This window comes from Carnobacterium sp. FSL E2-0243, assembly GCF_038003605.1.
GTDB classification, from domain to species: domain Bacteria; phylum Bacillota; class Bacilli; order Lactobacillales; family Carnobacteriaceae; genus Carnobacterium; species Carnobacterium maltaromaticum.
In genome coordinates this window covers 1-57671 of the sequence record NZ_JBBOPM010000001.1, presented here as the reverse complement: position 1 = coordinate 57671, position 57671 = coordinate 1, and the positions used below count along the sequence as shown (strand labels likewise).

General features: G+C 33.8%; 46 protein-coding genes and 1 tRNA gene (1 of these 47 running past the window's edge). 13 read left to right on the top strand and 34 right to left on the bottom strand.

The genetic code is table 11. From position 1 onward, the window contains the following. From glpO to MHI00_RS00210, 6 genes are all read right to left on the bottom strand, one after another. Positions 1 to 1302, bottom strand: the 5' portion of a protein-coding gene (glpO, locus tag MHI00_RS00235) for a type 1 glycerol-3-phosphate oxidase (RefSeq protein ID WP_341110000.1). Its footprint begins 528 nt before the window's first position; 1302 of the gene's 1830 nt are visible here — the first part of the coding sequence; it begins with the start codon at positions 1300 to 1302; its stop codon lies off the left edge, out of view. 32 nt (positions 1303 to 1334) lie between these two features. Then, entirely contained in the window at positions 1335 to 2843 is a 1509-nt protein-coding gene (glpK, locus tag MHI00_RS00230) for a glycerol kinase GlpK (RefSeq protein ID WP_010052430.1), read from the bottom strand. Between the two features lie 218 nt (positions 2844 to 3061). Then, positions 3062 to 4528 carry a helix-turn-helix domain-containing protein gene (locus tag MHI00_RS00225; RefSeq protein ID WP_341109998.1) on the bottom strand — a complete coding sequence of 489 codons (1467 nt, stop codon included), beginning with the start codon at positions 4526 to 4528 and terminating at the stop codon, positions 3062 to 3064. A 10-nt stretch (positions 4529 to 4538) separates the two neighbouring features. After that, the gene (locus MHI00_RS00220; protein ID WP_341109996.1) at positions 4539 to 5849 is read right to left on the bottom strand and encodes an FAD-dependent oxidoreductase; all 1311 of its coding nucleotides are present in this window, start codon (positions 5847 to 5849) and stop codon (positions 4539 to 4541) included. A 156-nt stretch (positions 5850 to 6005) separates the two neighbouring features. Then, positions 6006 to 6545, bottom strand: coding sequence for a hypoxanthine phosphoribosyltransferase (hpt, locus tag MHI00_RS00215; protein ID WP_010052427.1), 540 nt, complete (start codon positions 6543 to 6545; stop codon positions 6006 to 6008). 108 nt (positions 6546 to 6653) lie between these two features. Further along, positions 6654 to 7151 (bottom strand): GNAT family N-acetyltransferase, encoded by a 498-nt coding sequence (locus tag MHI00_RS00210; RefSeq protein WP_135053638.1) that lies wholly within the window; start codon positions 7149 to 7151, stop codon positions 6654 to 6656. Positions 7152 to 8090: 939 nt separating this feature from the next. On the opposite strand from MHI00_RS00210, the gene MHI00_RS00205 reads away from it, so the two are divergent. Beyond that, positions 8091 to 9149 carry an AEC family transporter gene (locus MHI00_RS00205; RefSeq protein ID WP_015075118.1) on the top strand — a complete coding sequence of 353 codons (1059 nt, stop codon included), beginning with the start codon at positions 8091 to 8093 and terminating at the stop codon, positions 9147 to 9149. A gap of 45 nt (positions 9150 to 9194) precedes the next feature. Beyond that, entirely contained in the window at positions 9195 to 10208 is a 1014-nt protein-coding gene (locus MHI00_RS00200) for a 2-hydroxyacid dehydrogenase (RefSeq protein ID WP_015075117.1), read from the top strand. Between the two features lie 61 nt (positions 10209 to 10269). Here MHI00_RS00200 and MHI00_RS00195 read toward each other — a convergent pair whose 3' ends face one another. Genes MHI00_RS00195 through MHI00_RS00185 form a run of 3 tightly spaced genes read right to left on the bottom strand, consistent with a single transcriptional unit; the run spans position 10270 to position 13056 of the window. Then, complete coding sequence (locus tag MHI00_RS00195; RefSeq protein ID WP_010052417.1) at positions 10270 to 10662, bottom strand: DUF1398 family protein; 393 nt, start codon at positions 10660 to 10662, stop codon at positions 10270 to 10272. 22 nt (positions 10663 to 10684) lie between these two features. Beyond that, a complete protein-coding gene (locus MHI00_RS00190) occupies positions 10685 to 11413 on the bottom strand; it encodes a response regulator (protein WP_010052415.1) in 729 nt (242 codons plus the stop codon). Then, positions 11410 to 13056, bottom strand: a complete 1647-nt coding sequence (locus tag MHI00_RS00185; RefSeq protein WP_035064903.1) for an ATP-binding protein — start codon at positions 13054 to 13056, stop codon at positions 11410 to 11412. The genes MHI00_RS00190 and MHI00_RS00185 overlap by 4 nt, the downstream gene beginning before the upstream one ends. A 153-nt stretch (positions 13057 to 13209) precedes the next feature. On the opposite strand from MHI00_RS00185, the gene MHI00_RS00180 reads away from it, so the two are divergent. Next, positions 13210 to 13491, top strand: coding sequence for a hypothetical protein (locus tag MHI00_RS00180; RefSeq protein ID WP_010052409.1), 282 nt, complete (start codon positions 13210 to 13212; stop codon positions 13489 to 13491). 145 nt (positions 13492 to 13636) lie between these two features. Next, entirely contained in the window at positions 13637 to 14584 is a 948-nt protein-coding gene (locus tag MHI00_RS00175; protein ID WP_229251517.1) for a DUF7916 family protein, read from the top strand. A gap of 300 nt (positions 14585 to 14884) precedes the next feature. Here MHI00_RS00175 and MHI00_RS00170 read toward each other — a convergent pair whose 3' ends face one another. The 3 genes from MHI00_RS00170 to MHI00_RS00160 form a co-directional block, all read right to left on the bottom strand. Continuing rightward, positions 14885 to 15757: an Rgg/GadR/MutR family transcriptional regulator gene (locus MHI00_RS00170; RefSeq protein ID WP_135027009.1), complete on the bottom strand. Its 873-nt coding sequence runs from the start codon at positions 15755 to 15757 to the stop codon at positions 14885 to 14887. A gap of 1184 nt (positions 15758 to 16941) precedes the next feature. Continuing rightward, complete coding sequence (locus MHI00_RS00165) at positions 16942 to 17118, bottom strand: hypothetical protein (protein WP_157454400.1); 177 nt, start codon at positions 17116 to 17118, stop codon at positions 16942 to 16944. 14 nt (positions 17119 to 17132) lie between these two features. Further along, positions 17133 to 17657 (bottom strand): hypothetical protein, encoded by a 525-nt coding sequence (locus MHI00_RS00160; RefSeq protein ID WP_341109978.1) that lies wholly within the window; start codon positions 17655 to 17657, stop codon positions 17133 to 17135. A 663-nt stretch (positions 17658 to 18320) separates the two neighbouring features. Here MHI00_RS00160 and MHI00_RS00155 point away from each other — a divergent pair. Further along, positions 18321 to 18602, top strand: a complete 282-nt coding sequence (locus tag MHI00_RS00155) for a hypothetical protein (RefSeq protein WP_332629780.1) — start codon at positions 18321 to 18323, stop codon at positions 18600 to 18602. Positions 18603 to 18697: 95 nt separating this feature from the next. On the opposite strand, the gene MHI00_RS00150 is transcribed toward MHI00_RS00155, so the two are convergent. The 3 genes from MHI00_RS00150 to MHI00_RS00140 all read right to left on the bottom strand — a co-directional run bounded on the left by MHI00_RS00150 (position 18698) and on the right by MHI00_RS00140 (position 21482). Beyond that, positions 18698 to 18770, bottom strand: a tRNA-Lys gene (locus MHI00_RS00150). A 168-nt stretch (positions 18771 to 18938) separates the two neighbouring features. Further along, positions 18939 to 20093, bottom strand: a complete 1155-nt coding sequence (locus MHI00_RS00145; RefSeq protein ID WP_035064908.1) for an NAD(P)-dependent malic enzyme — start codon at positions 20091 to 20093, stop codon at positions 18939 to 18941. Between the two features lie 51 nt (positions 20094 to 20144). Further along, positions 20145 to 21482 (bottom strand): 2-hydroxycarboxylate transporter family protein, encoded by a 1338-nt coding sequence (locus tag MHI00_RS00140; protein WP_201734355.1) that lies wholly within the window; start codon positions 21480 to 21482, stop codon positions 20145 to 20147. Positions 21483 to 21706: 224 nt separating this feature from the next. Between MHI00_RS00140 and MHI00_RS00135 the strand changes: the two genes are divergently transcribed. From MHI00_RS00135 to MHI00_RS00125, 3 genes are read left to right on the top strand one after another with little or no spacing between them, the layout of a single operon-like run. Continuing rightward, positions 21707 to 22357: a hypothetical protein gene (locus MHI00_RS00135; RefSeq protein WP_341109971.1), complete on the top strand. Its 651-nt coding sequence runs from the start codon at positions 21707 to 21709 to the stop codon at positions 22355 to 22357. A gap of 6 nt (positions 22358 to 22363) precedes the next feature. After that, entirely contained in the window at positions 22364 to 23242 is an 879-nt protein-coding gene (locus MHI00_RS00130; protein ID WP_341109970.1) for a sensor histidine kinase, read from the top strand. A gap of 2 nt (positions 23243 to 23244) precedes the next feature. Then, positions 23245 to 23943 carry a response regulator gene (locus MHI00_RS00125; protein WP_229251510.1) on the top strand — a complete coding sequence of 233 codons (699 nt, stop codon included), beginning with the start codon at positions 23245 to 23247 and terminating at the stop codon, positions 23941 to 23943. 45 nt (positions 23944 to 23988) lie between these two features. Here the strand turns inward: MHI00_RS00125 and MHI00_RS00120 are convergent, their stop codons facing one another. The 8 genes from MHI00_RS00120 to MHI00_RS00085 all read right to left on the bottom strand — a co-directional run bounded on the left by MHI00_RS00120 (position 23989) and on the right by MHI00_RS00085 (position 38182). Then, entirely contained in the window at positions 23989 to 25281 is a 1293-nt protein-coding gene (locus tag MHI00_RS00120; protein WP_010052381.1) for an adenylosuccinate synthase, read from the bottom strand. 238 nt (positions 25282 to 25519) lie between these two features. Further along, entirely contained in the window at positions 25520 to 26908 is a 1389-nt protein-coding gene (gene dnaB, locus MHI00_RS00115; protein ID WP_010052379.1) for a replicative DNA helicase, read from the bottom strand. A 204-nt stretch (positions 26909 to 27112) separates the two neighbouring features. Then, positions 27113 to 27355 carry a hypothetical protein gene (locus MHI00_RS00110; RefSeq protein ID WP_010052377.1) on the bottom strand — a complete coding sequence of 81 codons (243 nt, stop codon included), beginning with the start codon at positions 27353 to 27355 and terminating at the stop codon, positions 27113 to 27115. A gap of 183 nt (positions 27356 to 27538) precedes the next feature. Continuing rightward, positions 27539 to 31819 (bottom strand): MucBP domain-containing protein, encoded by a 4281-nt coding sequence (locus MHI00_RS00105; protein ID WP_341109961.1) that lies wholly within the window; start codon positions 31817 to 31819, stop codon positions 27539 to 27541. 81 nt (positions 31820 to 31900) lie between these two features. Beyond that, the gene (locus MHI00_RS00100; RefSeq protein ID WP_341109960.1) at positions 31901 to 33772 is read right to left on the bottom strand and encodes an immunoglobulin-like domain-containing protein; all 1872 of its coding nucleotides are present in this window, start codon (positions 33770 to 33772) and stop codon (positions 31901 to 31903) included. Between the two features lie 47 nt (positions 33773 to 33819). Then, positions 33820 to 35772 carry a DUF5011 domain-containing protein gene (locus MHI00_RS00095; protein ID WP_332629768.1) on the bottom strand — a complete coding sequence of 651 codons (1953 nt, stop codon included), beginning with the start codon at positions 35770 to 35772 and terminating at the stop codon, positions 33820 to 33822. 43 nt (positions 35773 to 35815) lie between these two features. Further along, a complete protein-coding gene (locus MHI00_RS00090) occupies positions 35816 to 36325 on the bottom strand; it encodes a DUF5067 domain-containing protein (RefSeq protein WP_015075106.1) in 510 nt (169 codons plus the stop codon). 363 nt (positions 36326 to 36688) lie between these two features. After that, positions 36689 to 38182: a M protein trans-acting positive regulator PRD domain-containing protein gene (locus tag MHI00_RS00085; protein ID WP_010052369.1), complete on the bottom strand. Its 1494-nt coding sequence runs from the start codon at positions 38180 to 38182 to the stop codon at positions 36689 to 36691. Positions 38183 to 38627: 445 nt separating this feature from the next. On the opposite strand from MHI00_RS00085, the gene MHI00_RS00080 reads away from it, so the two are divergent. From MHI00_RS00080 to MHI00_RS00060, 5 genes are all read left to right on the top strand, one after another. Continuing rightward, positions 38628 to 39347, top strand: a complete 720-nt coding sequence (locus MHI00_RS00080; protein WP_010052367.1) for a WecB/TagA/CpsF family glycosyltransferase — start codon at positions 38628 to 38630, stop codon at positions 39345 to 39347. 28 nt (positions 39348 to 39375) lie between these two features. Continuing rightward, on the top strand, positions 39376 to 40467 hold the full coding sequence (locus MHI00_RS00075) for a glycosyltransferase family 4 protein (protein ID WP_332629766.1): 1092 nt from the start codon (positions 39376 to 39378) through the stop codon (positions 40465 to 40467). A gap of 56 nt (positions 40468 to 40523) precedes the next feature. Further along, positions 40524 to 41471 carry a GDP-mannose 4,6-dehydratase gene (locus MHI00_RS00070; RefSeq protein ID WP_341109954.1) on the top strand — a complete coding sequence of 316 codons (948 nt, stop codon included), beginning with the start codon at positions 40524 to 40526 and terminating at the stop codon, positions 41469 to 41471. A gap of 61 nt (positions 41472 to 41532) precedes the next feature. Beyond that, positions 41533 to 42972, top strand: a complete 1440-nt coding sequence (locus MHI00_RS00065; RefSeq protein WP_341109952.1) for an oligosaccharide flippase family protein — start codon at positions 41533 to 41535, stop codon at positions 42970 to 42972. A gap of 42 nt (positions 42973 to 43014) precedes the next feature. Continuing rightward, positions 43015 to 44406 carry an O-antigen ligase family protein gene (locus MHI00_RS00060; RefSeq protein WP_332489480.1) on the top strand — a complete coding sequence of 464 codons (1392 nt, stop codon included), beginning with the start codon at positions 43015 to 43017 and terminating at the stop codon, positions 44404 to 44406. A 128-nt stretch (positions 44407 to 44534) separates the two neighbouring features. Here MHI00_RS00060 and rplI read toward each other — a convergent pair whose 3' ends face one another. From rplI to dnaA, 11 genes are all read right to left on the bottom strand, one after another. Beyond that, positions 44535 to 44990 (bottom strand): 50S ribosomal protein L9, encoded by a 456-nt coding sequence (gene rplI, locus MHI00_RS00055; protein WP_010052338.1) that lies wholly within the window; start codon positions 44988 to 44990, stop codon positions 44535 to 44537. Then, entirely contained in the window at positions 44991 to 46994 is a 2004-nt protein-coding gene (locus tag MHI00_RS00050; protein WP_015075096.1) for a DHH family phosphoesterase, read from the bottom strand. A gap of 231 nt (positions 46995 to 47225) precedes the next feature. After that, positions 47226 to 47462, bottom strand: coding sequence for a 30S ribosomal protein S18 (gene rpsR, locus MHI00_RS00045; RefSeq protein WP_010052333.1), 237 nt, complete (start codon positions 47460 to 47462; stop codon positions 47226 to 47228). Positions 47463 to 47492: 30 nt separating this feature from the next. After that, the gene (ssb, locus tag MHI00_RS00040) at positions 47493 to 48044 is read right to left on the bottom strand and encodes a single-stranded DNA-binding protein (protein ID WP_010052330.1); all 552 of its coding nucleotides are present in this window, start codon (positions 48042 to 48044) and stop codon (positions 47493 to 47495) included. Positions 48045 to 48094: 50 nt separating this feature from the next. After that, positions 48095 to 48394, bottom strand: a complete 300-nt coding sequence (rpsF, locus tag MHI00_RS00035; RefSeq protein ID WP_010052328.1) for a 30S ribosomal protein S6 — start codon at positions 48392 to 48394, stop codon at positions 48095 to 48097. A gap of 243 nt (positions 48395 to 48637) precedes the next feature. Beyond that, positions 48638 to 51187, bottom strand: a complete 2550-nt coding sequence (gene gyrA, locus MHI00_RS00030) for a DNA gyrase subunit A (protein WP_015075095.1) — start codon at positions 51185 to 51187, stop codon at positions 48638 to 48640. Positions 51188 to 51336: 149 nt separating this feature from the next. Further along, positions 51337 to 53253, bottom strand: a complete 1917-nt coding sequence (gene gyrB / locus MHI00_RS00025; RefSeq protein ID WP_413518371.1) for a DNA topoisomerase (ATP-hydrolyzing) subunit B — start codon at positions 53251 to 53253, stop codon at positions 51337 to 51339. Positions 53254 to 53276: 23 nt separating this feature from the next. Then, positions 53277 to 54398 carry a DNA replication/repair protein RecF gene (recF, locus tag MHI00_RS00020; RefSeq protein ID WP_010052325.1) on the bottom strand — a complete coding sequence of 374 codons (1122 nt, stop codon included), beginning with the start codon at positions 54396 to 54398 and terminating at the stop codon, positions 53277 to 53279. Further along, complete coding sequence (yaaA, locus tag MHI00_RS00015) at positions 54398 to 54640, bottom strand: S4 domain-containing protein YaaA (protein ID WP_010052323.1); 243 nt, start codon at positions 54638 to 54640, stop codon at positions 54398 to 54400. Before yaaA ends, recF begins: the two co-directional genes overlap by 1 nt. A 324-nt stretch (positions 54641 to 54964) precedes the next feature. Then, positions 54965 to 56107: a DNA polymerase III subunit beta gene (gene dnaN, locus MHI00_RS00010; protein WP_010052320.1), complete on the bottom strand. Its 1143-nt coding sequence runs from the start codon at positions 56105 to 56107 to the stop codon at positions 54965 to 54967. A 223-nt stretch (positions 56108 to 56330) separates the two neighbouring features. Next, entirely contained in the window at positions 56331 to 57671 is a 1341-nt protein-coding gene (dnaA, locus tag MHI00_RS00005) for a chromosomal replication initiator protein DnaA (RefSeq protein WP_010052318.1), read from the bottom strand.

The following is a 57671-nucleotide window of genomic DNA, read 5'->3' as shown; positions in this document are numbered from 1 at the left end:
TGTAATTTTCCCACCTGAAAGTGTAATCAAACCATCTTCTTCCCTTGTTAAATCACTACCACGAGAAACGGTTGAAGGCGTTGTAGCACTTTCTGCCAAGCTGCTTTCTAAGTTATTTAAAACATCTTCCACAGCAAAACGGTCAACTTCTTTATTTTGATATTTTGTGACTACATCAATCACTTGAGAAAAACTGTTATCTGAAAGCTTGCCATTGTCCCCACCATTATAATCCGATCCGCCATTTGTTGAAATTAACGGGCGCAAACCAACCCAGCTTGATTCAATATCAGCTAATGTTATTTTTGCAGATGGATAACGATAATTTATACATTCCAGTAAATAATCCACATCCGCTTGCTCAACAGTTGGTTGTGCATAATCTCCTTGGTAATCTGTATCTGTTGTTCCAAAATAAGTTTTATTTTCTCTTGGAACAACAAAGAACATCCGACCATCATTTTTTCCAGTATCTAGATAAGTTGGTTGAGGTACAGTTAATCTACTGCTATCAATAACTAAATGAACCCCTTTTGTTGGTCGAATTTGTGGAGTGATTTTTTTCGATTGATCTAATTCACGGACTTTATCCACCCAAGGACCACTGGTATTAATCACCAAGTTAGCATGTATATCAAAAATCTCATCCGTTAATAAATCTTGTGCTTTAACCCCATTAACATTACCTGATTCATTATAAAGAAATCCAATAGCTTTAACTCGACTAAGCATTGCACCGCCATCTGCAGCAGCTTGCTTAATATTTTCAATAACCAATCGAGCATCATTATTTTTAAAATCTAAATAGACACCACCACCGAGTAAACCTTCTTTTTTCAAATAAGGTTCTCTTTCCAAAACTTCATCTGCCGTTAGCGTATAGTTCGCATATTTACTACCCGTAACATTAGCTAGCTGATCATATAGATCCATGGCAATCTTGACTGAAAACATATTGAAGGTTGAGCTTGCTTCATTATAGATAGGCAATAACATCGGTGCTGGTTTAGGAATGTGTGGTGCAATGCCTTGGACAACTGCCCGCTCCGTCACCGTATCTGAAACAACTTCAACATCAAAGTTCTTCAAATAGCGAATGCCTCCATGCACCAACTTAGTTGATCTAGAAGAAGTTCCTTCCGCAAAATCTTGCATTTCAATTAAACCTGTCTGCATACTGGATGCACTGGCTTGGACTGCGACACCCGCGCCAGTGATTCCTCCTCCGATAATCAATACATCTAACTGTTTCGTTTTTAAATCTTTAACTATCTTTTGTCGTGTTTCATTAGAAAAAGCCATAATGATGAGTTCACCCTTTCATCAGCATACGTCTATTTTGAGGTATGCTTAAACATTTGAGTAGCTGCGACTGCTTGTTGCCAACCTTCATATAAATTTTCACGTTTTTCAGCTGGCATTGTTGGTTCAAAGATTTCGCCTTCTTCATAAAATTCTTTTAGTTCATCTAAATCTTTCCAAAAACCAACGGCTAAACCAGCTAAGAATGCTGCACCTAAAGCTGTTGTTTCTAGATTGCTTGCTCTTTGTACAGCTGTATCTAAAATATCTGCTTGGAATTGCATTAAATAATTATTATTCGCTGCACCCCCATCCACTTTTAATAGTGGAATATCAATGCCTGTATCATGTTGCATCGTAGAAATAACATCTCTAGCTTGATAGGCAATCGACTGTAATGTCGCTTTAACAAAATCTTCTCGAGTTGTACCACGAGTGATACCAAAGATTGCTCCACGAGCAGCAGAATCCCAATATGGAGCACCTAAACCAGTGAAAGCAGGTACCACGAAAATATCATCTGCACTTGTTGATTCCATTGCAATTTTCTCAGTATCAGCTGCACTTTGAATCATCTTCAATCCATCTCGCAACCATTGAATTGCCGAACCAGTTACAAATATACTTCCTTCAATTGCGTAATACACTTTTCCATTAATTCCATACCCAATTGTAGTTAATAAATTATTTTTAGAAAGGGTTGGTACTTCACCAGTATTCATAACAATAAATGAACCTGTGCCATACGTATTTTTAACCATTCCAGGTTCAAAAGCCATTTGACCAAATAATGCAGCTTGTTGATCTCCTGCCATACCTGAAATTGGAACTTCACTTCCATAAAAATGAAAGTTTTTCGTATACCCGTATATCTCAGAATTTGAACAAGCTTTTGGTAACATGACTTTTGGAATATTTAATAAGTCTAGTATCTCTTGATCCCACTCTAAATCATGAATGTTAAACATCATGGTTCTACTAGCATTCGAGTAATCTGTTACATGTGATCCTCCATCTGTTAGTTTCCAAACTAGCCATGTATCTATTGTTCCAAAAAGTAATTCGCCTTTTTCAGCACGTTCTTGTGCGCCTTCAACATGGTCCAAAATCCAGCGAATCTTCGTAGCTGAAAAATAAGCATCTATAATTAATCCTGTTTTTTTGTGGAAGAAATCTGCATATCCATCTGCTTTTAGCTGATCTGCAATCGGAGAAGATTGACGAGATTGCCAAACCACAGCGTTATGAATCGGTAGGCCGGTTTTTTTATCCCAAATGACAGTAGTTTCACGTTGATTTGTAATCCCGATACCTGCAATTTGTTCTGGTCGAATACCTGACTCGATAAATGCTCCAGCAATTACTGACTGTACAGAATTCCAGATTTCATTGGCATTGTGCTCTACCCAACCATCATTTGGAAAATATTGAGTAAATTCTTTTTGGGAATTTCCCACATTTTTACCGTGCTTATCAAATATAATCGCTCTCGAACTTGTAGTCCCTTGGTCAATCGACATAATGTACTTAGCTTCTGTCATTTTAAATTACCTCCCATTATTTGAAACCGTTTTCTTTACATGACTATCATAATCAATTTTTCCCCAACAAAACTCCCAATTTTTTTTAAAAGAGAATCATTTTTTGAAAGTTTTCGCTAGAAATCCTATTATACATACAACTGGGACTAAAAAAATACTATTAGAATCAAGAGTTAAATTCTTGATTTAACAGTATTTATTTAATCATTCTCACTTTTTCAGATTTTCAACTCATTAATTCGAGACTTGATTTGCTTCAAATCATAACTAGAAAAGAAGTCCGAGGTGACATAAATTTCTGTCCCTTTCGGATACTCCGAAAAAGCTAAATTATTTGTAATTACTAAATCATAATTACGTTGTTTTTTATATTCTTCTACCGTAATCCCCGTTACATTTTTTAAATTCAATTCTAGCATCTGTGTTAAAATCTCCGTGTGCATCTCCATTAAATTTAAATCAATGCCAATATGCAATTCTTTTGAGATCTTAAAATCCACAATTGATAGCACACTGGAGTATTCTAGTAACGTCAATCCCTGTAGTGTATTCAAACTGGTGGCTTTCTGATTGAAATTAGCCAAAGCTGTCGTTAATAACTCTTCAGACAGGTTTTTTAAATTTTTTCTCCAAACTTTACTTTCTTGCGCCAAAAAATCTTCTCGGTCATAAATTTCAAGTGCTCCCTCAAAAAAATACAAAGTACCATTAATTTGCGAGAGATAATAACTAATTTTTCTTTCCAATGCGAGACTAGGCTTAACGGGTAAATAGTAGTGGAGCACCGTTTCTCTCAAAAGTGTATCGACTAAAGCCGTCGGAGTTCGACGACTCCGAATTAAATCATAATTAATAAAATCCTTCTCAGATAAAATTGATTGGGTTGTTAAAAAGATAAAATGGAGCATGCTCTCTTCTTCTCCCACTTCAATAGAATAACGACTAAAGTAAAGTAAAATCAACTGTCTTACTTGCTTATAAAGCCGATCATTTTCATAAAGCTTTAATTTTTTCTGACTATTTTTATAGATTTTTTCAGATATATTCGCTCGTTTTTTACTAATTGCAAACCACAAATGAACTCTAATTCGGCTAAAATCACTAATTTTTATGTCTAATTCTTTTTCAAAGCCATTGATTAAATTATGGATTTGGGCAGGTAATACCGTTTCTTGAAATTTTTCATTAGGTGTCACGAGCCAATACAGCTGGAAATAAAAATAACGTATTTGCAATTCCTCTCCATGAAGGCTTCCATTCTTGATTTGAATATTGAATTCTTTAAGTAGGTCATTGCTCTCTTTTATTTTTCGAAACAAAGAAGATTCACTAATCGATAAATCATTGGTAATTTTAACAGCCGTAAATTTTTGATGTTTAAAAGCATAATCTATTAATTGGAATTTAAGTGATCGTTTTACATAATCAGTATAGACCGTCACGATAGAAAAATGATTGCTCACAAATAGTTCAATTTTAGAACCATCTGATTTCACACGACAATCGCCTTTATATTCAGACAAATACGACTCTAATTCTTCCAAATAACTCTCTAATGATGCTTTCGAAATTCCTAAATAGTTACGTAGATCCTCATAAGAAATCTTGCCATTCTCCAGAACTAATTTTTTCAAAATAGCAATTTGTAATCCTTCTTTTTTTTCTAAAAAATCCTCAATCCTCATCTACTTTCACCTAATCTTTCATTAAGCCTAGCTGATTCGTTACATCATACACCGGACTCCAAGCCGGATGAAAATAATAATCTTTTTGAGCAAGTTCTTCGACAGTAATCCCCATCTGAATTCCCAAGGATAGCGTGTTAATTTTTTCTAAAATATTTGATTTAGAAATGAATTGTGCACCTAATATTTTTCGAGTCTCTTTATTATAAAGTAATTTCCCTTTGATGGGCTCTTGATTAAATAGAGAACTTGATTGAGTCACATATGTTGTTGAAATTTCTTCATCAAAGAAAATACTTTCCGCTTCGGTCATTCCAGTACTAGCTATAAAATAATCAAAAACTTTAGTCCCAATTGTTCGAGCACTGCCAATAAAAACAGTTTGTGGCTCTATTAAATTATCAACTACCACAACCCCTGCTCGCACAGCATTATTCGTCAAAGATACATAAAAAGTTTCACTTGATAAACTTGAAGGAATTTGGATGCAATCCCCAATAGCAAAAATATTTTCCGCCGAAGTTTTCAAATACTCATCCACAAAAATGCTGCCATCTTCATGACACCGAATCCTTGGATCTAAATAAGGAAGATTAGGTTTCACACTTAGTGCAAAAACCGCACACTCGCTTTCTATTTCCTGATTATTCGTAGTCAATATAACACGATTTTCTATTTCTTTAATCTCTTGGACGGTTTCATTAAAGTAAGAAATAACCCCTTTATTTTTCATTTCCAGCAGTAAGGGAGCTAACATTTCTTGATCAAAATATTTCACTAAAATTCCGCTCATGCTTTCAATTAACTGAACTTTCTTATTTTGTCTGACTAGGCAATCTGCCATTTCAACACCGACTTGTCCACCACCAACAATTGTAAATGTCTGATTTTCGTTAACTAAAGCTAGTGCTTCTTGGGCTTTTTCTATTGATTTATATTTCAAAATTCTTTCAGAATCAATTCCTTTAATTCGATAAGAATTTTGAATAGAGCCTGTTGCTAAAATCAATTTATCATAGGCTATATTTTTAAGTATATTTTGGTTCTCATAGCTAATTATCTGATTTTCTATATCCATTTTTTTAACTTCTGCAGCTAGAATCAAGTGAATATTATGTTCCTCAATTTCTGCCTCAGAAATAAAGTAGGCCTGTTGAAGGCTTTCAATCTCGCCATTTAAAATCAAATGGAGCGCACTAGGGATGAATCCAATAGTATTTTTCTTTTCAAGTAACACAATTTCTGCTTTTGGGAATTTTTTTCGCGCTGTTACAGCTGCTGTCACTCCAGCAAAAGAACCACCGACAATAACAATTTTCATAAAACTCCTCCTTCACACTCTACTTGAAACATAGCAGAATGATTTATTTTGGTCAATCATTACCTACTTAATTTATTTTATTCTTATAAAAAAATGGTTAAAAAAGGCATCTCTTATAGTAGAGATGCCTTTATGTTATTGAAATATGACTTCGTACTATTGATACATTTCTGGTTTTAAAACAGCTACATAAGGTAAATTACGGTAGCGTTCCGCAAAATCAATTCCGTACCCAACAACAAATTCATTGGGAACTAAAAAACCTACATAATCAGCTTTGATGTCGACAACTCGTCCTTCTGGTTTATCTAACAACGTAACAAGTTTAACCGTATTGGCTCCACGTCGCTTAAATAAACTCACTAGGTACTCTAAAGTTCGACCACTATCAATGATATCTTCAACAATAATAATATCACGATCGGCTGCACTTGCACTTAAATCTTTAATAATTTTGACTTCTCCTGATGAAATAGTTGAATTGCCATAACTCGACACATCCATAAAGTCAATTTCTACATTAATATCCATTGCTTTAGCTAAATCCGTCGTAAAAAAGATAGCTCCTTTTAAAATGCCAACCAATAAAGGTTTTTTATTGCGATAATCCTCAGTTAATTCTTTACCAAGTTCAGTCGTTCTTTGAGCTAGTTCTTCCTTTGAATAAAGAACCTTTAGAATATCATTTTGTATCATTTAGTTAAATCTCCTTTGAATTTCAAGCTTTCTTCGTTAAAAAACGTTCACTTATATTTTAGCAGTTTTGCTTAAGATACACAATTTTGATTATAAACTCATTACTCTTTAAGCATCCGCACGTAAATCCAATTGATAGTAATCTAAATCCAAAAATTGATTGAACTTATAGCCGACTGCTTTCAACGTACCACAATAAGTAAAACCTAATTTTTTATGCAAATGAATACTACCAGGATTCCCATGATCGATTCCACCAATCATCACCCAATAATCAGCTACTTTAGCTAATTTAATGAGTTCGATTAACAGTTTTTCACCGATGCCCTTACCTTGATGTGCTTCGCCAACATAGATAGAATGTTCAATTGTATAACGAAAAGCACTTTTCTCTCTAAACGGACCATAAGTCCCATATCCTGCAACAATTCCATCTTCTTCAAAAACAATCAGCGGAATCTCCTTTTGTCGCTTTTCATTAAACCAGGCTAACTGTTCCTCAATCGTATGAATTTCTTCATCATAAGTTGCAGTTGTTTTTAAAATAGCTTGATTATATATTGCTAAAATTAATGGAATATCTATTTCAGTTGCCAAACGAATCATTTAAGTCCCTCCTTAATAAAAAGCTCGTTGAGACGGTTAGCTCCGGCAAGAAAACAGGAAAAATTGATATGGTGTTTTTTGCCATCTCGAATCTTTAGCTTTTTCTCGAGAAGCCGGCTCACAAGAGCTAGCCTTAATAAAATTATACTTATCAATCTAAGAATATTTACAAATACAATCATTTTTTTACAGCTTTGTTGTAACTCTTTAAAATGATTCTAACAACAGAAGAACTATCGTCGTTTAACCAATATCTATAAATTTATTATACTATAATTTAGATGCGGGAATCGCAATAGATGGTTGGCTAAATCTCAGTAAAAAGGGGTGTATGCCTATGTTAAATGATAGTTTTACTCCTAGAAATGATTAAACATGTCTGTTTTTGAAGCCTTGATGTTCGCGTTAGCGTTCACAACGTTAGCTTTAAAAATTTACGATCATAAAAACAAAAAATAACCATCTACTAAAACACTTAACCAGTGAATAGATGGTTATTCATCAATTTATTTACTAGCTACCGTCTTTTGAACGGTTCTACTTTAAAAGGGATCATGTTGACGCATGGTTCCTTTTTCAATTTTAGTATAACATACTCAGTTGGCCTCCTTCAATCTAAAATTCTAGCTGAGTGGGCTACACTAAATAAAATGAATTTAAATTCACAAACTTATTCTTGTACCTTCTGAAAAATATAAATGTTTTTTTGTGTCTCCGACTCATGTATCGGTCTTCTTTAACAAGTACATAAATAAAAAAAGACTTTATTAGTGAATATTTTCACTTACATTAGTTACATAAGTTTAGTTTAATTACATATTGTTAACTTTTTCACAAATAGGCATTATGATAGGTATGTAAACAAGATATGGCCGTATCAAATATATAAAAAAGCTACTTATTATTTGTGATTAAAAACACATTACTGGAGGAACACTCATGGACATCTTAGAAATTATTCAAACGACCGTAACAGATATGACAATTATTAGTGCAATTACATCAACGGTTTTCATTATTATGCTTGGCTTCTTTTGCCGAAAAAAAGGAATCTTTTCAGCTGAAGTTGGAAAAATATTATCAAAAGTAGTTTTAACAGTTGCATTACCAGCCTTAGCTTTCAACGCGTTTATGCAAGATATTGATCCTGACACATTGAAACAAGGGATGAACGTTTTAATTTGGGGAATCGCTATTTACATCATTTTGATCTTCATTTCAAAACCTTTCTTCCTTAGTTATAAAGGAGACAAGCAAGATACATTACGTGTCTTAACTATTTTTGGATCAACAACATTCTTCGGAACACCAATTGTTAGTGCTATCTATGGACCTGTCGGAGTTATGTTCAGCTCTATCTTTAACATTGGATACCGTATCTTCCTTTACTCATATGGTTACATCAAAATGAGTGGTTTAAAAATGGAACTTAAAAATATCAAAACAATGTTTTTAAACCCTATCGTTATCGCAACCTTTGCTGGATTATTCATTTGGATTTTCCAAGGTTCAATGCCACAAGTTACTGTTGCTGGAATTGATGGCGCTGCGGCTCATCAAGTAGCTTTCTTACGTATCGATCAAACAGCTCTCTGGTTATTCAAACCAATGACTTACCTTGCTGGACTTGCTTCACCACTTGCTTGGTTATCTATCGGTTCAACTTTAGGCGAAATCAGTTTCAAAAAAGCTGCTTCAGACAAAACTTCTTGGTACTACAGTGTTGTTAAAGTTATCTTAGTTCCAGCTATCAACATTGTTTTCCTAGCTATTCTAACAGTTACAAACATTTTACCAGTTAGCTTTGTAGCACTTGCTACCATCGTAATTATGATGGCTACACCAACCGCAACCGTTGCTGCAGCTTATGCCATTAGTTTTGATAAAGATGCTTTACTGGCTTCCAACGCCTCACTCTTATCAACTGTTATGGCCGTCATCATGACTCCTGTCTGGATTATTATTCTAGAAGTCATTAGCAAAACAGGATTATTCTAAAAATTCACACTCGCTTTATCTATTAAATCTTAGGAGGAAACAATTATGTTTAAAATCGCTTGTTACGGAGTTCGACCAAATGAAGTACCTTTCTTTCAATCACTAAATAAATACAACTATGAATTAACATTAGTAGAAGAATTACTAACTCACCAAAATATTCAAACGGCTCAACATCATGATGCTGTTTTATTAAGAGGAAATTGTATTGCAGACCGTCAAAATTTAAGTAAAATGGCCGAATATGGTATAAAATATGTCTTCACAAGAACTGTCGGCTTTAATCACATTGACTTAGAAGCTGCTGCTGAATACAAAATGGAAGTTGCTCGCGTTCCTTCATACTCACCAAATGCAATTGCAGAGCTTTCTTTAACACTAGCAATGATGTTGTTACGCAATACTGCTTACACAACAAACAGAACCTCTTTTAAAAATTTCATCGTTGATAGCCAAATGTTCAGTCGTGAAATCCGTAACTGTACCGTTGGAGTAATTGGAACAGGTAAAATTGGTTTAACTGAAGCTAAATTATTTAAAGGCTTAGGCGCTAAAGTTATTGGCTATGACGTTTTCGAATCTGACGCAGCCAAAGAAGTACTTGAATTTAAAAGCTTAGATGCTCTTTTAGCAGAAAGTGATATTGTTAGTATCCATGTTCCTTACTTCCCTGGAAAAAATGACAAAATGATTAATGCAGAATTCTTATCTAAAATGAAAGAAGACGCTATTTTAATCAATACTGCTCGTGGTGAATTACAAGACAACGAAGCCATCCTTGAAGCTTTAGAAACCAATCAAATTGGTGCCTTTGGGACAGATGTTTTTGCAAACGAAAAAGATTTATTCTTCAAGAAATTTTCACCTTGGCAAGCATTACCAGATCCAACTGTCCAAAAATTAGTTGATCTATACCCAAGAGTCTTAGTAACACCTCATATTGGTTCAAATACGGATGAAGCCTTAGCAAATATGGTCGAAACCAGCTTCGAGAATTTCAATGAGATTCTAACTACCGGAAAAACTGCTAATGCTGTTGAATTACCAGTCTTAGCTTAAATTAAATAAACAGAAAAAAAGTGCTCCTACCATCATGTGTAGAGCACTTTTTTTCTGCTTATTAAACTTCTGAAATTGGTTCTGATAATAACAGACTACCCTGAATTCCATAATAATTGACAACCATTTTAGAAATATCTGTTGCCCAGTATGCAATACCAGCTTCTCCAGCTAATTCAGTAAACTGTTCAAAAGTGATTTCACCAGCTTGTGCACGCTTGACAGCCTGCTTGATTTTTTCAGCAGATTCAATGGGTACTACTGGTTTGGGAATACCGTTAAATTGAATGTCAATTGAACTATCTTCATCATAGTAGCGATACATGCCCGCAGCGACCCTGTACTCATAATGAGAGACTCCAATTTCTTTAAAATTTTTAATTAATTCTGCAAATCCACCTGCATTCGTTTCATTATTAATTATTTTTTCAATTTCCTGATAATCCAATCCCACAATCTGACCTCCATTAGTCCTATTAATTTTTCAAATACTTTTCAATCTCATTTTGATGGGTGTCTCTTAACGAATACAGTGTCAAAGGTCGTCCAATTTCTAAATATTCCATTTCCTCATGCAAAATCTGAATATCTACCAGAAATAATAAATACTTCTTAGTTGAAATGCGTGACAAACCAATCTCTCCGGCTAATTGCTCCGTTGAAAAACTACCTTTTATTTTCTGAATCTGACGATAAACCTTCTTTAAAGTTAACTTAGACAAACCCTTAGGTAAATCCTCGACTTTTCCCGAACTAACAGGAGCTGCTGGTATCGTTCCGCTATTAAAGTATTTATCCAGTTGACTCTGATCGGTTGACTGTAACTCTTGCGTCACATCAGTTAATTTTTCAAATTTCTCAAAAGCTAGTTTAAAACGCTCAAAGGTAAATGGCTTGATTAAGTAATCTACCACACCATAATAAATAGCTTCCTTGACTGTCGAAACATCATTCGCCGCAGTAATTAGAATAACAGCAACGTTTATTTTTTTATCATGTAGCTCTGCCAAAAATTCAATCCCTGTCATACCTGGTAAATAGACATCCAGTAGTAGCAAATCGACTGATTCTTCAGCAAGTAATTCACGTGCATCTGGTATATTCCGTACATTTCCAACAATATGAACATCCGCAATTTTTTCTATAAACTGTTGATTCAGCATGGCAACCATTGGGTCATCTTCAATAATTAAAACGTTTGTCATGTTGCTTCCTCCATTTCATATGGGAGTTCAATATAAAAGGTTGTCCCTTGGTTTTGTTGACTTTTAACCTCAATAAAACCTTGATGATTCGTGACAATCGTTTGAATCAAATTCAATCCATAACCACGATGCTCTCCTTTAGTTGAGAAGCCTCGCTCAAACATTTTCGCCTGAATATCTGCAGCTATTCCCTGACCAGAATCTGTAACTTTGATGATCAAAATCTGACCCTCAAGATCATAACTGACTAACAAAGTTACGCGCTTATCAAGAGTATGAGCAACTGCCTCTTTTGCATTATCTAATAAATTACCCATAATTTGCAATAACAAGTGGATGCTCTCTCCTGTTTTTAATTCTGGTAAAAAGGACTGCTCCTCTAAAATGATTTCAACCCCTTGTTCTTTCGCTTCATTAATTTTGCCTAACAAGAAACCTGCAATCGCCGGAACTTTTATTTTCTCCGTAATATAACCAACTTCTTCTTGATAATCATTATTCAACTGTCTAATAAAGCTTGTTACTTCCGAATATTTTTCTAACTCTATCAACCCTAAAATGACATGCATTTTATTCATAAATTCATGGGTCTGAGCCCGCATTGAATCAATGTATTGTTCCGTTCCACTCAACTCATGAATTAAATTTTGCATTTCAGATTGATCCCTAAAAGTCGCTACTGCACCCGCAAAATCTCCCTCGATAAAAATCGGGGCTACACTAGCAATAACTTCTATCCCACTCAAATATAAGGCTTGGTCTTTCAGTTTCTCTTTTGTTTCAAAAACTTGCTCAAACAAAACTGAATATAAAACTTCGTCTAAATGGACACCTAATTTAATTTCTTGTTGAATATCAGATTGAGCAAACATTTTAATCGCTTCACGATTCACCAAAACAATTTCTTGATTGCTAGAAATTGCTAAAATACCTTCACTGACTTCATTCTCAATAATTTCTTTTTCACTTAATCGAGTAGCAATTTCACTAGGCTCTAAACCAAATAAAATTGATTTAATTTTTTGTGCTAAGAAAATAGCTCCAATAACACCAACAATTAGACCCAAACCTAATCCTACTAAAATCTTCCACTGTGCATCACTGACATCACGATTAATGGTATCCATCGTTAATCCCACACAAACAACACCAATCACCTCTCCACTACTATTAAATACCGGAGTAAAATAACGATAGCCATCGCCTAGAACACCTATTTGCTCGGAATAATGACTTTTACCAGAGAGCGCTTTTTTAGCATCTTTAACATTTGAGAATGTTTCACCAATCACTGTTTCATCGGGATGGGATAAACGAATCATATTCGTGTCTAACACTACAACAAAATCTACATTGGTCGTATCAACAACCATTTGTGCATAATTTTGGACCTCATCTTGCTCGACCAAACCTAGCAAGCCATCTTTAACAATACTACTTTCCGCTGCTAAATTAGCTATATTGGCAATCTTTTCTTTTGTATTTTCAAATTCCTTAGCAATAACATAATTTCGAATTAAAACAGCTGAAACCACTAAGGACACTAACGTTGCCGCCGTTACAACCACAATAATAGTGGACTGCAAAGATAATTTTTTTCGCTTTGGGACATTTACTAGCCCTTTTTTTATTTTAGTTTTCATATTTATAGGAGTCCCCTTTTATTTTCTTTCTTCAATATACCCAATAAAACCTTATTTAGCAACCTTTTAAGCACAAAAACAAGTAAACAGAAACTCTTGACCTGATACGCGTTTCACAAGTTACACTAGTAAAAACAAGAGAGGATGATGGAAATGAATACAATTATCGAGATTACAGATAAGATTGGTCTAGATTATTATTTTGTAACCTTAACACTCAATCATGATAAATTGGAAATCAAAAATACACACTCTAAAATCAAAAAAATCCAGCGAGAGTTGCCGATTTCTAAAATAGAAAAAGTTACCTTAACCCAAAGATTTGGAGCTAAAACCCTAAATTTCCACTATAAAAACGAATTTTTTTCAATTGTTGATTGTGGTACAAGTATCGTTCCTTTTCTAGAGGCCGTTTTTATAAATAAAATAGTCTAAATAGAAAGAAAGGGTTTACAGTTATTTTTTAAAATGCTACGCTATAACTAGATTGTTTTTACAAATTTTTCCTAAATTTTCATCAAAAAGAAAAACAAACGCTTTCTATATAGATGCGTTAATAAAATAGAAATGGGTGATTTAAATGGTCAAACGATTACTAAGTAGTAGTGCAAGTGATGTTGCTAAAATGAGTCCATCTGAATTAAAGCAGGCGATTCTAGCTTCTGAAGGACGTACAATTTGTTCCGAAAACGTTGTAATGGCACCGCCAGTTGCAGGAGATATTACCAACGCTGAAGTGGCTAGCGCTTATGGAGCCGATTTAATTTTACTAAATGCATTTGATTGCTTAAATCCGATTATTTTAGGACTACCAGGCTTTTCTAATTTCAACGAGATTGTTGCTGCAATGCAAGATACCAGTAAAAATACACGGAATCCCGTTGCAGAAGTCAAAAAATTAGTTGGTAGACCCGTTGGCGTAAATTTAGAACCTGTTGATCTAGAAGCTGATATGGCCGAAGATTTGTTAATCATTTCTGAAGGCCGAATTTGTTCAGAAGCAACTTTAAAACGCGCTGATGAACTGGGCTTTGATTTTATTTGCCTAACAGGAAACCCTGGTACCGGTGTAACAAATCGTCAAATTGCCAAAGCTGTGATACTAGCTAAAAAACACTTCTCTGGTTTGGTTATTGCTGGGAAAATGCATGGCGCGGGAGTTGCTGAGCCTGTAGCATCGACAGAAGCGATTCACGAATTTATTGAAGCTGGAGCAGATATTATTTTGCTACCTGCAGTTGGAACTGTTCCTGGATTCACCGATAGCGAATTGATTGAAGCTGTTAAATACGCTAAATCTAAAGGCGCTTTAACCATGTCTGCAATTGGAACTAGCCAAGAAAGTGCAGATAAAGAAACCATTAAACAAATTGCGATTCGCAATAAAGTTGCTGGTGTTGATATTCAACATATTGGCGATGCTGGTTACGGTGGTTTAGCACCTGCTGAAAATATCTATGCTATGTCGCTCGCTATTCGTGGTATGCGTCACACAATGAACCGAATTTCACGATCAATTAATCGTTAACTAATTTATAATCTAGTTTACTTGTATCACGAATTCATTCTTATTCTAATTAAAAAAACTCAATTCAAGTTAAGTATGTTTACCCTACTTTGTCTGAATTGAGTTTTTAATTTTTACTTTAACATAGAATTAAAGAAATCTTTCACTTATATAATTTTGTAACTGGCCTCGTTAATCAATATAACTCCTGACAATTTTTCTTGAGCTGGATAATTAGCTCTATAGTTCACAAAAAACCACCTTATCGAGGATTAATAACTTTAATTTTATAATAATTGTCCTCGAATCATGATCTTTGTATTATATGATAAAAAAACCTTTCACATAGTCTTCAATTTGTGTATCATCAAAATGCTTCATTATATTTAAAGCTTCATCCATCATGAATTTTCCTGTTGATTCGTCCCCAATCAACATATAATAACGTCCTTTGATATAATATAAAATACTCTTTTCCCACAAAAAATCATCTGTCAAAACTTTTTCAATCGCCTCCATAAAAAAATGAGCATCTTCTAAAAAACCATATTTTAAACACTTTAAAATTGTATTTAAAATGGCCTTAATCACAATTTTCTTCAACTCAATATTTTCTGTATATATTTCTAATTTACCCAATAATTCTTTAGAAAATAACAATACAATCTGTATATTTAGTTTTTCAATTGCATGACTATACAACAAAAGTTCATATTGAGTCCAATCTTCAATAGAAAATAAGTAATCGCTCAATTCAGTCAAATAAGCTTGAGGAACTTCTTCCTCTTCCTCTAAGCTATCTAATAATATATAAATAACGATATAGTTCAGTTTATTTTTTTTGTCTCCACTCAATTTAAATTCTTTCATTTCAGCTGTCATTTTTTCTTTCAATTTACAAACATCTTTATTTTTGTAATAATATTTAATAATACTAAAGAACATTTTTACAGGGTTGTCTTGATAACCATTTAACATTAATTCAAATTCATCAAAGCCTATATTAAGTTTATCTAAAATCTTGAAAAATTTATCAATTGTTAACATCGTTTCACCGCGCTCAAACTTAGATAACAACGAATAAGACATAATTCCCTCAGAAATTTCCTCTAGACTCTGTCTTTTGTCTAATCTAATTTTTCTGATTAACTCACCGTATACTTCATGCCCATCATTTTGCAATTTTGTACTCATAACTTAACCTCACTTTGTAATATATTAAAGAATATATATATACGGTCCTGATAAAGACTATAATATAATTACAGAGTGAGAATTCAACTATATCCGACTTAACTATATCTGAAAAAAGCACTCGATTCAATACAATAAATAACTCCTTATTTAAAATTTCAAGCTTAGATGATGTTTAAAGTAAGAGCTCCTTTTCTTTTTAACTAAATAATTTACTCTTTAGTGTATCTAACATTTTTTCAAACGGTTACTTAAACATAAGAATTCAGTCCAAAACAGACTTCTTTCAGAAAGATATATGGCGTAAATTTTCTTGCCATAGAAAGACTTTTTTCTTAAAAAATCTATTCACAAAAACTACCCCCAATAAAAATATTTTTAACTTCTGTTTCAGCTTATTACCAGTTTTAAAAACAATTTTAGGAAAGGAAAATGTATATTAACATGAATATACAAGGTAATTTATGGGAATTATTGACAACTGCTTCAACGATCGATATATTTACTCCATTGTGTTTATATCTCTAGATACTCAGTACAGGCACCAACGCTTGATTTCATTGACTGATGATTGGGATAAAAGTGTAATAGAAAATTTTTTTACAGAAACTTTTAATCATTCCGTTGTTGTTGAATCAATTGATTTTTATGATACTGCGTGGTCAATAAAAAAATAAATGAAAACTTCAAGTTTAACTAAAAAAATTAGAAGCTATAAAAATTTATAGCTTCTAATTTTTAACTCTTAATTCTTTTATTTAATGGGGTAGTTTATGTATAGAAACTTATATTCTATGCTAGCTTAATTCGTTTTTAGTACATTTCTACAATTAGATAATAATATCGATATCCACGGTACCCAAATAAAAACGCGGACCTTCTATAACCAAATCCCCCCAAAATAGACCTATCAATTAACCTTAAGGTCTTTGATAAGATGGGTTGTGAGGGATCGAACCCACGACCCGCAGATTAAGAGGCATCAGAGGTATGAATTTTGCGTATCAAACCGCTTTTTTACATGGATTATTTCATATAAATGTCTATTTCCCATACTATTTTAACCAGTTTATACGATATTTATGCAACTAAAAACTAAAAGTAAATAACAAAAAAAGAAAAGCTAATTGTACTAATTAATTTTTCTTTTTCTGTTGCTATTCAAAATACTATTTTCTTAACTTTTATTTTTTTACTATTTTAATTATTGAAAAAATTAATAAGAGCGCAATCAATAAAATCCACACATAATCAAATACTGTATAAGCTAGTTGGAAATTATAATTACTCCATATTTTATAAACCAAAAGCAAAGTACATAAAATACTAACTAATGTTGGATATTTGATGAATTTATTCATGTATTATCCCCCGCTTATCTACTATTTATTTGAATACCGTTTAATCTAAAATAGATAATAACACCTTTACCATTATTTTTATGAGATATTTGAGAACCAATACCTGTTGCCATAGCACCACCTAAAGCTACTAAAGCTGCTGCGGGAACTCCTAAAGAAGCTAATGATGCTACTAATGAAGTTGTACTACCAGCTCTAGATAATGTATAAGCCCAATCTTTAGCTTGTTGATTGCTTAATGTAACAGTATGGACTGTCATAGAAGGAGCAGCTCTTTTTGTTCGAGCACCTGTATTACCATCACCCGAAGATACAGAATTAAGTGTTGCGATAGTCTCAACCATAATTCTATAGTCATTACTAGAAACTAAATTTTCTGCCAATGGATCTAAAGTAAATATCCCATCAGTTTCAACAAGATATTTATTATACGCTTCTACCATAGAAAGTGGATTTTCTATGCCATTTTCTTGTGTATCACTTTCTCTTTCATTTAAGATAAGAGAGTTTTCTTGAGTAAAATCCTCTGATGCTGACACTGTAGACAGTGGGACTGTAGAAACAAATAATAGAATACTTGAAATTAATACTAATACTTTTTTCAGTAATTTAATCCCTTTTTTATTTTTATATAAGAATTATTTTATTTTTAATTGCCTAGATAATTATTATTTTACATATACATATATTTTTTGTCAATAAACAATGCTAACCAAAATCTAAAAAATATTAATTTATAGCTTTTTAATTATATATACCAATAAATTACAATCTTTATAGTACAAAATTGTATATAAAAGACTTTTTTAAATAAAAAATTTCTTCGTAATTAATAGTTACATACCAAATATATGAGGCAAGAGATGTATGCTTTTTGTATATCAAATCGTTTGTTTATATGGATTTTTTTCATATGCTTGTCTATTTTTCCATAATATTTTAATCAGTTTGTGATTAGTTTAGTTTTTTCAATACTGTAGTAACATTGATTACCAAAATTTTTATTGTATTTGATATTGAATACTCTCTTTTTTTCTTTTCAACCACAGAACAAGTATTATCTATCTTATGTTTTATAATAAGTTAAACACTCTATAAGATATGGAGAGTTACATTAAATCAAAAACTTTTTGAAGCACTTCTTGAATGGAAAAATAAGCAAAAAATCATTTTAGAGAATTTAGGTGTGGATTATAACGAAAATGAAATTTATATTTTTCAGTATTCCAAAATATCAGCTAGACGAGTTTTTTTATCGACAAATAAAGAAGATATGTAACAGAGGTGATAGACCTATGGATAATATTAGGCTGCATGATTTTAGACATTCTCATGTCGCTTATATTATTGATAAGGGAGAAGAACCAGTTATCATAAAAGAACGGCTAGGGAATGCTTCAATAACTACAACAATAGACACATATGGGCATTTATACCCAAATAAACAACAAGAAACGAGTGATAAATTTGATACCGATTTTTAGGTTTTCTGCAATCTTCTGCAATCTCAAATTTTTTCAAAAAAAAATAAGCATATCAATAAACCGCTAAGTCCTTGATATGCCTTCAATTTAGTTAATGGGTTGTGGGGGGATCGAACCCACGACCCGCAGATTAAGAGTCTGCTGCTCTACCAACTGAGCTAACAACCCATGCATGAATAAAAACTCATTACAGGAATTAGTTTACCACTTATGGGTTGATTATGCAATAAAATATTGAACGCTATCATTATTTCTAACGAATGGTAAAATAAATTTTCCAATTAAAAAAACTAGCAGAACAAACTATTCTACTAGCCTCTTATCAAAAAGTTACTGCTATTTTACAGCCTTACGTACACTATTCGCTACAATATCTGCTACACCCGGTGTAAATACATCTGGCATAATGTAATCTGGCGCTAATTGTTCATCCGTTACGACACTTGCGATCCCTTGAGCTGCTGCAATCTGCATCTCAATTGTGATATCACTCGCACGAGCATCCAATGCTCCACGGAAAATCCCAGGAAATGCCAATACATTATTAATTTGATTAGGAAAATCGCTCCGGCCTGTCCCAACGATATAGGCGCCTCCAGCTTTCGCTTCATCTGGGAAAATCTCAGGAGTTGGATTTGCCATTGCAAAAACCATTGCTTTGTCATTCATATGACGAACCCATTCTTGTTTTAAGGCCCCCGGAGCTGATACACCAACGAAAACATCTGCTCCTTTTAAGGCTTCTTCTAAACTCCCTGTCCGGTGTTCTAAATTGGTGATTTTTGCCATCTCAGCATGATGCGTCGGTAAATTTTCATCCGTTGCCGAGATAATTCCAGTCTTATCAACAATCATTAAATTTTTTACTCCAGCAGCCAAAAACATCTTACTAATCGCAATTCCTGCTGCTCCACCACCATTAATAACTGCATGAATCTCATCGATTTTCTTCCCTGTCAAACGTAAACCATTATAAAGTGCAGCTAAAACAATAATCGCTGTTCCATGCTGATCATCATGGAAAACGGGAATATCTAATTGCTCTTTTAAACGACGCTCAATTTCAAAACAGCGCGGTGCGCTAATATCTTCTAAATTAATCCCACCAAAAGAAGGCGAAATGGCTACAATATGAGAAATAATTTCTTCTACATCTTGAGTTGCTAAAGAAATAGGAACGGCATTTACATTCCCAAAACGTTTGAACAGGGCTGCTTTCCCTTCCATTACCGGAATAGCAGCTTCAGGTCCGATATTTCCTAAACCTAAAACAGCTGAGCCATCTGTCACAACCGCAACCATATTGCGTTTAGTCGTATAATCAAATACTTTTTCTGGATTTTCAGCAATAGCTGTACAAACAGCTGCTACACCTGGAGTATACGCGATACTCAAATCTTCCATTGTTTCAATCGGAACTGTCGGAACCACTTCTAATTTTCCGCCTTTTTCTTTACTAATCGCTAATGCTTTTGCTTTTACATCTGTCATCTTCTACACTCTCGCTCTCCATTTATCATTTTTTATGATTATTTCTAATTTCTAAAAGAAAAATCGCATCAAAGCTGTCATTGAAATAACGGTTATCGCTCCGCCTAAACGTGTCGCAACTTGGGCAAAAGGCATTAAGTTCATGCGATTAGAGGCTGATAAAATAGCTACATCCCCAGTTCCACCCATTCCACTTTGACAAGCAGTTATAATTGCTGCTTCAATTGGATACATGTTCATTTTACCACCAACAAAGTAACCTGTTAAGACTACCGTTAAAACAACTGAAATCACAACAACAAAATATTGCCAAGATAACATACCCACAACATCCTTCAAAGGGATATATAACATTCCTAAACCAACCATTAGTGGGAATGTAAAGTTAGCAGAAACAAATTTGTATAATTGTTTTGAACCTTTTTCAATATCTCCTGGTAAAATACTTAAATATTTAAGCAATGCTGCCACCAAAATCATTAAAACAGGGCCTGGGAAACCTGTGAATTTTTGCAATAAACCACCAGCTATAAATAAAGTACACGCTACTAAAACACCTGCACCCATTAATTTAACATCCAATGGACTCTTATCTTCCTTCATCGCTTCAGCCATATCATCATCATCCGCATTTAATTTTACTAACTGTCCTTGACCACATTTATCTGGTTTCTTTTCACCCAAACGGTTTAAAAAACCTGAACTAATAATCGCAAAGAAATTTCCAATAATTGTCGCTGGAATCAATTGACCCACAAGTTGTTCGCTAGGAATCCCCGTAATAGCACTATACCCTAAGGAAAGGGGTAAAATACCCTCACCAATCCCTCCTGAGATAACTGGGGTCACAATGTAAAATAATGTATGCTCAAAACCTAAACCTAGTAACGTTCCAATTGCAGTACCTACTACTAATGCTAAAATCATACCACAAGCCATCGGAATTATCATGCGCATTAACCCCTGAACTAAGATTTTGCGATGCATTCCTAAAATACTCCCACAAACTAAGCAGGCAATATAAAAGTAAAGAAAATTAGCCTGTTTCATTAACATATCCGTTGCTTCCAATGTATTCGTATTAAAAAAATTGAAAAAAACGAGTATAGATGGAATCATCAATGAAAAAATGGCTGCTCCTCCAAAGTTTTTTAATCCAGGAATACTGCCACCAATTCCACCTAATAACCAACCTAAACTTAAAATAATAGCAAAACCACCAAGCATATTAACGGGTAACTCCTCAAAATAGGCAGATAATAAAATGACAAATGCCATTCCCAAGTAGGCGGGTAGAGGTATGGCTCCCACCTTTGCTGTCTTGATTTTTTCTACCCATGTTTTTGGAACTTCACTAACTTTTTTTACCTCTTCGTTTGCAACTCTCATCATCTTCCTCCTTCTATATAAAGCGCTTTCTTTAACTGCTTTTAGTATAAAGTTTGTGAAGAAAGATAAATAGATTATTTAACTAATTTAAGTGTTGTTTAATTACTTTAAATTGAAAGCGTTAAACCAAGCTATGTTATAATAAAATCAGAACTTATATTTGCATTTATTCCTTATAAAAATGGCACTTTTCTCTATATTAATTCGAAGGAGTTTCACAAATAATGAAGACACCGCGAAAAGGTCAGCGACTTTGGATGAAATTAACTCTAATGGTTTTAATGACAGTTATCGTCACCTTAATTACGTCATATATCTTACTCAATCAACAAATTACTAAATCTGTTAAAAAAAATGAAGAAATCCATTTACTTAAAGTGGCCCGAACTATCTCAGAATATCCTCTTGTTCATCAATCCTTAGAGCAAAAAAAGACTTCTTCTGAGTTACAAGAATACGCCAATCAAATGAAAACAAATTATGATTTAGATTTTGTTGTCGTTATGACAATGGATCATATTCGGCTGACACACCCTGATCCAACTAAAATTAATCAAGCTTTCCAAGGTGGCGATGAAGAATCAGCTTTAAAAGGTGTAGAATCTACCTCAATTGCAGAAGGAACTTTAGGCCCATCTCTAAGAGCTTTTGTACCTGTTTTTTCTTCTGACAATACTGAAATTGGGGTCATTGCTTTAGGTGTAAAAACAGCAACAATTAAATTGATTTCACAAGAAACAATGAAACCTCTCACCCTTAGCTTAATTATCGCCTTTAGCTTTGGATTAGGTGCAGCGATTTTCACAGCTTATACCTTAAAGAAACAAATGTATGATTTAGAACCAAAAGAAATTGCCCGTTTATTAGAAGAATGAAATGCTATGCTAGATTATACGAAAGATGCCATTGTCGTGACAGATAAAGAAAATACAATTAGTTTAGCTAACTTTGAAGCTCAGAGAATATTTAGCTTAATTTCTGAAAAAGAAATCATCGTTGGGAGCTCAATTCAAGATTTTTTACCCAACACTACAGCAATCTCTGATGAATCTATTGATAAACTCTATCATACAAACGGACTTGATTACCTAGTTTCAAGTGCTCCTATTATTGTTCGAAAAAAAATTATCGGTCAGATTTTCATCATCCGTGATGCCACTGAATTACATTTATTAACAGATCGTCTATTTAATACAACAGCTTATGCCACAACCTTACAAGCACAATCTCATAATTTTTTAAATAAGCTACATGTCATTTATGGACTAACCGATTTGGAAGACTATGAGCAACTGATGGAATATTTAGAAAAAATTCTTGAACCAGAGCAAGAATTTGCTCAACGTATGGTTTATCTCGTGCATAATCCTGTCATTGCTGGTTTTTTAATTGGGGAACGCAGTAAGTTTTCTGAAAAAAATAGCCCATTTATGATTGAAGTCTACCCTGATATCCCAGTTACCGACCAACAAAATGCAGCTCACTACTGGATGAGTTTAATTAGAGTCTTGAACCAGTTTATCTTAGAACATGAATTGGCTGAAAAATTACAAATTCGCTTCGGTTTTTGGAATCAACACTTGCAAACAACTTATGAACTAGAGTTAGATACACGGCTTCAATCCAACCTTCTAAATGAAATTGAAGGGGCTTATTTCAAAAAAATATTGTTGAGGGCTAATGGTCAGATGAACATTGAGAAAAATAAAAATTGGCTGAAAATCACATTTAGTGTTGCCTATTCGGAGGAGTTGTTATAATTATGTTTCGTGTTTTAATTGTGGAGGATGATCCAATGGTGCTATCTATTAATCAACGCTACCTACAAAAAATACCGAATTTTATAGTCGCGGGTACGGCGGATAGTTACGAACACGCTATTCAATTAACGAGTCAATTTTTCTATGATCTAATTTTAGTTGATATTCATTTAAAAAGTGGAAATGGATTGGACTTATTAAAGACTTGGCGTAAGCGTGAGTATCCGGCTGAAATTATTATGATTACGGCTGCGAGTCAGCAAGAAGCGCTTCGTATTAGTAAGCATTATGGGGTAACAGATTATATCTTAAAACCGTTTCAATTTAAGCGCTTTAAGCAGAGTATCGAATTATTTCAACAAAACCAGCTACTTCTGTCGTCAAATTCCGTGCTGACACAAAAAGAAATTGATTCTCTTCATCATTCTGACCCTTTAAGTATTTCTGAAATAGAGATGGAAAATAAATTAGAAAAAGGCTTAACTCAAACAACTTTAGACTTAATCGTCAGCTTGATTCAGCAACAAAAAGCTGGATTTACTGTTTCAGATATTACCCAAGCTACGGAACTTTCCCATGTTTCTGTTCGAAAATACTTACATTATTTGGAAAGTACGCAGCAAATAGAAATGCGTTTAGAATATGGAACTGTCGGGCGACCAACGAGTGTCTACTATTTAATAGAAAATTTTGATAAATAAAAAAAAGTATGACTAAATATAAAAATTTAGCCATACTTTTTTAAGTTAAATTTGTGCCCAAACACTTTCTAAAACGTTGGTTTGATTACGATCAGGGCCAACAGAGAATGTTGAGATACGAACGCCAACTAGTTCAGAAACACGGTGCACATAGTTACGAGCATTTTGCGGCAAGTCTTCTAACGTACGGCAACCAGTGATATCTTCACTCCAACCTGGCAATTCTTCGTAAATTGGTGTACATTCTGCCAATTCTTTCAAGCTTGCTGGATAATGGAAAATTTTCTCACCATTTCGCTCATAAGATGTACAAATTTTAACAGTTTCTAAACCGCTTAGGACATCAATTGAATTTAGAGATAAGTTTGTAATTCCAGATACACGTTTTGCATGGCGCATAACTACAGTATCAAACCAACCAACACGACGTGGACGACCTGTTGTTGTACCGTATTCTTTACCAACTTCGCGAATTTGGTTTCCAACTTCATCAAATAATTCAGTTGGGAAAGGACCATCTCCAACACGACTAGTATAAGCTTTACATACACCAACAACTTTATCGATTTTAGATGGACCAACACCACTACCGATAGTCACTCCACCAGCGACAGGGTTTGATGATGTTACAAATGGATACGTACCTTGATCGATATCTAACATCACGCCTTGAGCGCCTTCAAATAAAACACGTTTACCAGCATCTAATGCATCATTTAAGATAACTGAAGTATCGCAGACATATTGTTTTAATTCTTGGCCATATTGATAATATTCTTCGAAAATATCGTCAAATTTAAGTTCTGTAGAATCAAACATTTTAACAAATTGGCGATTTTTTTCTTCTAAGTTAATGCGTAAACGTTCTTCGAAAATTTCTTTATCTAATAGATCAGCGATTCGAATTCCTACACGAGCGGCTTTGTCCATATAAGCTGGACCAATCCCTTTAATAGTTGTTCCAATTTTTTGATCACCTTTGGAATCCTCTTGTAATTGATCTAATTTAATATGATATGGTAAAATCACATGTGCACGATCAGAAATTCGTAAATTATCCGTATTGATTTCTTTATCTTTCAAATAAGCCAATTCAGTAATTAATGATTTTGGATTTACAACTACACCATTTCCGATAACACTGATTTTTTCTTTATAGAAAATACCAGATGGAATTAAATGCAATTTGTATGTTACGCCATCAAATTTGATTGTGTGACCGGCATTGTCGCCACCTTGATAACGCGCAATCACTTCTGCGTTTTCACTTAAAAAATCTGTAATCTTGCCTTTTCCTTCATCGCCCCATTGTGTACCCACAACTACTACTGAAGACATATGAACACCTCATTAATTTTTTTTAGTATCAATAACAAATACCATCTAATTTTAGCAGTTTATCTAATGGGTTTCAACTTAAAAACGAATATTTCTTTTTTTTATCATAATTTTTTCATAAATTCACGAACATTATTTTATTTATCATTTTTTTAAAGGTAAAAACACGAACATTGAACTCTGTTTCTCAAAAAAAGCCTTTCTTCTTAATTTCAGAAGAAAAGCTTTTGATATCCTTTTACATCGGTTCTGGTCGGTAAGAAATCGAAGTAAATTTATTGTATTCTTTCACAAATAACAATTTAACTGTCCCACGAGCACCACTCCGGTTTTTTTCGATAATAACTTCTATAATGTTATCTTCCCCAGCTTCATCACGGTCACTATCGCGGTCATCATCATCCCCGTCTTCGCCACGATCATAATAATCATCACGATAAAGAAAAGCAACTATATCCGCATCTTGCTCAATCGAACCTGATTCACGAATATCACTCATTACAGGACGTTTATCTTGGCGTTGCTCAACACCCCGTGATAACTGAGACAGTGCAATCACAGGTACTTTTAATTCCTTAGCTAATTTCTTTAATTGGCGCGATATTTCTGATACTTCTTGTTGACGACTTTCTTTTCCGCTACCTTCAATTAATTGTAAATAATCAATTAAAATTAGGCCGATTCCGCCTTTTTCTTGCGCTAAACGTCGACATTTTGCTCGAATTTCAGCAATTCGAATCCCAGCTGTATCATCAATATAGATACTAGCTTTAGATAAGCTCCCCATTGCCACAATTAGATTTTGCCATTCTTCTTCGTTCAAATTCCCAGTTCGTAAATGACTCGCATCAATATTGCCTTCCGCACAAAGCATCCGGTTAACCAATGATTCGGCACCCATTTCCAGACTGAAGATTGCTACGGTTTCATCTGTTTTTGTTCCAATATTCTGAGCAATATTCAAAGCAAATGCCGTTTTACCAACCGCTGGACGAGCGGCAAGAATAATTAATTCTTCTTTTTGCAAACCCGCAGTCATTTGGTCTAATGCTTGATAACCAGTTGGCAAACCCGTTATCTCTTCATCATTTTGATACAACTGATCTATTTTTGCTATCGAACTATTAAGCACGTCCGAAATCGCTAAAAAACCGTTGCTATTTCGTCTTTCTGAGACTTCAAGAATACTACGCTCAGCTTGATCTAAAATCGCGCTTAACTCTTCTCCTTCTTCAAATCCTTGTGTCACAATATCTGTTGCAGTATGAATTAATTTTCGTAAAATAGATTTTCCTTCAATAATTTTAGCATAATGTTCCATATTCGCAGCTGTTGGAACAGCTACAGCCAATTCAGCCAAATAAGACATACCACCCACGTCTTCTAATTGATTTTGGCTTTCTAAGTTGTTCATCACTGTTACAATATCTATTGCTTCATTACGGTCGTTTAAATCCAACATAGTTTGGAAAATTAATTGATGCCCACGACGATAAAAATCTTGTGGCTCTAAGAACTCTAATGCGCCTACAACCGTTTCCGGATCAAGAAAAATAGCACCTAAAACGGCTTGCTCGGCCTCAATACTTTGAGGGGGTAATCGATCTTGAAAAGCTTCATTTGCCAATTTTTATCTTCCTTTCATAAGCTCATTTCCATCCGCTGGAACGTCTTGTCTGAATTTCTTTCAGTTCTACTATTTTACCGCAAATATTCCCTTTATACAATCATTCAATTATTAGAGAGTCGATTAAAATCTACAAAAAAAGAACTCCCTCTAAGAGTTCTTTTACCAAGACTTATTTCCTTCCACTTACTATGTAAATCAACCTTATTCATCCACACAGCTACAACTCGTTGTAAAATAGTTTCCTTTATAATAAAAACCTTCCTCAGAAAAATCAATTGCGAGATACTTTTTAACAGGCGGAAACTCTTCCACTAACATTATTTTAATCTCATCTTCGCTATGTCCGCTTGGTACAATCATTGTTCTAGAATAGACTTCATTATTAAAACCTAAAAATTCTACATTGACTATCTCGACATCTGTCCAATTATCTTCAATTTTCATTTTTCCTCCTCCTCGTTGAAACTAGTGAGAGCTTTCGTTTAACGTTAACAACTACTTAAATTAACTTATTGCTATGTGCTATTTTTTAGAATGAATAATTATTTTTAGATTAAGCTAATCTAGAAATAATTATTGAGGCTGGAATCTAGCTATTCCAGCCCCAATAATTATATTGACTCATTACTAAATTAAATCATACGTTAAAGTGTATTCTTCTGGCATACCATCTTCCCAAGTTCCAGTTAAGTTTATACTAGTATCTTCTTGATAGTTATAGCCTTCTATCACAGGAACCTCAATAGTATAAGCCTCTCCTACTGTGACTACTTGCGTTACTGTCTTAAGTAGATCGCCAGATGCATCTACAATTTTAATTTTAACTTCTTTTTTCATGTCTGTCGTAGGAGAAAAATGATAAACTACGTTGATTATCTTACTCTCGTCACCAAATAGTTCTGTATTAAAGCTTTCAATATCTGAAACTAACTCATAGTCTTCTATGAATTCAGGTAAATAATTTGGTTGCCAGATATTTTCCCCAACAAATCCAGAAACTGAAAGTGATGGTGTTATTTCAGATGCATTTTCAGGATCAGAATCATTTACATAACGAATCGTTGCACCTGAAGATGATGGAGCAGCTTTTCTAACTTCAGCACGGCCTGACGTTGTGAGTCCCATTGCAACTGTACAAGTTATCACTTGTTTATAAGCTTGATATTTCAAACTAGTTTGATCTGGTTTTGAAGATATAATACGATACCCTAAAGTAGGTGTTACTACCTCAACAGGTACTTGAGTACCAATAATTCCTCCAGGAATAATTTTTTGCCCAAGAACTTTAATGGCTTTACCATATTTATCTACATATTTCACCGTTATATTAGCTCCTAATATCGGTTCTTTAGCATACTCATAAATTACATCTTTAAAACCTTCTTGGAACGTACCCGATTGATCAGTTGGAGTAACATACCCTTTAATTCCTTTTGCTATTGTTGAATAACCATCTCCAACTACCCCCGTTAACTTAATTGAAGGAGCTAGCACTTTTCCTGTGTTTACTTCAAGATACTTAACAGTTATAGTTCCTGTTTGTACTAGAATTTTTTTATAGTAAAATGTGACCTGTTGATTTTCATTTGAATAGGTACCATTTTTGTTACCAACAACTCGATCAAAAGAGTAACCATCTTGTTCACTTGGTTCTAATTGGTAACTATCCCCATATTTTTTATTTGCAATAACCTCACTAGAAAATACATACCCATCAGTACCAAGATGTTTTACAGTTAGCGGTTTCGCTGGTTTCCCATCATAGTTAACTGTAATAACTTGTTCTTCTGGACTAAATGTAGCCACTAAATTTTGATTTGGTATTAAATTATAATTTGAAAATAGTCCAGTTGTTGGCGGATTAATTGTCGCGGCGTTGCCAACATTTCCTTTCAACACTTCTGTTTTCAACTCTTTGTTACTTTGATTCACATACTTGACTATTATATTTCCACCTTTTTGACCCGTATATTTAAAAATAACGGTTTGTGGTTTCATACTATATGTTCCATTTTGTGGTGCACCAGTGGGACCTACGCCAGTAAAGTCATAATTGGCAATCTCTTTTTGTTCTGTCGTATACGGACTACCAAATCGACCATCACCACTAGCATTAGTTGCTTCCGAAAGTACTTCTCCTGCTTGATTTACATATGTTGCAGTAACTTTCCCTTTATCCTCTCCAACTAATTCACCTGTATAAGTCACGGTAATTAATTGTGGTTCATTAGAAACTAAACCTTTTTTATTTTCAGGTAAGCTGTTAATAGTATAATGATCAAAGTTTTTTACTAAGGCTCCGTCATTATCCCTCTCAATATCGTACTTATCTCCATAACTTCCTATAATAAATTCTGTTCCTAACAAAGCCCCAACTTGATTACGATACTCAATTGTAATTTTGCCATTTTCACCTACAGATTTTCCTTTGTATTTATAAACGACCATTTGGGGTGTTTCTTTATAAACGCCTGTTTGTTTCGCACCACTAGAATCAATTTCTTTAAATTCATAATTAGGAATCTCTTTTTGTTCGGTTGTATATGGACTACCAAAAAGACCACTTCCTGTCGCATCTTCCTCAGTTGAAATTTCTAGGCCTTCTTGATTAATATATTTAGCTTTAACTTTTCCTTGCGCATTACCGACTTGCTTGCCTGTATACGTTACAATAACCGTTTGTGGCTGGTTATTAATTGTCCCTTTAGCATTTGTTGGCAAAGTATCTCTTGTATAATAATCAAATTCTTTTAAATGATTGAGAGAAACATCATAGATATCTCCATATCTTCCTGTTATAAAGACTTGATCTAATAACTTGCCTTCTTGATTACGGTACTCCACAGTAATTTTACCAGTTTCGCCAACTTCCTTGCCTTGATATTTATAAATAACCGTTTGCGGGCTTTCTGTATAAAATCCAGTTGCACCAGAGTTACTAGAATCAACTTCCTTAAATTCATAATTAGGAATCTTTTTTTGCTCGGTTGTATATGAGCCACCAAAAAGGCCACTTCCATTAGCCTGTATTGCATCGGCTATTTCATCCCCATTTTGATTTATATATTTAACTGTAACTTTCCCGCTACTATTTCCAAATGGTTCACCTGTATAGGTAATAATCACCTTTTGTGGCTGATCCGTAATGGTTCCTTTAGAGTTGTTTGGCAAAGGATCTCTTGTGTAATATCTAAATTCTTTTAATAATTTTTCAGAAACATCATAGGAATCACCATATCTTCCTATAATAAAATCTTCACCTAATAGCTTACCTTCTTGATTTTGATATTCTACCGTAATTTTACCTTTTTCTCCAAGATTTTTGCCTTGATAGATAAAGGTAACTGTTTGAATACTATCTGTATAAAAACCATTTTTTGTGGCTCCTTCAGCATCTATTCCAACAAATTCATAATGCTCTATGTCTTTTTGTTCTGTTGTATAAGGGCTACCAAAAAGGCCATTTCCAGATGCTGTAACCGCATCTGCAATCTCCTTCCCATTTTGATTTACGTATCTTGCAGTCACTTTTCCATTGGTTTCACCAACATACTGACCGACATATTTAATAACAACTTCTTGAGGTTTATTAGAAATGGTTCCTATGCTATTTTCTGGTTGATTCTCTACTGTGTAATTAGGAAAATCAAGAACTTCCGCCTCGTAAGATTCACCGTATCGCCCGGTTATCTTAGTCTCTTTTAATAACTTTCCTTCTTGATTGAGATACTTAACAGTCACTGGCTGACTTTTTGGCTCAGTTAAATCGACGGTTTTAGCATCTGAATAATAACCATTAGAATCAATCGCATAAACACTAATTTGTTTTGGATATCCACCAGTCAATTCTGATTCAGGAATAACCGTACTCCAACTAAGAGCTGAACCTAAAGGACTATTCGCTACATTTTTAAATTCTTTAGGACTTTCGCGATCAACTTGATAGTACATCTTCATATCTGTAACTGAAGGATCTTTTGATAAAACAGTCCCTCTTAAATCATAATCTCCACCCAAATATTCAAAACTTTCTCTCGCAACAGTTACTTCAGGAGCATCAACATTTTCTGGTGTCACTCCTACAATATACCCGATTTCTCTAGAACTATCTTTAGGAAAATCTTTAGGAGACCACTTCATAAAGATTCCAGAATCTCCATTACTAAAGGCAATATCACCCGCTGGTTTATTTAAAGAAGCTTGACCAAGGTTTGTTGGGGTACTAAAGACAGCTGGAACAATTTGTCTATTATATTGATCTGCCGCCCAACCTTCTGGTCCGATTGGCATATGAAAATTATAAGACAATTTAGAATCATTCTGAGCAATATAAAGACCATTATTTGACCCTAAATATTTTACAGGTACAGCATCATTGCCATCCAACATCGTGTCATAGCTTCTAGCAATCCAGACATTTTTTAAGTCCTTACCAGAAATATTTTTAATAGTATCTGAAACGATAATATTATTTCCTCTTGGCGTTAAGGTTGAAGTGATTTCAAACTGATTTCCAGCATAATTAGCAGTATAAGTTGCCGTAATAGCTGAATTAATGCCACCTCCAGTAATTGAGCGGACAGTAATATTAGTCGGATCTACATAACTATTTGCCCCGTTAAATCCTATCGAAATCGTTCCTTTATTACTTCCGTTTTGATATAGGTGTTCCACTCGTTTCCCTTTAGTTAAAAAATTCACATTAGCTACTTGCACACGATTCGGCTCAATCTCTACATTTCCTGGCTTCTTTCCAAAATAATAGGAAAGTTGTAAATCTTCTCCAACATCAATCAATCCCTCCGTTGCAATTGGTGCAGCCGATGCTGTTGGTGCCAGTAAAGCTAAATAAAAAAGAATACCGATCAACAAAAAGTTCATTGAAATATTACTTTTTTTTGTATTCATTGGCTTAGTTCCTCCCTTTAAATATAATTTTAACTAGTGAACAAAATAAATTTTGTCCACTAGTTAGATTAAAAAACTTGATTAATTTGCTGAAAACGTAATATATTGACTATCTACCCATTGGCTTCCACCTAGGTTATAGAAAGTTTTTCCGTTTACAGTTGCACGTTTGTACGTTAGCCATTTTGTCCCATGCTTTAATTGTTTACCTGTCCATGACGCTGATGAACTGGCTGGTGAAGAATACACATTGACACTATATCCCTCTACATAATTAATGGTTGCAACACCACTGACATTTTCTTCATTCGCTTCATTAATTGGTGTTAACGAAACATATTGGGCATCGACCCATTGATTTGTTCCAACTCGATACCAAACTGAACCATCTTTCATCGTCGCTTTTTGATCAATTTTCCAAGCTGTTCCATGTGCTAAGACACGATCTGATCCATTGCTTTGTGGTTCACCCCAAACACGAATTCCATAGCCAGGTACATAATTCACGTAACCAACACTTACAAATTTTTCAATAGTTGGTTTTTCAGTGGCTTTGCCTTCAACTGTAATAATACGAGTTAACTCTGTTGAAAGACCTTTAGGATTGGTTGCAATGTAACGTAAGCGATAGACGCCTGGCGTTGCAGTATCAATTGCTCCGTCAACTTTCCAAACAACATTCTGTCCTTCTACTGTCGCAATCTTATTTTCATAAACTTTAATATTCTTAGCTAAATCAAAACTAGTTCCAACTGGAATTGTTAGATTTTGACCTTGTGTAAAACGAATTACAGGTGCAGTTGCTGCTTTAACTATAACCGGAACTGTTATTACAGACGTAATGTTAGAGCCTGATTTTTTATAGGTTACTTTTACTTTATAGGTTGCTGTTTTACTTAAATCAAAGACTACCGGTGCTTCTATAACTGAATTTTCAGCAGTTAATGCACTATAATCACTCGTGGCTGATACATTCACATTCATATCAGATACTTTTATGTTATCAAGTACAACACGTTTAATGGATGCTTCTAATGAATCAACGCTATCCCCTTCTATAGGAGTTAAAAAATGAGATGTGTTTGTAATTGTTGAACCTGAATCATACTTACCGCCTCTAATTTCAAAAGAGGGTTGGGCATCTCCAATACTAATTTCTAAAGTACGTTCAACATTCGCTTTAACTAGCAAGTCACCAACATAAATATCAAATTTTTCAACATAGCTTCCTTCGTTAATAAACTTTCCAGTTCCGGCATCAATCAGACCTGCCTCAATTAAATATCCTGGTTTAGCATCAGACATAAGTTCTGTATTCGTTCCCGCAATTTTAATTGTGTAATCAGTGATTTCTAGACCCTCGGGATCTTTCACTTTTAAATCTCCTCTGACATTATAAACTTCCGTTACCTTTTTAACCAAATCAGGATTTACAGCAGAATAATGTTTTACATTTAACGTTACAGGTTGACTAATTGAAGGAGCTGTTGAACCTAGACTAAATAGTTTGAATTCAATGATCAAACGCTCAGAAGATTTAATTTCTTCTGCAGTAATAGCTGTTTTACCATTAATTACTAATTGACCTCGACTAATTTGATTAGTTAATGATTGAAGAGTAAAGCTAGAATCGTCTACTTTTAAAATCGCCTTAAATAGTGCAGCTAAAGCTACATTTTTAGGCCCAGCTGGATAACCTGAGATAATCGCTTCGTTACTTTCTTGATTTACAATATCAGCTAAAACACTTGCATGGCCATTTAAGTCATCGATACTAATTGAAGCTTCGCGCTTTAATTTATCGTCCAGTAAACTAGCCATTCCGCTATTTTGGCGTGTTGTTGCACTTAACTCATCTGCATGGACAGTCTCCACCGCAGCAATCGTTGAAGCTACAGGTAATAATCCCAAGATTAATACTGCATTTAATGTAACATATTTTAATTTATTCATTTTATTTTACAATCTCCTTTGTGGATATATAGTTAGCTAAAAATGTTTTAATCTTTTTGGAAAGACATATATTTAGTTGAAATCCATTGGTCTCCGCCTAAATTATAAAAACCATCCTTTTCACCATAAACACGCCATTTAGTTCCATGTTTTAATTGATTTCCTGTCCAATTTTCTCCAGATGCTTCTGCTCCGCGATAAACATTGACACTGTAGCCTTGAACATAATTAATCGTTCCAACACCTTTTAATTCCTTCATACCTGGTGAAGATACTGGAGTAAATTTAATATATGAGCCATCTACCCATTGATCTTTACCGACACGATACCAAATCGAACCATCCTTGAATGTAGCTTTTTGATCAATTTTCCAAGCCGTGCCATGAGGTAAATACTGATTGCTTCCGTTGCCATCTGGTGTACTCCAAACTCGAATTCCATATCCTGCTACATACTTAACATAGCCAACTGTTTCTAAACTTGTAATAGTTGGTTTGTTATTTGGTGAACCATTAGGATCCACTACATTAATCGTACGAATAAGGGTTGTTTTTAAATTATATTTATTAACGACAGAATACGTTAATTCATACGTACCAACTTTTGATGTATTCACACTACCACTAATTGAAACACGGTTTGTTAAAAGATTAGCCGCACTATCTTGATACGCTTTAAAATCATATAAATTAAAAGGTGTTCCAACATTGATTGTCATATCTTGGTTTGTGTTGAACTCAATAATCGGATAATTGGGCTGTTTAATCAATAATTCTAGTGTTACTGTTATCGTTTTCCCAAATTCGGTTACATAGGTAAATGGAACTAGTGCCATGCTGTTTTCTTTTGAAAAATCAATATTTGAAGAATCTACACTTAAACGTAATTTATCTTGTGGTCTGGTATCAAACTCTACAACACCCTCTTCTGCCCATATGCGGAATAGTTCTAGAAAACGAGTTTTAAGATCCTCATCTAACTGAGCTCGATTTATTAACTTTGAATCAAAATTAAAATAATCAGGATTATTTTGGATTAACATCTCAGATAAACGTTTTCCATCTGCACTAATATCCATGCTCCCAAGTTTTGCATTCAAAATAGTTGACCCTGATTTAAACGAGCTATTTCCATTCAATTCTTGAAATTCAAACTCTGATTCATCATAATGATCTGGGATAACATTAACTGTGACAGAAATCGTTCTTTTTTCACGCAATTCAGTCTCACTATTCATTAATGTTACTGTAACTAATTGAGTGTATGAACCAGCTTTAAGATAGACACCCTCATCATCAATAAATCCTTCTCCTTTTATTCCTTCTTTAGATGGCATAGTTTTTTTATTTGTAGAACCCTCTAAAATTGACCAAGAATCATCTGCATTTGTTAGTTCAATAAACTCACTTGTCTGATTAACAAAATCTATATACCCATCTTCTTCACCTACGAATCTAGTTAAAGAAATGCCTTCTTTAAGTGCAATTTCAGGAGCATCTGTGTTTAGTGTAATATCTGCCTCTGCAGTTTTCCCATCCGTTCCAAATACTTTAACTGTCAATGTTAATACAGAACTTGATAAGTCATCCAACGTTACATCAGACTTACCATTTACAAGGAACTGGGCTTCTGAATTTTCACCGGCTGCCCCTAAAATTTCTTTCAATTTTTTCTCTTTTGCTATTACTTTTGTAAAAATTTGTGTGAAGAATACATTAGTCTCTTCACCTGTATAGATTGTATTTTTTGCACCACTATTTACTAGCTCCATTAAACCCTGTTTTAGATTCTTATCTACCACTGGCGTATCGGCTGGGTCTACACGGTTGTTCCAACCATTTACTCTAACAGATGCTTTCAAAGCATTTCTTAAAATTGCGTCATAACTTGAATCTGCATAAACAACTGCCGAACTTACTCCTAAAATTGGTGTTACAACTGGCGAGATAGCTAATAAAACAGCGGCACTCATTCCAATAAATTTCATTTTTTTATTCATTTTTTTTCCTCCTAAAATTTATATTAACAGGTCAACCTGTTAATCACTCTTTGACTGAATATGAATTTTTGGCAAGCTCTTTGTATTCAGTATTCATAAAAATCACATTCAAATCAGCGGTTCCATCAAGTATATAAGCTACCGCTACATCAACAGTCGTATCTTTTTTTAATCCTTGATTTGCTTGCTTAATTAGCTGCCCATTATTGTCCTCTCTATTCTCATAAGGAAGAGCACCAATCGGCAAAGGATCTTCATTATTTTGTGTGACCTTTACATACCTAAACCAAAATTCATTTGGGATAATCTCTTGCTTGGTTTTATTTGTTACTTTAAAATAAATAATCGCCAATTTTGTATTGTTTACACCAGCAATCGTCGAAACTTTTGATAGTGAATAATTGATAGCACCTATAGTTACATTTTCTCCCGAAGTTATAATACTTCCTTCTTCAAGCAAGTACGGTGTATCAATTATTATTCCCTCTGACTCTTTATCCTGGCTTCTCTCCTCTTTAACCGCACACGCACTTAAAAAGAACAATAAACCCATTATTACAAAGAAAACATAGTTTTTTTTTATAATTGAAATCCTCCCCCTAGTTCTTATAGACTAAATTGAATCACCACTTTCCAGTTACATAATTAAGAATGAAAAAGAGTCTAAGTAAAAATAGATTCCAACCAAGCTATTTAATCAATGCCACACAATAACATACTCAGAATATCAAAGTGTTCCCTTGATTAGAATTCCAACTTTTTCCGAACAATCGGAAAAATTACAGTTTTTATTTTATGTAGCTAAGCTAATCTTTTTAAATAAATAACAAAAAAAAGCCTGGCAATCAAGAAATGAAAACTTGAATGCCGAGCCTTTTTGAGTTTAAAAAATTATTTTTAGCCACTTAATACCTACTTAAATTTTGATATATTTTGTACCCATCTCTCCTTCAAAACAAGATAGTTCCTGTAATTTTTTCTGAATATTTTTCCAGTCATGTTCATTCGGAACTGAATTAATGCTAATAACCGGTATATCAAAAAAATCTCCATAAAAATAGGACATTGTGGCTATCACCATGGCATATTTATTTTGATTAAATTTTAAATTTTCAGAGGCAATTATTGAAGCAGAAATATATTTACCAAAACGATAATCAATTAATTTCCGGATAAATTCAGCATGTTCAGTACCCTGATCACTAATAATTCCAATTGAAATTGGAACTACAGATTTTGTTAACTCCATTGTTAAATTCGTCCAATGAATAATCAACTCATATAAAACTTCATTAAAAAAAGAGGGATTCTCTTTTTCTATCGTTGAAAAACTAGCAGCTTTAATTTCTTTTTTTAATATCTTACTAAAAAGTGGATATTCTTGCTCAATATGCTGCGAAAAACCAATTTTTTTATTATGCAAAATATAATTTTTACCAAATAAAAAATTCCGAGCATTATAAATTTTCAACACTAATAACTCTTTATTTTGTAATTCAATGCCTAACTTTATTGATAAACTCTCTAAAAATTGGTCAATTATAGCAAAATCTTCTTCAACTTTAGGATTATGTAATTTTTCTGGAAATATGTTCGTGGACAAAATGTAATCATCATGGAAAAAGACATAAAACAGTTGGATTAGCATGTTTTTTGTTAGTTCAATACCCATTAATTGTCTAAAGGATTGAACTAAATTTGTATGACTCAAAATTTCATGAATAATTTCTTCGTTTTCCTTTGAAATCTTACCAATTTTACGAACATGACCATTTTTTAAACGAGTCAAAGCAGTCATTGCGCTAAATAAAAGTTTCTTTTTGTTTGAAAATCCTGAATCATCTTGATAATACTTAAGAAAAAAATCTAGAATGGTATTTATTAATCCTAGTTCTTTGTCCTCGAATGGGGAGCTATCTAGTAAATATTTTTCTAAAAAATAATGCACATAAAAATTTTGAATTTTTAATTCATCTCCAACCATTTGATAGGGCGATGTTCGAATTTCAATTCCAAATTGAGAGAAAAATGCCGTACATTTTTTAACAATTCGATTTAAAGAAGATGGGCTAATAAAAAGACTTTCGACCATTTCTCCCTTTTTTAGGCTTTCATTAAAAAAAACTAATTCTAAGAAATTAAACTCGTAGCTATTCCCCAAAGTAACTGAATAAACAAAATCCAAATTATAATTTTCTGGATATAAAATTCGAATCCCCCTTTTCACAGAAGTTGTAATTTGGAACGGGGCGTATATGTTATTTATTATGTTAATATTACTCCGCAATATTTTTTCAGAGCAGTCTAATTTTTCCGCGATTGTTCCTAATGTAATCCAATCGTCTTGAAAAAAAAGGACTTCAATAAAAGAAATCTGTCTAGAGTCAATTGAATTTAAAATTGATTGCATATATGCACTCCTTTCGAATAAAAATTAATTTATGAGGAAATTAATGACATTAATAAATGATACGTGTAATTTACTTAAATAGCAATTAAAAAAAAAAAATTCTCTTATTTTAAACGTGAATTATTTGTGAATAAATCATTTGTTTTTATGACTTTTCCGCGCATTCGACCAAACTAAATTAGCTTTTACATTACAGCATATGTTAAAATATAAAATTTTTTAAATGTACGTTTAGCAGTGTTCTACTCACTCATTTCAAAAAAAGAGCTTTTCCACATGAACGGAATTTTTTGAAACAACCTCTTCTTTTTTTTATGTTAGGCTAATTCTATATTTAAATTTGCTTAAGGTTATCTAAATCAGATTTTTAATATATTTAATTATCCTTCTGTAAGTTATCTATACTCAAAAAAAGACCCTGTGTATAAAAAAGAGGTGAGAAAAAATGAATTTTAAAACGATTGATGTATTAGGAATACCTTTTACATGCACGAACCAATCAAATTTTATCTTTCAGTTAGAAAAAGATTTGTTCGAAAATAAATCAACTTTTGTCGTTACTGCTAATCCAGAAATAGTCATGTATGCTAAAGCCTCCCCAAATTTTAACTCATTGTTACATAGTGCAGATTATATTACTGCTGATGGAATTGGAATTGTTAAAGCCGCTCAATTTTTAGGAACTCCTTTGCCAGGAAGGATTACTGGATATGACTTACTTTGCAGTTTGCTAGAAGTTGCTAGTCAAAAAAATTATTCAATCTATTTCTTAGGTGCAAAAGAAGAAACATTAAATCTTGCACTTAAAAATATAACTAACTCCTATCCAAACTTAACTATAGCTGGGTCACATCACGGATATTTTGAAATATCTGATCCGACTATTATCGAAAACATTAAAAAGACACAACCTGATTTTATATTCGTTGCTTTAGGATTTCCAAGACAGGAGCAATGGATTGCCTCAGCACAAAAAGTTATTGGTGGGGGTGTATTTATCGGAGTTGGAGGTAGCTTTGATGTTCTTGCTGGAACGGTTAAAAGAGCTCCACTATTTTGGCAGAATTTACATCTTGAATGGTTGTACCGATTAATAAAGCAACCAACGCGTTTGAAGCGAATGATAGCCTTACCAAAATTTGTTTACCATATTTTCAAAGATTAGAAAAATTTGATTACAAAGGAGAATTTATTTGAAAATTTTACACGTCAACGCTGGTAATGAAACGGGCGGTGGCAAATCTCATATTGTTAGTCTACTTTCTCAATTTAATCCTGAAGAAGTTGATTTACTTGTCTTTGAGGAGGGACCTGTTGCTGAGCATGCTCGTAAATACAATATCAACGTATACGTAATTGAAAATAAATTCAACTTACTCTTCACCATAAAATCAATTGAAAAAATTATAAATAAAAAGAACTATGATGTGATTCACACACATGGTCCTCGAGCTAATTTTTTTATTGGCTTAACAAAGAAAAAGTCTCATCTTATTTGGACTACGACAATTCATAGTGACCCGTTACTAGATTTTGAAAATAGAGGCATTAAAGGAGCCATTTTTAAAAAGTTAAACATCTGGAGCTATTCCAAGATTGATTGCTTTTTATTAATTACTGAGTCTTTTAAAACTCAACTTACTCAAATGAACGTACCCGAAAATAAAATAGTAACTATTTATAATGCAATTGACTATTCTGATAAAAATGAACTAACACCATTGCCTAAGCAGCTTAATTCAAATTTTATTTTGCTTATTGTAGCGCGACTTCAACCCGTCAAAAATCATGCTTTATTGTTACAAGCTCTTTCTGAACTCGAATTAAATAATGTAACGCTTCTGATTGCCGGAGATGGCCCGTTAGAAGACAACTTAAAATCCATTTCACAAGACCTTAATTTGACTGATTCAATCGAATTTTTAGGTCACCAAGAAGATGTTGACACTCTTTATCAATTAGCAGATGTATGCTTATTAACTTCTTATAGTGAAGGTTTTCCTACTGTTTTATTAGAAGCTGCTAAGTTTAAATGCCCAGCAATTGCTACTAATGTAGGAGCGACAAAACAAATCATTCCGCATTCTGATTTTGGTTGGGTTATTGATAACAATAAGGATTCCCTCAAAATCGCGTTGACAGAAGCTTATATCGCTTGGAAAGAGAATCGGCTAGCTCATAAAGGAGAGTTATTTCACAAGTATGCTAAGACTAATTTTTCTATGCCAAAATTAGCCAAAGATATCAAAGCCATCTATTGTCAGTTACTACAGACTAAAAAATAATTTTAGAAAAGGAATATATAGCATTCTTTTTTATCAATTGCTATATAAGGTATTTTATGAATAAAATATTAATCACTGGTGGTGCTGGTTTTATTGGCTCTCATTTAGTAGATCAGTTAATTGAAACTCATCAGATATGGGTTATTGATAATTTATCTATGGGTGTAATGGCCAATTTACCTAACCATAAAAATTTAACATTTATCTACGGAGATATTTGTGACAAAGCCTTACTATCAAAATTACTTTGTTCTTATAAATTTGACTACATTTTTCACTTAGCTGCAATTGCGAATGTACAGGATTCCGTCATGGAACCCGTTAAAACGCATCAAGTTAATTTTGAAGCAACCCTTACTTTGTTAGACTTAATAAAAAAAGAACAACCTACTTTAAAAAGGCTAGTCTTTGCTTCATCTGCTGCTGTCTATGGCGATTTAGAAGAACTTCCAAAAAAAGAAAGTTCTTCTGTTTTGCCTAAAACGCCTTATGCGATAGATAAATATGCTGCCGAAAGATTTGTGCTAAGTTACTTTTCTTTATACAATGTCCCGACTTCTGCTGTTCGTTTTTTTAATGTCTATGGTCCCAGACAAAACCCGACTTCTACCTATTCAGGGGTTATTTCAATCATTACAAATAAACTTAAAAATAATAAAGAAAAAAAAGAGACCTTCACTGTTTATGGAACTGGGCAACAAACTAGAGATTTTATTTATGTAAAAGATGTTGTTCAATCACTCATTCTAGTCAGTAAATCCGAAAAGAGTCTTGGTGAAGTTTATAATATTGGATCTGGAGAGCAAATTTCTTTAAATAGACTCATTAAAACCTATACTAGTTTGACAGGACTGTCCCTTAATTTAACATTTGAAACAAAACGGGATGGAGATATTCAGGATTCCTATGCCTCAATAACTAAACTTAAATCTTTAGGATTTAAACAAACTATTGATTTAAAAACCGGGTTAAACGAATACTGGCAAGCTACTTTCCAGAAATAATAAGTCGTGTCTGGATTTTTAAAATACTACCTAATCACGGTATTCAAGAAAGGATTTTTTTTTGAAAACAATCAATGCTAAATCTACGAACCATGTTTTCATAAATATTCTACACTTATTTTTTGGAACCATTGTCACTAAATTCATCGGGGCCATCGCCACTATCTTATACGCAAATTATACTGATGTAAAAGATTATGGTGTATTATCAATTGCTCTATCTTTTTCAGCGATATTAACCTTTCTAACTGATTCTGGGATCAGTCATACCGCGATACGGGAAGGAACTAAGAAAAATTCTGATATTGGGAAAATAATGTACTCTTATGTGACCGTAAGAGTCATTTTATTCTTTTTAGTTTCCTTGTTTTCAACGATTTTCATTTATTTTGTCTATCGAAATGATTTACAAATGCAACAAGCTATCTTGCTCCTAGTCATTCCTTCATTGGTGGGGTCATTATTACAAGGAGTCGGTGGAACTTTTTTTCAGATCATTGAAAAAATGAACTATGTTTCTTACATCAATATTATTCTTGGCGTCGGAAATTCTCTTGCTCTTTTTTTAGGTATTTTATTTCAGCTTTCAATTGGAACTATTTGTTTATTTTATGGGTTATCCAGTGTTCTTGCTGGAATTTATGGACTGGCTATCTCAGTCCGAGCAATCTCTTTTAAAAAAGAATTTGATCGAAAAATACTTTACCAGTTACTATCCTTTACAACGAACAGTGCGATTATTATCTTGACGCCACAACTAGGACCAATTATTTTAGCTAAAGTTTTATCTGTAACAGATGTTGCTTACTATTCTGCAGCTTTTAAAATACCAGCCATGCTTTATCAGTTTCCAGCATTAATTGCGACAGCTTTCTATCCAAAATTATTTTCCTTAGGTAACGATAAAAATAGCAGTGAGCATCGAAAAACAAGCAGCTTAGAGCTTCAATTAATGACTATTTTAGGGGTAGGATTAGCCTTGCCTTTTATTTTAAATCCTGAGTATTGGATTTTAACTTTATTAGGTCAAAAATACTTGCCTTCTGTAAATGTACTTTTAATTTTATCTTTTTTAGTTTTCATCCAAGCAATAAAGTACCCTTTAGCTGATTTTTTAACTACTTATGGACTACAATGGCAACGTACGTTAATTATGCTGATTGGGCTCGCTATTTCAATCATAGGCTATATCGTTTTAGGACAACGCTTCGGAATTGTTGGTGGCGCATTAGCCCCAGTGTTTGCAGAGGTTATTATGATTATAGGCTGTGCATTATTCATTACGAATGGATTGTCTTTTTTATTCAAAAACATAGCTTTAATTTTATTAAGTGGCATTCTAACCAGTTTTTTCTTTATCGCATTTTTAACGCAAATGAATTATTTATTCGCTATCGTTATTGTTGAATTTATTTTTATTTTTCTAACTATATTATCTAACAAAAACGTTCAAAAAATAATCAATCTAGCGATTACTAAACTGAAAATGTCTTTCCGTTGAAGTTTATTCACTACTACTATTTTATATAATTGGAGGAACAACATGCTAGATATAGCTACTCAAAAAACAAGTCGTTATTCTTTATTTTTAACACTCTTTATTCTTTTTCAACCTCTATTAGATTTATTGACTACCTTTAGCCTTCTAGTTTTAAAATCATCCATTACTCCGGGGATTTTAATTCGCTTTTTAGTTGCCTTAACTAGTGTCATCTATTTAATTTTGATGAAAAAAAATGAGAAAAACCGATTATTTTTAATTTATTTACTTTCCTTAGGTGTTATTTTAAGTCTTAACTTACTCACTACCTATCTGTTTAAGGATCTTTATATTCTTTCAGAAGAAGTAAAATCAGTTGCCAAAATTTCTTATTATGTCATTATGCTACTAGCCTACATTACGGCTTTTAAGGAGCTCCAGCTAGCTAATAAATTAAACAACTATTTTCCTAAAGTAATTATTTATGCGACTATTTTAGTTAACTTAGTAATGATAATCGCTAATTTAACCTCTACCAGTGTCTCTTCTTATATGTATATGAAAGCTGGGCAAAGTGGCTGGTTTTACGCTGGAAATGAACTAGGATCCTTATTAGCTATCGCATTTCCGGTTGTTCTTTGGTATACACTAAAAAAAAGTAGCCAACTAAAAAAACTTTATTTTTGGATACCGACGCTCTTAACTGTCTATTCTTTATTAATTATTGGAACGAAAGTAGGGTATGGCGCAATAATTCTAACCTTGCCGATTGCTTTTCTAACCATCTTTATCGAAATTTATTTCAATAAGCAGTACAATTTAAAGATGTATATTCTTAACGCAAGTATCACTTTAGCTCTATTCATAGGTGTGCTTATTATTACTCCAATGATTTCAGTTAGCACAAATACTACCATTCATCTCGACTATTTAGCTGAGCAAAAAACAATTACTGAGGTTGATTCTAGCTCTGAAAATACACAAGAAGCAGCTGTTGAGGCAGAAGTCCCCTCATCACCCGATATTCCTGCTGATAAAGACACCGAACTAAATGAATTAATCTACAGCGGTCGAACCGTTTATCTAGCTCAATATAAAACATTCTTTAAAGAAGCTAATTTATCACAAAAAGCTTTTGGAATGGGTTATGGTGGGAATTATAAAGATCAGCCTAAAACAATTGAAATGGATTTTTATGATATTTTTTATCAATTTGGCTTTATTGGGGCTTTTGTCCTTCTGTTACCTCTACTTTATTATGGTTTCAACTTAATAAAAGTAATGTGGGCTAATAAAAAAATGATTCTGCAATTAAAATATATACTCATCTTAGCTAGTTTGGCTATAGCATTAGGCATTGCCTATATAGCTGGTCACATCTTAACAGCGCCAGCAGTCAGTATCTATTTTGTTTCTATTTTAGCTTATCTAATTGTTGAACTTAATTTAGATTGATCTGATTCAATTTAGGCTTAGGAAATTTAAAAAATCATTTTATATAAAATAGAGTCCAACTAGAAAAAACTAGTTGGACTCTATTTTTAATTTATTAGAGAAGCGTTTTATCCCAGCCTCTTTTTCTATTAGTCTTCCTTGATTACATTAATAGTTAATGTTGCTACTACTTCTGGGTGAATCTTAACATCAATTTTAGCAGCTCCCAAGTTACGAATAGGAGTAGTTAAATCAATTTTTCGCTTATCTAATTTCACATCAAATTGCTTTTTAACAGCATCTGCAATCTGCTTACTTGTAATAGAACCGAATAAACGACTATCCTCTCCTGCTTTAGCAGGCATTGTAATAACCGTTTTTTCATCTTCTAAAAAGGCTTTTAAATCATTCGCTTCTTTTAGAATTTCTGCATCATGCTTCTCTTGCGCTTTTTTCTGACCTTGCAATTCGCTTAAGCTAGAAGATGTTGCTTCTTTAGCTAAACCATTTTTAATTAGGTAGTTTTGCGCGTACCCATCTGCTACATTTTTAGATTCACCTTTTTTACCTTTACCTTTTACATCTTGTAAAAAAATAACTTTCATTTATACTTCCTCCTTTATTTGTCCTTGGATGACTTTTCTAAGTTGCTCCTTAGCTTCAGCAACAGTGCAGCCTTCTATTTGAGTTGCTGCATTTGATAAATGACCACCGCCACCTAACCTCTCCATAATGATTTGAACATTGATTTCGCCAAGACTACGGGCGCTAATCCCTATTCGTCCATCGGAGCGTTTTGTGATAACAAATGATGCATCTACATCAGCCATTGAAAGCATTGTATCAGCAGCTTGTGCTGCTACTACTGTATCATATACTCTATCTTCTTCGCCAGTCGCTACAGCCATATTTTCACTTAAAAATTCGATAGACTCTATTAAATGACTTCTTAGAAGATATACATCAACGTTTTCTTTTAATAAACGCTGAATCATAACAGCATCTGCTCCACAAGATCTTAAATAACTAGCTGCGTCAAAGGTTCGAGAACCTGTTCGTAGTGAGAAACTTCGTGTATCAACTATCATTCCGGCTAGCATAGCTGTTGCTTCTATTTTATTAATTGGAGTCGCTTCATTAGATTGATACTCAAAAAGCTCTGTAATCAATTCTGCAGTAGATGAAGCATAAGGTTCAATATAAACTAAAACAGGGTTCTCAGGGAAATCTTCGCCCCTACGATGATGATCAATTACAACAACTTGATTGGTTACTTTCAACAAATCAGGAGCAATCGTAATCGTTGGTCGATGATGATCCACCATAATAACTAACGATGCTGGTGAAATCATTTCCTGAGCTTTTTCTGGTGTAATAATATAACGGCTAATATTAGGGTCTTTTTCAACTTCTTGCATCAGACGTGCAATATCATTACTAAATTCTTCTGGATTAACAACGATGTAGGCTTCCTTATTGTTCATTTCAGCGATACGTCTAATGCCTAAACAAGCCCCAATAGCATCCATATCTGGATATTTATGACCCATAACAAAAATTAAATCTGTTTGTTTCATAATTTCTTGTAATGCTTGACTAATCATCCTAGAACGAACACGTGTTCGTTTCTCCATTGGATTTGTTTTCCCACCATAAAAACGAGCTTCTTCATCTGCGGATTTCACAACAACTTGATCCCCACCTCGACCCAATGCCAAATCAAGATTACTTTGAGCAAGTTTTGCGAGATCACTCAAATCCTTATCTCCATATGCTAAACCAATACTTAAAGTTAATGGGAAATTTTGTTTAGATGTTCGTTCTCGAATTCGATCAATAATACTAAATTTTTCTGATTCAATTTTATCTAATGACTTCATATACATAAGGACAATAAATCGATCATCAGAAACTCTTTTTAAATAAATATGGTGCTCTCTCGCCCAATTGGTTAATTGAGTTGTGACAAAATTATTTAAATTTGAAACACTTCGATCATTCATTGATTGAACAATTTCATCATAGTTATCAATAAAAATATTACCAATAACTATTTGCTCTTCAATATACTGTTCTTTAATTTTTGCATATTGGGTAATATCCATTAAGTAAACAACTTTTATATCATCTTGAACAATCATTTGAAAATCCTTGTTGCCCCATTTTATATTTGTTAGTCCAGATTCTTGATTTTTTTTAATAATTCCAGCTAACTCTTTATCAATATCGGCAATCTTTCTACCTAATACTTCCTGTTTTCCAAAGTATAATTGTAAGTATGGATTTGCCCATTGCAACTCATATTCTTCATTATATAAAAGGATTCCAATTGGCATTTTTATTAAGGCTTCTTGTTCTCCTCTTTTTATACGATAAGATAAGTCTGCAATATATTTGTTTGTTTCAACTGTGATTTTTTTCAGAGCATATAATACCAATAATGATATTACAATAAATAGGAAAAACAAAGTTACACCAATCCAAAAATTAGCAAAGAAAGCTACTACTATTACTGAGAATAAAATTATCCCTAAAACTAATGAAGCTATTTTCAGCTTTTTATCTCTCAAAAAAACTGGAAGCTTTTCGTGAGGCAGATTTTTTTTCATATCAGACTCCTTCTCTTCAACACAACTATCACTACTAAATTAAATTGAATATATACTATATTTTACCATACTACAAACTTTAATTCTAGCAAGGGTTCATTGCTTGTTTCACGTGAAACAATCTGATAATCTATATTTCTACTTGAACATAGATTCAGTAATTCATCTCTTATTTCGACTTATTTTTTAAAATAAAAAAGTCGTGATTTACATCACGACCTACAATTTCTATTATTCAGCTGATACGAATGGTAATAATCCCATAATACGAGCACGTTTAATTGCAATTGTTAATTTACGTTGGTGTTTAGCACATGTTCCTGTAACACGACGAGGTAAAATTTTACCTCTTTCAGAAACAAAGCGTTTCAACAATTCAACATCTTTGTAATCAATATTATCAATATGGTTTGCTGTGAAATAACAAACTTTACGGCGCTTGCGTCCGCCTCTACGTTGTTGAGCCATTATTAATCCTCCTTTTCATTCCATTCTGTTTTAGAATGGTAAGTCATCATCTGAGATATCAATAGGTTGTCCACTTGAAGCAAATGGATCCTCATTCCGATTGGAATTTTGATATTGTTGTTGAGGAGCTGAAGATTGATTATTTGCGTTGCTGTTATAAGAATTTTGTTGATAGCCACCTGATTGTTGTGAAGGTTTAGAAGGACTAGTTGCCCCACCATTACTACCACTTGTATCATGACTTTGACGTTGCTCATTTGTTGATTTTGACTCAAGCATTGAGAACGTATCAACAACCACCTCAGTAACATAAACACGTTGCCCTTGTTGGTTATCGTAAGACCGTGTTTGAATACGACCTTCCACTCCAACTAAAGACCCTTTGCGTGTAAAATTAGCAAGTGTTTCAGCAGTTTTTCTCCATGCTACACAGTTGATAAAATCAGCTTCGCGTTCCCCACTCTGGTTTGTAAACTGTCTATTGACTGCCACAGTAAAAGAAGCAACGGCTGTACCACTAGAAGTATATCGTAAATCTGCATCTTTTGTTAATCTTCCAACTAAAACAACTCTGTTAATCATCTTTTGTTAGCTCCTTCCATTAAAATGTTTCATGTGAAACATTTTTAACATTACACTTCTTCTCTAATTACGATATGACGAATAATATCATCACTAATCTTAGCTAGACGATCAAATTCATTGATAGCCGCTGCATCAGTTGCAGTTAACTTAACGATATGGTAAATTCCCTCGCGGAAATCTTTAATTTCGTAAGCTAAACGGCGTTTCGACCAGTCTTTAGATTCGATTATTTCAGCGCCATTATCTTTTAAGATAGTATCGAAGCGTTCAACAAGAGCTGCTTTCGCTGCCTCTTCAATGTTAGGACGGATAATGTAATTAATTTCATACTTTGCTGTTTGACTCATCTGACTGTCACCTCCTTATGGACTTTGGCTCTTTTGATTTCAAAAGAGCAAGGAGAGCATTCTATAAGATAGATTACTCACGTCCTATCAGTGTAACATTTTTATCAAGGAATATCAATAGTTTAAACCATTTTTATTTTATCTATATTAAAAAATAACATAAGGAATATTAATTTTAATTCTATGAAAAATGCTCTTTGCAGTTAGACTAAAAATCTAACTTCAAAGAGCATCACATAATTTTTATTCTTGATCTAAATCTGTATCATTTTCTATTTCTTCAGCTGTATTTGAATCATCTAATTCATTACTAGCTTCAGATACTATAGGAGTTGTTTCTGTTTCTACTTCTTCTTCAATTGGTTCAGCATCTACTTTAGCCATTGTCGAAACAATTGCATCCTCACCAACACGAATTAATCGTACTCCTAAGGTTGCTCGACCTGTTTGAGAGACGGTATCAACATCAAATCTAATAATAACACCTGTATTGGTAATCAGCATAATGTCTTCTTCGCCATTTACTGTTGTCAATCCAGCAAGATTTCCATTTTTAGCCGTAATATTAGCAGTTTTTATTCCTTTACCACCACGACCTTTAATTGGGTATTCACTAGCTTTAGTTCGTTTTCCATAGCCATTTTCAGTAATCACAAGAACTTCTGAATCAGGTTTCATTACGTCCATTCCAACAACGTAGTCATCTTCACGTAAACGAATCCCACGAACACCACTTGCACTACGTCCCATATCACGAACCGTATTTTCATTAAAGGTTACAGCATAACCTAAATGTGTTCCAATAATCACATTTTGATCGCCATCCGTTACACAAACATTCATCAGTTCATCGTCTTCTCTAAGAACAATTGATTTTAGTCCGTTGCTACGAATATTGGCAAATGCGCTAACAGACGTCCGTTTCACTACACCTTTAAGTGTTGTGAAGAATAGGAAATGATTGTCTGCTGCTTGTCCTTTAACATTGATAATCGCTTGGATTTTCTCACCAGAATCAATTCCTAGTAAGTTAATCGCTGGAATACCTTTTGCTGTACGGCCATATTCTGGAATTTCATATCCTTTAGCGCGGTAAACTTTTCCGTTATTTGTAAAGAATAATAACGTGTCATGAGTTGAACATGAAATTAATTTTTCAATGAAATCATCGTCATGAACGCCCATTCCTTGAACTCCACGACCACCTCGACGCTGTGCTCTAAATTCATTATTAGGCAAACGTTTAATATAGCCATTATGAGTTAAAGTTATGACAATATCTTCTTCTTCGATTAGATCTTCATCTTCTAAACTTAGCACTTCGCCAACTAATAGCTCGGTTCTACGAGGATCCGCAAATCTATCTTGAATTTCAAGTAATTCAGTTTCAATAATGGTATGAATTCGTGTGCTGCTGGCTAAAATGTCTGTTAAATCTTTAATCAATTCAACTAAGTCATTGTATTCAGCTTCAATTTTATCTCGCTCTAAACCAGTTAAACGTACCATACGCATATCTAAAATGGCTTGCGCTTGTTTTTCAGATAAACTGAAACGTTCCATCAATTCATTTTTGGCAATCTCACCTGTTTTAGAGCCACGAATAATTTTGATGATTTCATCAATGTGATCTAAAGCAATTCGTAAACCTTCTAAAATATGCGCACGTGCTTCAGCTTTACGCTTATCAAATTCTGTTCTACGACGAATCACAATTTCTTGATGCTCTAAATAATTTTCTAAAATAGATTTTAAACTTAGTACTTTTGGCACACCTTTAACAATTGCTAACATGTTGAAACCAAAAGAAGTTTGCATTGGCGTTAATTTATATAGGTTATTTAAAACAACGCTGGCACTAACATCACGACGGACGTCAATAACTACACGCATACCATCTCGATCGGATTCATCACCTAAATCAGTGATTCCTTCAATTCGTTTTTCACGAGCTAAATCAGCAATTCGTTCAACTAATTTCGCTTTATTCACCATGTAAGGCAATTCGTGAACAACAATCCGCTCTTTACCATTTTTTAGAATTTCAATTTCTACTTTTGCTCGGATTGTAATTGATCCTCGACCCGTTTCATATGCACGACGAATTCCAGATTTACCCATCACTAATCCCCCAGTTGGGAAATCTGGGCCAGGTAATACTTCCATCAAATCAGCTGTTGTTGCATCAGGATTGTTCATCAAGATGTGCAGTGCTGAAATAACTTCTGATAAATTGTGTGGCGGAATATTAGTTGCCATCCCTACCGCAATACCGGTAGCTCCATTGACTAGTAAGTTAGGAAAGCGTGCCGGTAAGACCTCTGGTTCGCGTTCTGAGCCATCGTAGTTGTCTTGGTAGTCAATTGTATCCTTATTGATATCACGCAGCATCTCCATCGCTATTTTCGACATACGGGCTTCCGTATACCGCATAGCAGCTGCTCCATCTCCATCGACAGACCCAAAGTTTCCGTGTCCATCAACCAATGTATTTCGGTAACTAAATGGCTGTGCCATACGTACCATTGATTCATATATCGCACTATCTCCATGGGGATGGTATTTCCCCATAACATCTCCAACAATACGCGCAGATTTTTTGTACGGTTTGTCAGGCGTAACGCCTAATTCATTCATTCCATATAAAATTCGACGATGAACTGGCTTCATGCCATCTCGTACATCTGGCAAAGCGCGGGCAACAATAACACTCATGGCATAATCCAAGAATGAAGTTCGCATTTCTTTGGTTAAATTAATTTCGGAGATATTCTCTTTAAATTCTTCGGCCATTCTATAAAATCCTCCTCATTTTAGAAAAGCAGTACTCAGTTCGTATGCTTAACATAGGGTCGCTAGTTTATGAAAAATTAACTGGTTTTAGTCCATTAGACGTTCTTTACTAAAATTAACTAGTAGTTCTCCAAACGAATAATCGTCTGTTAGATATCCAGATTTTGTACGTAAACAGCATTTTCTTCAATAAACTTACGGCGTGGTTCAACACGATCACCCATTAGCATTTCAAAAACTTGATCTGCTTCAATCGCGTCATCAACTGTTACTTGTAACATTCTACGACGTTCTGGATCCATGGTTGTTGACCAAAGTTGTTCAGCATCCATCTCACCCAATCCTTTATAACGTTGGATTACTGGTTTTGGTTGTGCTGGAATTTCTTTCAAGTAATCTTCTAGTTCAGCATCTGAATCCAAGTAAACCATTTTCTTTCCTTGGCGGACTTGATACAACGGTGGTTGAGCAATATACACATAACCTGCTTCAACAACTGGACGCATGTAACGGTAGAATAAAGTCAGCAATAACGTGCGGATATGCGCACCATCGACATCGGCATCGGTCATAATGACTAATTTATGGTAACGAGCTTTTGATACATCAAAGTCTCCACCAAATCCGGTACCCATAGCCGTAAATAAAGAACGGATTTCTTCATTGGCTAAAATTTTATCTAAGGTTGCTTTTTCAACGTTTAAAATTTTCCCACGAATTGGCAAAATAGCTTGGAATAGGCGTGAACGGCCTTGTTTTGCTGATCCACCAGCGGAATCTCCTTCGACGATGAAAATTTCACTAATACTAGGATCTTTACTTGAACAATCGGCTAATTTACCAGGTAAATTACTGATTTCTAGACCACTCTTCTTACGTGTTACTTCACGGGCACGTTTAGCAGCTAAGCGAGCTTTTGATGCTAAAATCCCTTTTTCAATGACACGACGAGCAACTTGAGGATTCTCCATTAGGAATTTATCAAAATGAGCCGAGAACAAACGGTCTGTAATCGTACGCGCTTCAGAATTCCCTAATTTTGTTTTTGTTTGTCCTTCAAACTGTGGATCTGGGTGTTTAATTGAAATGACAGCTGTCAATCCTTCTCGCACATCTTCACCTGTTAAGTTTTCTTCATTTTCTTTCATCAACTTGCTTTTACGAGCATAATCATTGATGACACGCGTCAAGGCTGTTTTAAAACCTGATTCGTGAGTTCCACCTTCATAAGTGTGAATGTTGTTAGCAAAACTCAACAAGTTTGTATGATATCCATCTGTATATTGCATCGCTGCTTCAACAACAATCCCTTGTTGCTCACCTTCAATATAGATTGGATCCTCAAAAAGAACGGTTTTGTTGTGATTTAAGTGTTCTACATAACTCTTAATTCCGCCTTCATAATGGAATTCTTTTAACGTTTCTTGACCTTCACGTTTGTCTTCAATTGATATTTTCAAGCCTTTATTTAAGAACGCTAACTCACGGACACGGGTTGATAATTTTTCAAATTCAAAGACTGTTGTTTCAGTAAAAATTTCAGGATCTGGTACAAAATGGACAGTTGTTCCTTGACGATCAGTATCGCCAATAATTTTTAAATCTTCGCCAACTTTTCCTTGATGGAACTTTTGGTAATGAATTTTGCCATCTTTATGAACCATTACTTCTAATATTGTTGAGAGTGCATTTACAACTGAAGATCCAACACCATGAAGTCCACCAGAAACTTTGTATCCTCCACCGCCAAATTTACCTCCGGCATGTAAAACAGTAAACACCGTTTCAACAGCTGGACGACCTGTTTTAGCTTGAATCCCGATTGGAATCCCACGACCATCATCAATAACCGTAATACTGTTATCTTCTTCGATAATGACATTAATCTCACTAGCAAAACCTGCTAAGGCTTCATCAATTGAGTTATCTACGATTTCCCAAACTAAATGGTGTAATCCTTGACCACTTGTTGATCCAATATACATCCCTGGACGTTTACGTACGGCTTCTAATCCTTCTAAAACTTGAATTTGACTGGCATCATATTCTTGCGCTAATGCATCCATATCTCTTGTTTCTTCCGACACGTTTATTCACTCTCCATTTCTACATGACCACTACTAACTTGAAAAACACGAGGTGCTTTCAAAATATTTTTTTTAATTCCATCCAAACTTGTTGTGGTTAAGAAAGTTTGAACTTTATTTTCAATCGCTTTAAGTAAGTGCGTTTGCCGTTCATCATCTAATTCAGATAACACGTCATCTAATAAAAGAATTGGATATTCTCCTGTAATCTCTCTCATTAAATCAATTTCAGCGAGCTTGATGCTTAAAGCTGTTGTTCGCTGTTGTCCTTGTGAACCATATGTTTGAACATTTTGATTATTGACTAGGAATTTTAAATCATCACGGTGAGGCCCAACTATCGTACTCCCTTGATCCAGCTCACGTTTTCGACCTTTTTCAAATGCAGCAAGTAAATCCTGATAAATACTGGCTTTATCCAACTCATTTGTGAGTGGCAAACTGCATTGGTACTCAATCACTAAATCTTCACGTTCCCTAGAAATTTCATGATGAATTGGCTGAGCCCACTTTTCTAATTTTTTTACAAAAGAAAGCCGTTCTAGTAAAATCTCGGCGCCATAAGTGGCTAGCTGTTCAGTCAAAACTTCTAAAAAGGTTAGATCTTTGGCTTTTTTCATCATTAATTGCTTTAAATATTGATTTCGTTGTTTTAAAATATGTTGATAATTTACAAGATTATGCAAATAAATGGGATTCATTTGTCCCATTTCCATATCGAGAAATTTACGTCTGATAGCTGGTGATCCTTTGACTAAAGATAAATCTTCGGGAGCAAATAAAATGACATTTAGTTTCCCTAGATAATCACTTAATTTTTTTTGTTCCAAGTGATTAAATTTAGCTTTCTTGCCTTTATTAGAAACAACAATTTCCAATGGGAAGGAGGAATTTTTCTTTTGAATGCGTCCACTAATCTTAGCGAACTCTTGGTTCCAAAATATTAATTCCTTATCATTAGACGTTCTGTGGCTTCTTGTCATAGCTAAAACGTAGACGGCTTCCATTAAATTGGTTTTCCCTTGGGCATTTTCACCCAAAAAAACATTAATGCCTTCTGAAAATTGAACTTCCGCAGCCTCATAGTTGCGATACTGAGTGAGTTTAATTTCTTCTAAAAACATTAATCTTCAGCCTTTTGGGATTGACTAGCATCTTGAATAAAATAAGTTCCTTCATCAGGAATTTCGACGATTGAACCAGGAAAAATTTTCTTTCCTCGGCGATTTTCGACTTCATTATCTAATAAAACAGTATGTTCAGCTAAATACCATTTAGCCATCCCACCACTACTAATAATATTCACATGTTTTAATAATTGCCCTAACGTAATAAATTCACTGTCAATATAAACGGTCTCTTTCACAAGCTCACCTACTCTCAATAAAATAAGCGCGGAAATATGGTTGTAAATCCACGCAATTCAGTATTTTGGTTATCCTTAATTATACCATTAATACACCTATTTTACAATGTAATTCTGATTATTTGAGGGCTATTTTGCATTTTGTTACTCTTTTAAAAAAAGACCTTAAATTAAAAAAAAGTGCTTATATCGAAAAATAGGGGGTATTTTAATAGGTTATTCATAATTTTTCCTCAAAATCTCATTTGAATTCGTTCTAAAATGAAAAAAATAGAGTTAAAAAAATTCAATGCGTGAATTTTTTTAACTCTATTTGATTATTTTTTAAAAAGTTCTGACTGGTGTAATTAGTTGAATAAAGGTTTTATCATCTTCACTTGGAACTAAAATAAATGGTCGAACAGGTGAAGTGAATTTAATGCGAATATCTGTTTGTCCGAAAGTTCTTAAGGCATCTTTCATGTAATCTGGGTTAAATGAAAGATCAATTGGTTCACCTTCAACAGAAATATAAGCAAGTTCCTCTTTAACATTCCCAACATCTGGAGAATTACCAGAAATTTCAACTAAATCAGGAGTAATAGAAACTTTAACAACATTATTTTTACCTTCATGAGAAAGTAATGAAGCACGTTCAATCGATCCTAACAATGAACTTGCATTAAATACAATTTCAGTTGAGGCTGTTTCTGGAATTAAACGAGCAGTGTCTGGGTAATAGCCTTCTAGTAAACGTGAGTAGAAAAGCATATTTTCCATTTTAAATAGAACTTGGTTCTCAGTAATCATCATTTCGATATTGTCATGGGAATCATCCAATGTTCGAGACAATTCAATTAAGCTTTTTCCTGGAATAATAACGTTATATTTTTGATCAGCTAAAGCGCTATTTAGTTCCAATGGAATAATTCGTTGACTTAAACGATGACTATCTGTTGCAACTGCTAATAATTTACCATGTTCAATGACCATATTCACACCCGTTAAAATTGGACGACTTTCATGTGTTGAAATAGCAATAACTGTTTGTCCAATGACTTGTTTAAATAAATTAACAGGTAAGACAAATGTTTCTTGTGTATCAATGACTGGTAAATGCGGATAATTGTTTGCATCTAAGCCATTAACCGTAAATGAGGCATTAGCAGATGTGATTAATGTTTGGAAATGATCTAATACTTCGACTTCCATCATTTCATCAGGTAATTTTTTAACAATTTCACTAAAGAAGCGAGCTTGTAAAACAATACTACCAGCTTGATCAATGGTTAAATTATTTTTTTCATCTTCTTGAGAAATAAAAGCTTCAATTGAAATATCAGAATCACTACCTGTTAAAGTTAGTCCTTCTTCTGAAGCCATAATTTTTAAACCTGTCAAAATTGGAATTGTTGTACGAGATGAAATAGCACGTTGAACGTCTGCTAAACTTTTTAAAAACTCACTTCTTTTGATTGAAAATTTCATTGATAATAACCTCCACAAATTGGTTTAATTTATTTAATAAATACTTAGTAATAGTAGTAGGGCCTGTTGATACTGTGGAAAAATGGAGTAACACTTAGAGCTTAATAGTTTTCCACATGTGTATAACTTGTGCATAAATAGCAGATAAGTTTTAAAGTTATCCACATAGTCAATTATGACGTGGAATGAAAAATAACTTAAAATTAGGGCTAAAACGAACAACTTAACTGCTTAATTTATTTTTTATTTCTTCTATATCACGGCGTAATTCTTCATCCTTTGTTAAGGCATGATCTATTTTTTCATATGCATGAATGACAGTTGTATGATCTTTACCACCGAATTCAGCTCCAATTTTTGGAAGTGAATTTGAAGTTAGCTCTCTTGATAAGTACATAGCAATCTGACGAGGGACAACAATTGATTTAACACGCTTCTTGCCTTTTAAGTCACTTAATGCGATTTGGTAATACTTACTTACGACGCTTTGAATTTCTAAAATTGATAAGGTTGTTGGTTTATTTGAGGGCAAAATACTTTTCAAAGCATCTGCAGCTAAGCTAGTTGTGATATCACGACTTTCAATAGCAGCATAGGCTTGTACTCGAACTAAAGCCCCTTCTAATTCTCGAATATTGGAATCAATCTGTCCGGCGATATAGCTTAAGGTATCACCTGGAATTTCTAAACGTTCAGCATTGGCTTTTTTACGCAGAATCGCAATTCTCGTTTCTAGGTCAGGTGGCGTAATGTCAACTGATAAGCCCCATGCGAATCTTGAAACAAGACGTTCTTGCAGTTTAGGAATCTCATTTGGTAAACGATCACTTGTTAGGACAATTTGTTTACGTTCATCATACAAGGCATTAAATGTATGGAAGAACTCTTCTTGTGTTCCTTCTTTATCCGCGAAAAATTGAATATCATCAACTAATAATAAATCAACGCTTCTATATTCATTTCGGAATTTTTCTTGTGACTTTGTTTGAATAGAATTAATAAAGTCATTAGCAAATGTTTCACTACTGACATATTTTACTTTAGCATCCGGATTGATTAGTAGCATTTGATGACCAATAGCGTGCATCAAATGTGTTTTACCTAATCCAACTCCTCCATAGAAGAATAACGGATTGTAAATAGTTCCAGGTTCTTCAGCTACGACTAGAGCAGCTGCATGAGCCATCTGGTTCCCTTTTCCGATAACAAAAGTTTCGAAGGTGTATTTATCATTTAGCAAAGCATCTTTTCTAGGACCATCTTTTTTAGAAATAGATGAATTATTTTCAAATGAAGAATTATCTGTAGAGTCTTGCTCATTTTTAATAATGAATAAAGGTGAAATTTCACGACCTGAGTATTCGTAAATGTTTTCAACGATTCGTGTCGTTAAATTTTTTTCCCAATAATCTTTGTGTAAGGATGAAGGAACTTCAATAATAATGTTTTGCTCGGTTATTCGAATTGGATGGGCACTTTTAACCCAGGTGTTATAACTGACTTCGGCAAGCGATTCTTTAAATCTTTCTTTTAGATAGTTCCATAGGCTCTGTAAGTCATCCAC

Excerpts from the sequence above, each read along its gene's own strand:
- MHI00_RS00105 (WP_341109961.1), bottom strand. The coding sequence starts at position 31,819 with ATGAATACAAAAAAAAGTAATATTTCAATGAACTTTTTGTTGATCGGT.
- MHI00_RS00175 (WP_229251517.1), top strand. The coding sequence starts at position 13,637 with ATGGTCAAACGATTACTAAGTAGTAGTGCAAGTGATGTTGCTAAAATG.
- MHI00_RS00070 (WP_341109954.1), top strand. The coding sequence starts at position 40,524 with ATGAATAAAATATTAATCACTGGTGGTGCTGGTTTTATTGGCTCTCAT.
- MHI00_RS00165 (WP_157454400.1), bottom strand. The coding sequence starts at position 17,118 with ATGAATAAATTCATCAAATATCCAACATTAGTTAGTATTTTATGTACT.
- gyrA (WP_015075095.1), bottom strand. The coding sequence starts at position 51,187 with ATGGCCGAAGAATTTAAAGAGAATATCTCCGAAATTAATTTAACCAAA.
- MHI00_RS00170 (WP_135027009.1), bottom strand. The coding sequence starts at position 15,757 with ATGAGTACAAAATTGCAAAATGATGGGCATGAAGTATACGGTGAGTTA.
- MHI00_RS00210 (WP_135053638.1), bottom strand. The coding sequence starts at position 7,151 with ATGATTCGTTTGGCAACTGAAATAGATATTCCATTAATTTTAGCAATA.
- MHI00_RS00120 (WP_010052381.1), bottom strand. The coding sequence starts at position 25,281 with ATGTCTTCAGTAGTAGTTGTGGGTACACAATGGGGCGATGAAGGAAAA.
- MHI00_RS00100 (WP_341109960.1), bottom strand. The coding sequence starts at position 33,772 with ATGAATAAATTAAAATATGTTACATTAAATGCAGTATTAATCTTGGGA.
- MHI00_RS00110 (WP_010052377.1), bottom strand. The coding sequence starts at position 27,355 with ATGAAAATTGAAGATAATTGGACAGATGTCGAGATAGTCAATGTAGAA.
- MHI00_RS00085 (WP_010052369.1), bottom strand. The coding sequence starts at position 38,182 with ATGCAATCAATTTTAAATTCAATTGACTCTAGACAGATTTCTTTTATT.
- MHI00_RS00180 (WP_010052409.1), top strand. The coding sequence starts at position 13,210 with ATGAATACAATTATCGAGATTACAGATAAGATTGGTCTAGATTATTAT.
- rplI (WP_010052338.1), bottom strand. The coding sequence starts at position 44,990 with ATGAAAGTTATTTTTTTACAAGATGTAAAAGGTAAAGGTAAAAAAGGT.
- MHI00_RS00125 (WP_229251510.1), top strand. The coding sequence starts at position 23,245 with ATGTTTCGTGTTTTAATTGTGGAGGATGATCCAATGGTGCTATCTATT.
- recF (WP_010052325.1), bottom strand. The coding sequence starts at position 54,398 with ATGTTTTTAGAAGAAATTAAACTCACTCAGTATCGCAACTATGAGGCT.
- MHI00_RS00185 (WP_035064903.1), bottom strand. The coding sequence starts at position 13,056 with ATGAAAACTAAAATAAAAAAAGGGCTAGTAAATGTCCCAAAGCGAAAA.
- ssb (WP_010052330.1), bottom strand. The coding sequence starts at position 48,044 with ATGATTAACAGAGTTGTTTTAGTTGGAAGATTAACAAAAGATGCAGAT.
- MHI00_RS00200 (WP_015075117.1), top strand. The coding sequence starts at position 9,195 with ATGTTTAAAATCGCTTGTTACGGAGTTCGACCAAATGAAGTACCTTTC.
- glpK (WP_010052430.1), bottom strand. The coding sequence starts at position 2,843 with ATGACAGAAGCTAAGTACATTATGTCGATTGACCAAGGGACTACAAGT.
- rpsR (WP_010052333.1), bottom strand. The coding sequence starts at position 47,462 with ATGGCTCAACAACGTAGAGGCGGACGCAAGCGCCGTAAAGTTTGTTAT.
- MHI00_RS00225 (WP_341109998.1), bottom strand. The coding sequence starts at position 4,528 with ATGAGGATTGAGGATTTTTTAGAAAAAAAAGAAGGATTACAAATTGCT.
- MHI00_RS00190 (WP_010052415.1), bottom strand. The coding sequence starts at position 11,413 with ATGACAAACGTTTTAATTATTGAAGATGACCCAATGGTTGCCATGCTG.
- gyrB (WP_413518371.1), bottom strand. The coding sequence starts at position 53,253 with ATGGATGCATTAGCGCAAGAATATGATGCCAGTCAAATTCAAGTTTTA.
- MHI00_RS00095 (WP_332629768.1), bottom strand. The coding sequence starts at position 35,772 with ATGAATAAAAAAATGAAATTTATTGGAATGAGTGCCGCTGTTTTATTA.
- MHI00_RS00145 (WP_035064908.1), bottom strand. The coding sequence starts at position 20,093 with ATGACAGATGTAAAAGCAAAAGCATTAGCGATTAGTAAAGAAAAAGGC.
- dnaN (WP_010052320.1), bottom strand. The coding sequence starts at position 56,107 with ATGAAATTTTCAATCAAAAGAAGTGAGTTTTTAAAAAGTTTAGCAGAC.
- MHI00_RS00135 (WP_341109971.1), top strand. The coding sequence starts at position 21,707 with ATGAAGACACCGCGAAAAGGTCAGCGACTTTGGATGAAATTAACTCTA.
- MHI00_RS00090 (WP_015075106.1), bottom strand. The coding sequence starts at position 36,325 with ATGGGTTTATTGTTCTTTTTAAGTGCGTGTGCGGTTAAAGAGGAGAGA.
- rpsF (WP_010052328.1), bottom strand. The coding sequence starts at position 48,394 with ATGAGTCAAACAGCAAAGTATGAAATTAATTACATTATCCGTCCTAAC.
- MHI00_RS00220 (WP_341109996.1), bottom strand. The coding sequence starts at position 5,849 with ATGAAAATTGTTATTGTCGGTGGTTCTTTTGCTGGAGTGACAGCAGCT.
- MHI00_RS00205 (WP_015075118.1), top strand. The coding sequence starts at position 8,091 with ATGGACATCTTAGAAATTATTCAAACGACCGTAACAGATATGACAATT.
- MHI00_RS00155 (WP_332629780.1), top strand. The coding sequence starts at position 18,321 with ATGAAATTTATATTTTTCAGTATTCCAAAATATCAGCTAGACGAGTTT.
- MHI00_RS00080 (WP_010052367.1), top strand. The coding sequence starts at position 38,628 with ATGAATTTTAAAACGATTGATGTATTAGGAATACCTTTTACATGCACG.
- hpt (WP_010052427.1), bottom strand. The coding sequence starts at position 6,545 with ATGATACAAAATGATATTCTAAAGGTTCTTTATTCAAAGGAAGAACTA.
- MHI00_RS00140 (WP_201734355.1), bottom strand. The coding sequence starts at position 21,482 with ATGAGAGTTGCAAACGAAGAGGTAAAAAAAGTTAGTGAAGTTCCAAAA.
- MHI00_RS00050 (WP_015075096.1), bottom strand. The coding sequence starts at position 46,994 with ATGAAAAAAAATCTGCCTCACGAAAAGCTTCCAGTTTTTTTGAGAGAT.
- MHI00_RS00060 (WP_332489480.1), top strand. The coding sequence starts at position 43,015 with ATGCTAGATATAGCTACTCAAAAAACAAGTCGTTATTCTTTATTTTTA.
- MHI00_RS00130 (WP_341109970.1), top strand. The coding sequence starts at position 22,364 with ATGCTAGATTATACGAAAGATGCCATTGTCGTGACAGATAAAGAAAAT.